Genomic DNA, 56,804 nt, shown 5'->3' with positions numbered 1-56,804 from the left:
TTCGTCCAGCTTGTACAGGTAAAACGAACCGAGGTAAGTCGACACCTTGAATATTAATAATTTCTTCACCATTTCCTAAACGATCAACTTCTTGATCATCATGCCATTTTGCTAGATGCAAATTAAAGGCGATTGTTGCATGAGAACGAACAGCACCGGCACCAAACAAATCCATGACATCAATAATACCAACACCCCGTAACTCCATCAAATTTCGGAGAATTGCAGGTGGTTCCCCTACCAAACGTTCATCATCTTGCGCATAAACATCAACACGATCATCCGCAATTAAACGATGACCACGTTGCACAAGCTCTAATGCCGTTTCAGATTTACCAACACCTGAATCGCCTGTAATCAAAACGCCTAAGCCGTACATATCTACTAAGACCCCATGAACAGATTGACGTTCAGCTAAACCACCACTTAAGAAATAAGTCATATTAGCTAAAATTTTTGAGGATGTTAATTCAGTAGCTAATACTGGAATATGTGTTTCGTCCGCCACCTGCATAAATTCTTTTGGTAGTTGTCGACCTGTTGAAACAACAAATGTCGGTGTGTTTGGTTGCATCATTTTTCTTGCAATGAGTAATAACTCTGCATGATTCATTCGATGAGCAAATGATGTTTCTGTAATGCCCATTAGTTGAATTCGTTCAGGTGCATAATAATTAAAATAACCCGTCATTTCTAGACCAGGTCTTGAAATATCTGGGGTTGTGATTTTACGGTCTAAATATTTTTCACCGGTGACGATTTTTAGACGCGTATTATCTAATAAATCTTTTACTGTTAATTCTTTTGCCATTTTCCAACACCTATCTTAACTATTGCTTATTGTCTTTACTAAAATAACTCGAAATTATCATATTTACGACAGACATAATGATTGCAATGAATACAGCCCATCCAAAGCTAGCAAATCGAAAGCCATCACCGACAACCCAGGCTGTCAGCCACAACACTAACCCATTAATAATTAAGCCAAATAAACCAAACGATAAAATGGTAAATGGCAATGCAAGCAAATGTAAGACTGGTTTCACGAGCGCATTTAAAATTCCCAAAATAACTGCAGCTAATATTGCGGTCCAAATACTTCTAATATATAGACCATCTCTAAATAATCCGGCCATTGCTAATAGCATAATCGTGTTAATAATAATTCGTTGCCAAAAAGAAAAATTTTTAAAAGTAACTGCTTTCATGTAAATCCTCCAGTTATTCCTAGCATCAGTATATCAAAATTATGCCTATATTTGGCTAAATATCCTACAATTTATCTAATACAAAATAAAAACCAGAAATGGAAATATCCATTTCTAGTATGATGGCAAATTCTTGATGACATTAATTGTTTTTAGCTCTAAATAAATCATTAAATGGTGACTCACCACTGTGAGCAACCTGGGTTAAAAACATCTTAACTGCTTGTTGTGTCGTTAACCCATTTTCTTTGAATACAGCATCTGCTGCATTACGAACATCCTCTTCAACGCGAATTTGAATTAATTTTTCCATGTGATACGTCCCCCTGTATCTTATCAGATATATTCAACTCACACCTCATTATATACCATTTCACAGAAAATAACTTAATCAAGTATAGATTTAAAATACAACTTATTAAGATTTTGCACTTTTATAAAAAAATACACCGTCTTTTAAAAGACGGTGTATTTCATTTGGCATTGCTAAGATTGACGCGTCTTAGCTCACGTGATGGTTACCCATCAGTCAACGTACACCCATTGAAAAATTCAAAGGTAGTCATGTGCAGTTAAGCAAGTTCCACAACTTCCTTAACATCCTCCAGCAATTCGGCTGTTAATGAGGACCGTTTATCAAAGATCATTTAAAATGATCCTCTCGACTCATCGCATAAAATACATTATACCATGTGAAATTTAAAAAGCAAATTTTTTTATATTTGACACCTAAATACGGATTACATACATGTACCATTACTATCTAAATTTTAAGATGGCGCTTACAATAACCAGTTATTAGGTATATAATATAGGTATATAAAGTGATTTATGTGAATAACAATTATTTATAAGGATGGTGACTGCCATGACAGAAGATAAGATTGCATATAAGAATATTTTGGCGCCACTTGATGGTTCAAAAATTTCTGAGGCAATAGTTGAAAAAGCTGCTGCTGTTGCGATACGTAACCAAACTGCTTTAGATCTATTATACGTCATTGATACTAATTCAATTTCTGGATTGGCTGGCATGTCAATTTCCGGCGATGTTGTTTATCAATTAGTACAAGATGCTGAAGAAAAGTTAGGCAAGTATGCAGAAATTGCACATCAACAAGGCGCTCAAGAAGTTAATATCCATGTCCGATTTGGATCACCAAAGACTGTCATTGCACGTGACTTCCCTAAGGATCACGATACCGGTTTGATTATGTTAGGTAAGTCAGGGTTGAACACTTTGGAGCGTTTACTCGTTGGTTCAGTTGCAGCTTTCGTTGTTCAGAATGCAAAAGTAGATGTTTTGATTGTGCAATAAACATAAAAATACCAGCCTGATTGCGGTTGGTATTTTTATTATCCAATTATAAATATTTTGCTTGCTATTAATAGTCACAATGAATTTTTATTAAAATTAAGTTATAATTATTTTATATTTTTAATCATAAGAAGAATTAGAGGGTGCATTATGAAAATTATAGGCAATACACTAGAAACAATTCACAAGTTTCGCCATGGACACCTTAGTAAACGTTGGTTAGAAGATCCCTTTTTAACATCAACTGCCTCATTAGGTGCTAATCGTAACGTTAAATTACAACTCTTATACTTAGACACTAATGATACTTTTTATTTAGTGGAAAGCACTTCAGCAATTGCCCATTCTTTGCAATATCGTGATGGTGCAATCAGTGTCTCCGAATGGACACCTGCTGACCTTGACGGCTTACTACGTAGTTACAATCAACCTGGTTTTGACAACTATTTCCAATTGATTGTGACAAACACTGCCATCGCCTACTCAAATTCTTCACATCAGAATTTTGTTAAATAATTGAAAAAACGCTAGTAAACGATATATAAAAAAGTTTGCTAGCGTTTTTATTATGTTTAAGATTTCTTTATCACCGTTGTGCTCAAAATTTTAACTGGATCAACTGGCGACGACTTTTCTGAGCCATCTGCATTGTCCTCTACCTTAGCACTAGCAATTTTATCAACAACCTCCATACCACTAATGACCTGCCCAAAGACTGTATAATTGCCATCCAATGATGGGTTGCCACCCTTTTTATACGCTTTAATGATTTTGTCTGGATAATTCTTTTTCTTTAACTGTGTCGAAGCATCTTCATGATTCTGATTAATAAAGAATTGTGATCCGTTAGTATCTTTACCAGAATTTGCCATCGATAAAGCCCCTCTAATATTATACAAAGATGCTGAAATTTCATTTTTAAACCCAGAGCCAGAATCAATTTTTTTATTCTTATTTTTCCAAATAGATGAACCACCTGTTCCGGTACCAGTTGGATCACCACCCTGAATCATAAAGTCACTAATTACACGATGAAAGATCGTATTGTTATAGTACCCTGTTTGCGCGTGCTTCACAAAGTTTTTAACTGCTAAGGGGGTATATTTATCAAACAGCTTTACTTTAATATCGCCAACCGTTGTTTTAATATCCACAACTGTCTCATTTTTACGAATAGTATTTGATAACTGTGGTAAGGCAATTTTATTTAATTGTTTCTTTGACAATTGCTGACTTGCTTTCGTTGTCGTCTGTTGACTTGAATGTGATGATTGATATGCAATCCCAATAACAACAGCCATGACAATGATAATGACACTTGCCACGATTATCTCTGATCGACCCTTCTTCATATTTGTTAACTCCCATTCCGTATTAACTTTAAAGCATAAATTATAAACATTATTGTATAACCTTTTACTTAGCCTAAAGATAAAATATTTTTTTGAATTAACGATTTGTCATTTTAAACTCTAAGAAATAATCATTATATCTACCAACCCAAGTAGGTCCTAAATCTTCATACACTTCCAGATTTGATAAAGTCTTCTTTGATGGATACCAAGCCTTATCATTTCTAATTGCTTTTGGTAACAAAGTTAGCGCCTTTTTATTGGGTGTCGCATACCCAACGTACTCTGCATTCTGAGCAGCATGTTTCGGTTCGCTCATAAAATTCAAAAATGCATAAGCTGCTTTTTTATTTTTAACTGTTTTTGGCATAACAATATTATCAAACCAAAGATTACCACCATCACTTGGCACAATATAATGCAAATGTTTATTTTCTGCCATCATTTCTGAAGCATCACCCGAGTAATCAACAGCAATCTTAGCTTCATTTTGTGCCATATACATCTTAATTTCATCAGCAACTATGGCTTTGACATTAGGCATCAGCGTATCCAACTTTCCCTTTGCTGCTGCTAGTTCTGGAATACTCTTCGTATTAACTGATTGTCCACTAGAAGCCAATGCCATCCCCATAATATCTCGAGATGAATCGATCAACATAATACTTTTCTTATACTGAGGACGCCATAAATCATTCCAAGTTTTTATTTCATTAGGCTTGATATACTTATCATTATAAACAATCCCCAACGTACCCCAAAAATAAGGTATGGAATACTTATTACCACGATCAAATGGTTGGTTTAAAAACTGTTTATCATAATTTTGCAGACCAGTTAGGCGTCGATGATCTAATGGCACCAACAAATTAGCTGCCTTCATTTTTTGAATCATATAATCAGATGGCACAGCTAAATCATAGTGGGTACCCCCCTGTTGAATCTTAGTAAACATTGCCTCATTTGAATCAAATGTTTCATAATCAACTTTATACCCTGTCTCCTTTTGAAACGTCTTAATTAAAGCCGGGTCAATATAGTCACCCCAATTATAAATCGTTAATTTTTGACTGTCTTTCCCCTTCACACCAGTATCATCAGTATGTTGCAATGTCAGATTGATACCAAACAAAATTAAAACAGCTGTTAAAATAATACTTGTTAACCAAATAATTTTCTTCATTATTGATGCACCACCATTCTAGTGTTGCGCTTTTTCTTACCATTTTTTGAACTATAGTTAGAAATAAAATAGTAAATAATCACTAACAATAGTGATAACAAGAACATCAATGCGGACATCGCGTTAATTGACAAATCAATACCTTGTCGTGCTCGTGAATATATTTCTACAGATAACGTTGAAAACCCATTACCAGTGACGAAAAAAGTTACTGCAAAATCATCAAGTGAATATGTAATTGCCATGAAAAAACCTGATAAGATACCTGGCCAAGCATAAGGAAGAATAACACGTGACAGTACTTGATAATTATTAGCACCTAAATCACGAGCTGCATCTACTAATGCGGGATTCATCTCATTCAATTTTGGTAAAATCATTAACACAACGATTGGAATCGAAAAAGCAATATGTGATAAGACCACTGACCCAAAACCTAGCTTTAATCCAATCATTGTAAAAAAGATCAAAAAACTCGCACCAATAATAACATCGGGTGACACCATCAAAACATTATTCAATGATAATAGAAGGTTTTTAACTGTTTGTTGCCGTGTATTATAGATGCCAATGGCACCAAACAGACCAATTAATGTCGCAATTAACGCTGATAATAGGGCAACAATAAACGTATTTATCAACATTTGCATCAAACGTGTATCAGCAAACATATCAACGTAGTGTCGCAGAGAAAAACCTGCAAAGTTAGCCATATAATCACCTTGATTAAAGGAATAAAAAATTAAATAAAAAATTGGTGCATACATTAATATAAAAACAAATACTAAGTAAATACTGGCCCATTTTTTGGTCTTATTTGCCATGTTTTACTCCCTTCTTTTTGCGATCTCTAGTCAACACCATCGTCAAAATCATCGCCACAATTAAAACAACACCTATTGTTGAGCCCATTCCCCAGTTTTGTGTCACTAAGAAATGCTCCTCAATTGCTGTTCCTAAAGTGATGACACGATTACCACCAATCAGACGCGTAATCATGAATAATGACAGTGTTGGAATAAAAACGGCTTGAATACCGGCTTTTACACCACTCATGGACAATGGAAAAATCACCTTAATCAGGGTTTGCCAAGATGTTGCCCCTAAATCACGAGCCGCATTAACATAACTTTGGTCAAGTTCAATCAAGGAATTAAATATAGGCATAATCATAAATGGTATTTCAATATAAGCCGCAACAATCAAAAAAGATAAATCCGTAAACATAATCTGATGTGGTCCAATACCAATCAGCGTTAAAAAATTATTGACAGTTCCTGATTTTGAAAATAGGCCAATAAAGGCATAGGCTTTTAATAATAAATTCACCCACGTTGGCAAAATGACTAACAATAACCAAAATTGTGCATGTTTCAACCGACTCATAATATATGCCATTGGATAGCTAATAAGCAATGTAATGACCGTCACAATAAAAGCAAAAAAAACTGAATTAAATGTCATTCGCAAATAAGTACCCGAACCAAAATAGGCCGCGTAATTTGCTAATGTAAAATGTCCGGAAAGATTGCCAAATGATTGTACAATTAATAAGATAAGTGGTGCAATAACGAATAAAACTAACCATAATATATAGGGGATGGTGTAACTAAAAGTGCCATGACGCTTCATTCAATTTCCTCCTCTACATCTTCATATTCTTCCATACGCGCATCGAAATCTTCTTCAGATTCGTTCAACCGCATAATGTGAATATCTTCTGGATCAAAGAACAAGCCTCTTCTTTCACCGATGACAGCTGGGTTTGTCGCTTGAATTTGCCAATTATTCTGATCATCGTCGTGTGCCGTAATTTCATAATAATCACCACGAAATGACTGATCATCAATAGTAACGACTAATTTCCCTTCTTCTACAGTGACTAAGTCCAAATCTTCTGGTCGTAAAACCACCTCAACGGATTCATTTGGTCTCATCCCACCATCAACATTTTCAAATTCTTTACCAGCAAATGAAACTAAATAGTCTTGACGCATGACACCAGGTAAAATATTTGATTCACCAATAAAATCAGCAACAAAATGATTAATTGGTGCATCATAAATATCGACTGGCGTCCCATTTTGTACAATTTCACCATCATTTGTCACAAAAATCCAGTCAGACATGGCCAATGCCTCTTCTTGATCATGTGTCACAAAAATGAATGTTATGCCTAATCTTTTTTGAATTTCACGTAGTTCATATTGCATATCTTTACGTAATTTATAATCTAATGCAGAGAGTGGCTCATCTAATAATAAGACTTCAGGATCATTAGCTAATGCTCGTGCAATAGCCACTCGTTGTTGTTGTCCACCAGACAATTCGGAAATTTCGCGATCTTCAAAACCCTCCAACTTAACTAATGACAACATTTCGGAAACTTTCGTTTTTATTTCAGTTTTATTTTTCCCTTTAATTGACATGCCAAATGCCACATTATCAAAGACATTCATATTTGGAAATAGTGCATAATTTTGAAAGACCGTATTCACTCGCCGTTTTTCAGGTGGTAAATCATTAATACGTTGTCCTTCAAATAAAATGTCACCAGAAGTTGCCTCTAGAAACCCAGCAATCAACCTTAAAATTGTTGTTTTACCTGAACCCGATGGTCCAAGTAAGGTATAAAATTTACCCGCTTCTATTTCTAAATCAACAGATTTTAGAACAATATTATCATCATATTGTTTTGCAACATGTTTAAATTCAATAATTGGTTGTGCCAATATCAGTACCACCCTTCTTTACATAACCTTAATTATACAAATTAATCAAAAAATAGTCGATACGTAAAGCCATCGTTACTTGTAAGAACAAAAAAGGACGCCAATAAATATTATTGGCGTCCTTCTTATATCTTTTTGAAAATCAAACTATTCAGCGTTTGATTCACCGTATTTAGCAATGATTTCTTCTTGTACATTCTTAGGTACAGCTTCATAGTGATCAAATGACATTTGGAAAGTACCACGACCTTGCGTAGCTGAACGCAAAGTAGTTGCATAACCAAACATTTCTGACAATGGCACCTTAGCATGGACTAACATTTGCTTACCACGTTGCTCTTGACCTTCAAGCAAACCACGACGAGCTGAAACGTGACCCATTGCATCTCCCAAATTATCTTCAGGAACAACAATGTCAACCTTCATGATTGGCTCCAAAATAACGGCTCCTGCAGTCTTTGCAGCTTCTCGCAAAGCTAATGAAGCAGCAATCTTAAAGGCAGCTTCAGATGAGTCGACATCATGGTATGAACCATCATACAACTTAGCCTTCAAATCAACCAATGGGAATCCAGCCAAAGGACCGTTGTTCAATGAATCCTTCAAGCCAGCTTCAACTGAAGGAATATATTCACGAGGAACAACACCACCAACGATGGCATCTTCGAATTCAAAGCCAGCACCTTCTTCGTTTGGTGAGAACTCAATCCAAACATCACCATATTGTCCTTTACCACCAGACTGACGCTTGAAGTATCCACGAGCTTGAACAGTCTTCGTGAATGCTTCACGGTAAGCAACTTGAGGTGCACCAACAGTAACATCAACGTGGAATTCACGCTTCATACGATCAACGATGATGTCCAAGTGCAACTCACCCATTCCTGAAATCAAAGTATCACCAGTTTCAGGGTTAGTCTCTGCACGGAATGATGGGTCTTCTTCAGCAAGCTTTTGCAAAGCAACAGCCATCTTTTCTTGGTCAGCTTTTGTCTTAGGCTCAACAGCCAATTGAATAACTGGGTCAGGGAATTCCATTGATTCCAAAATCAATTGACGATCTGGTGATGTCAAAGAATCACCAGTTGTTGTATCCTTCAAACCGATAGCAGCAGCGATATCACCTGAGAATACCTCAGGGATTTCTTTACGGTCAGTTGCGTGCATTTGTAGCAAACGTCCAACACGTTCACGTTTACCCTTTGAAGTGTTCATGATGTATGAACCTGACTCCAAAGTTCCAGTATAAACACGTAAGAATGTCAAACGACCAACGAATGGGTCAGTCATAACTTTGAAGGCTAAAGCAGCGAATGGATCTTCGTCGTTAGCAACCAAATCAATTTCTTCACCAGTATCTGGATCGTTAGCAACATATGGCTTAACATCTAGTGGAGATGGCAAGTACTCAACAACTGCGTCCAACATCATTTGGACACCCTTATCCTTGTAAGCTGAACCTGCAAGAACTGGGTAGAATTGTAGTGAAATTGTTGCGCGGCGAATAGCAGCCTTTAACTCGGCTTCAGAAATTTCTTCACCTTCTAAGTACTTATCCATGATTTCATCATCAACATCTGCGATAGCTTCAACCAATTCGTTGTACTTTTCTTCAACTAAATCTTTGTACTCATCAGGAATTTCACGTTCTTCCCATTCTTCACCAAGTTCAGTTGTTGGATACATTGCCTTCTTTTCGATCAAATCGATAACACCAGCAAAATCATCTTCAGCACCAATTGGCCATTGAATGGCTTTAGCGTTTGCATCCAAACGTTCCTTCAATGAATCAACAGACATTGCAAAATCTGCACCTAACTTATCCATCTTGTTAACGAAGACGATACGTGGTACTTCATAAGTCTCAGCTTGATGCCAAACTGTTTCAGTTTGTGGCTCAACACCAGCAGCCCCATCCAATACGGCTACGGCACCATCAAGTACACGCAATGAACGTTCAACTTCAATAGTAAAGTCTACGTGACCTGGGGTGTCAATAATGTTAACACGGTATGGTTCGTTCTTATATTGATCGTAAAAACCATGCCAAACAGCTGTCGTTGCGGCAGATTGGATCGTGATTCCACGTTCCTTCTCTTGGTCCATAAAGTCCATTTGTGAAGCACCATCATGTGTTTCACCAATCTTATGAATCTTACCAGTGTAATACAAAATACGCTCTGTCGTCGTTGTCTTACCAGCGTCGATGTGAGCCATGATTCCAATGTTACGAGTACGTAGCAAAGGATATTCACGCTTGTTAGCCATGAGTAATTCTCCTTGAATTTCTTAACATGCAATGCCTTATGCCACCGCATGTTGGTTGTCTAAATATATTATACCGTAAATACACCAAAAGTGGCTACTGTCATTTGACTGCAGCCACAAAATTGGATTATTACCAACGGTAGTGTGCAAAGGCACGGTTGGCTTCAGCCATCTTGTGTGTGTCTTCACGCTTCTTAACAGATGCCCCAGTATTGTTAGCAGCATCCATAATTTCCTTTGCCAAACGTTCTTCCATCGTATGTTCACCGCGGGCACGTGAGTATTGCACTAACCAGCGCAATCCCAGTGTCACACGACGCTCAGGACGAACTTCAACAGGAACTTGGTAGTTAGAACCACCAATACGGCGAGCTTTAACTTCCAATACGGGCATAATATTGTTCAATGCTTCTTCAAAGACAGCTAATGGTTCATTACCAGTAGCTTCCTTAATACGGTTAAAAGCATCGTATAAAATTGTTGAAGCAGTTCCACGCTTACCATCAAGCATCAAACGGTTGATCAAGCGTGAAACAAGCTTTGAGTTATAAATTGGATCTGGCAGAACTTCAGCCTGCTTAGTGTAACTCTTACGTGGCATTATTTAAGTCCTCCCTGATTATTTTTTCTTGTTCTTAGGGCGCTTTGCACCATACTTAGAACGTGATTGCATACGACCATCAACACCAGCAGTATCTAGTGCACCACGGATAATGTGGTAACGAACTCCAGGCAAGTCCTTAACACGTCCACCACGGATCAAAACAACTGAGTGTTCTTGAAGGTTGTGTCCAATACCTGGAATATATGCAGTAACTTCAATCAAGTTTGACAAACGTACACGAGCATACTTACGCAAAGCTGAATTAGGCTTCTTAGGTGTCATCGTGCCAACACGAGTAGCAACACCACGCTTTTGTGGTGAAGAAACACGAGTAGCTTTCTTTGATTGTGAGTTATAACCAAAGTTCAAAGCAGGTGACTTTGACTTTGTGCTCTGTGACTTACGAGGCTTACGAACCAATTGGTTAATTGTAGGCATTTCGAAGAGTCCCCTTTCAAATTTTCTTTATTATAGTATTTAGTCCACATTTCCAGGCGTATCATTAATTAAGCAACAATAACCCAGAAAGAGGGACTTATGTGGTACTTCTCGTTCACGAGTTCAGCACGTCGCGTAACCGCAAACACCCTGCTAACTAAAAGCACAATTAATAATATACCACCCTACGCCATATTATGCAACTTTTTATTGTATAAAAACGTTGATAGATTGGCTTTTAGTTTGCAAACAATCCCGGGCGTATCATTTTTGTTCAATTGAATTAGTAAAACGTCCTTATTGAAATAATCAAATTTTTTAGAAACGAGTCAACCATATGATTTTTGATTTACTATTATTAATTATTCTCATTTACTTAGCTTACCAAGACATTCATCAACAAACGATCAATAGTTTATGGCTTGCGCTCCCATTAATGATAGGCATGCTGTTTTATCGCGTACCAATTTGGTGGATCTTTTTTATCTATACTTCTATTCTTATAATCAATACTTATAACCAGGAACAATTCATTGGTAATGGCGATCTTGATGTGTTAGCAATTTTAGCATTGTATTTAGATTTTCAACATTTTTGGTTAGCATGTTGCATTGCCTGTGCTTGTCAATTAATATATCATCTCATTTTGCATGTGAAAAAAATTGCCTTCGTCCCAGCCCTATCTTTTAGTTATACCATTTGTTTATTATTAACATTAGTGTCTTAATTAATAAAAAGAAGCTGAGACATATTTTCTGTCCCAACTTCTTCGAATAAATTTTTCAATTGTTATTGACAAATTTATATTTTACTAAGCATTAAACCAATGCTAATAATTCAGCTTTCTTTGCTGAAGAAGCAAATTCAATACCATTTTCTGATAAGTATGCTTTGATTTCAGCGACGGTGTTCTTTTCAGTTGGCTTTGCAGTAGAAGCTGCTTTCTTTGGGGTAGCTGCGTTAATCGTAACACCCTTTTCTAAAGTAGCCGCTGATTTTTCTGCAACAACTTGTCCATCATCTGCCAAAGCTTTCTTTGCATCTTCAACTAAAGCTGAAAATGCTTCAAAGTCTGATACAGCTAGTTCAGCCAACATCTTACGATTCAAAGTTGAACCCATCAATGACAAACCGTTCATAAAACGTGAGTATGACAAACCGTTCATACGTGCACCAGCATTGATACGTGCAATCCATAACTTACGGAAGTTGCGCTTTGTTTGCTTACGATCACGGAATGCATAGAACCATGACTTCCAAACTTGTTGCTTAGCAACCTTGTAGTTGATGTGACGTTGACCACGATAACCCTTGGCCAACTTAATCATCTTCTTACGACGTGAACGCGTAACGTTACCACCCTTAACTCGCATGGGTATTTCCTCCAGTAATTTCTATTTTTATTTGGAACCAGTTATAACTATTAGAAATAGTAATAATTAACGGCTCAACAAGTGCGTATATGTCTTCAAAGTTGTGTGGTTCATCATTGAAGTACCACGTAATTGACGACGTTGCTTCTTAGTCTTACCGTGGAAACGGTGTGACGTATAGGCGTTAGCTGACTTCAACCCACCATTAGCAGTTTTCTTAAAACGCTTTGCTGAAGCGCGGTGTGTCTTATACTTAGGCATTGATATGTCCTCCAAACTGGTTTAATTACTTAGTTTCTTTGGGTGCAAGCACCATAAACATGCTGCGCCCTTCCATCTTAGCTCTTGATTCAACCTTTGCGATTTCTTCAAGATCCATTGCCATACGATTCATCACTTCACGCCCAATTTCCTTGTGCGTAATAGCACGTCCGCGGAAACGAATTGATACTTTCACTTTATTACCTTTATTCAAGAACTTGATTGCATTGTTCTTTTTTGTATTAAAGTCATTGACATCAATTGTTGGGCTAAGACGAATTTCTTTAACATTAACAACTTTTTGATTCTTTCGTTGTTCACGTTGCTTTTTCTGTGCTTCGAATTTAAACTTTCCATAGTTCATAATCTTGGCAACAGGTGGCTTAGCGTTGGCTTGCACCAATACCAAATCCAATTCAGCATCGTCAGCAAGGCGTTGTGCGTCTGCTTTAGACATAACACCTTGGTCACCGTCATCTGTGATTAGACGAACTTCACGTGCACGAATGCGATCATTGATTAAATCTTTTTGTTGTTGTGGTTGGCGTGCGTTTGCTATGATCCTTACCTCCGAAAAAACTTGCGATAAAGTAAAAGCGGCTTGTCGTGAAACACAACAACCCGCTATCTATCATCTGTACGATAAAATGATTAACCTGATAAGTAATCTTAACGAGGTGAATAGCGGGCAGCCATTACTTTATTTCCTAACAAATTCTTATTATACACTCGACTAATCTAAAGTCAAGGCTTTATTTAGTACACCATTGATGAATTTACGTGACTTATCATCAGTAAAATCATGGGCTAACTGCATTGCTTCATTCACTGCTATTTTTGTTGGTACTTCTGTATATTTCGCCTCATACAATGCTAAGCGCATCAAAACTAAATCTGTCGTATTTAGTCGTTCTAACGTCCAACCAGTAGTCAAATGGTCAGAAATAATTAAGTCTAATTCGTCTTGATGAGCGACAACACCTAAGACAATAGCTGTTAAATCTGCTGGTATTTCATCCTGCCAAGCAATTTCGGGATCACCAGATAATACTTGTGAAATTGTCATGTCTACATCAGCAGTTGCATTTAATGCTAATCCAAAAAGTGATTGAAAAGCAGCTTGACGAATTTGGTGTCGATTTAGTTCGCTCATTATTTTGTTCCTTCCACGTCTGGTTCTTCATCAAACAGATTGTTCACATCAACAGTACTCGTTGTTTTTTGCGATACAACACCTTGCACATGAACATTAACCAATGTCACAACGAGTTCTGTCATTGCTGCAACTTGAGATGTAATTTTTTGTTGAATATCATGTGCTACCTTGGGTACACTAACACCATAATTTAGGTATACATAGACATCTACAATGAGGCCATCTTCTGTTTGTTGTAACGTAACTCCTTTACCATGTACATGCCGTCCAAATGCTTCTTGTGCCCGTTCTGATAATGAACCACTTAAACGAGAAACACCTTTGACTTCTTGCGCAGCTAAACCTGCGATAATCTCTAATACACGCATACTAACCAAGGTTTCACCAGAGTCTTCATCTGAGTGTGTTAATACGATTGCCTCTTCTGCCATACGGAACCGACCTCCTAAATACGAAAGCGCCGGCCGGCAGCCGGTCGGCGCTTTCTAAATCAATATATCTATTATACCCAATTTTGTCAGTAAAGACTAGGCACGTGAAGTATATGATCCACCATTGTCAGTATTAACAACTAGCTTATCACCTTCATTAATGAAATCAGGCACAATAATAACTAGGCCAGTTTCCATTGTTGCTGGCTTACCACCCCCATTGGCAGTAGCCCCCTTAATACCTGGTTGCGTTTCCTTAACAGTTAACGTAACCGTCTTAGGTAGCTCAACATCTAAAATCTCACCATTATAAGTTGTAATTTTAACATTCATGTTTTCTAGCAAAAACTTCAATGCATCAGCAATTTTATCTGCTGGAATAGAAATTTGTTCGTATGTTTCGTTATCCATGAATACATGTTGATCACCATCTGCATACAAGTATTGCATATCTGTTTGATCAATGTTTGCCGTTTCAAACTTGTCACCAGGACGGAATGTTACTTCATTAACAGCACCTGTACGCAGGTTCTTCAACTTTGACCGTACAAAGGCTGCACCTTTACCAGGCTTAACGTGTTGGAATTCCAATACGCGCCAGATTGATTGGTTATACAAAATTGTTAAACCAGTTTTCAAGTCATTCATACCAATAGTTGCCATGATTGAGTTCTCCTAAATTTATGTCTTTCTGAATTATACTATCAGATTTTGTCGCTAAAAACTAGTATTATCGCTATTTTCAGCAAGGTGTCTTTTATTTTTTTATAAAGAAAATATTTTTCATAGTCTACGAAAAAGAATCGAAACATATGTTTCGATTCTTTTCAAATGTTTTTTATAGACGTGCTTTTAATGACTCTGTTAATTCTTCATAACCTGGCTTGCCTAACAAACCAAACATATTCCGCTTATAGTTTTCAACACCAGGCTGGTTAAATGGATTAATACCATTTAAGTAACCTGATATACCAACAGCAACTTCAAAGAAATAAATCATTTGACCTAAAGCAAATTCATTTTGCTTATCAATCTCAACAACCATATTTGGTACACCACCATCAACGTGTGCTAGCATTGTTCCTTCAGAAGCCGTGCGATTAACATAGCTCATCTGCTCCCCTTGCAAATAGCCCAAGCCGTCATCAGCGTCCATTGTTGGAATTGTAATATCAGTAACTGGTTCAGTAACTCGAACCAATGTTTCAAACAGATTACGACGGCCATCTTGAATATATTGACCAAAACTATGTAAATCAGTTGAGAAGTTTCCTGATGCAGGGAAAATACCCTTACCATCTTTTCCTTCAGACTCACCTTGTAATTGCTTCCACCATTCACCAAATTGTGCAAGTGTTGGATCATAATTAATCAATAATTCGGTTGTATATCCCTTACGATACAAAATATTACGATAAGCAGCATATTGATAAGCAGGATTCTTTGTCAAATCGGCATCTGCATACGCTTTTTCACCAGCTGCTGCACCAGCCATTAATTGTTCAATATCACCACCACCAGCTGCGATAGGTAGTAGACCAACAGCTGTTAATACTGAAAAACGACCGCCAACACCATCAGGCACAACAAACTCTTCATAACCTTCTTCATCAGCTAGCGTCTTTAAAGAACCACGTGCTGCATCAGTCGTTGCGTAAATACGCTCACGTGCACCCTCAACACCATACTTCTTTTCTAGTAATTGCTTTAATACTCGGAAAGCAATAGCAGGCTCAGTTGTTGTCCCTGATTTTGAAATAATATTAACTGAGAAATCACGATCACCAATCAATTTGATCAAACTATTTAAGTATGCTGGTGCAATTGAATTTCCTGCAAACAATATTTGTGGAAAATCACGATCTTCGTCACCATAATAGTTATTAAAATAATCATTTAGAAAATCAGTTGCTGCACGCGCACCTAAATAAGAACCACCAATACCCACAACAACTAACACTTTTGAATCTTTTTGAATCTTTTTTGCAGCTGTTTGAATACGAGCAAACTCATTTTTGTCGTATGTTGTTGGTAAATGTAGCCAGTCAGTGTATTCAGCACCAACACCAGTTCCTTGACGTAATAATTCGTCAGCAACATTAACCATTGGTTGCATCATTGATAATTCGTCTTCTCCAACAAAAGATGCCAATTTTGAAGTATCAAATGATAATGTGGTCATAATTAAATCCCTCTTCCTCTATATCGTTTGTCTGTTTATCGCTATCTCTCTTTGCGGTATAGACCAATTATAACTTTTAACGATTAAAAATGAAAGAGTTTCCATGTATTATTTTACACAATCTTTTGATACTAATCTAAATTATTAAACTTATATACCGTTTGATACGTTTGTTTCTTACCAGCTGGCAAAACAATATCACCAAAGCCTTCATGATTAATGGCATCTGATAATGTTTGTGCTTCCAATGCAACAGCATTATATGGATGCTTGTCAAACCATTCTCGATCACCTTCATGGTAAGCAACTGCTGGATCAGCAATGAAAAAGATAATTGCATTTCTATCAGAATACACTTCAATACTACGTCCTGATTTTGGATCTGAAACAACAGCAGCTGGTCGCCCAGCAACTTGATTAATTTCAAATGCATTATCAAATTTTACATCATACGGACCATCTAATTTTGATAGGTTATCACCAATTCTAGTTGGTTCGTTAAAATCAAACGGGGTATTTACATTGTCCAAAAAATTACCAGTTGGCGTCGTATCTTCTGGACGCAATTCCAACCGACGTTGTGAATGAATCTGTAAATACAAATCACGTGCATCAGTATCAATACCTGCTGGATTAAAGTAGCCATGACTAGTTGGATTATATAGTGTATCTTCATCCGATTCTGCGCAAAATGTCAAAACAACCTCATCATTGTCTGAAAACTTATAAGTCACTGATGTTGGCATCGTTCCTGGAAAATGATCAATTTCCTCAGTCATTGTTGTTGTAAATGTCACTGAATTTTCTGCTTCGTTCAGTGTATAATCCCACATTCTATTTGAGAAATTATCTTTACCACCATGTAAAGCATTTCCTAATTCATTATCCTTCAAATGGTATGTTTTACCATTTAATGTAAAAGTAGCACCAGTAATACGATTACCAACACGACCCACGATATCCCCAACTGAATAAAGCTGCTCCCAAAGTTTATCTGTCGTTTGTAAGCCGACCATTAAATCTTGTCCACTATTTGTTTTAAAGAATTGCCAAGTTGCACCCCATGTTGTCACACCAATTTTATGACCGTTTTTATTTTCAAGTACAATTTGCTTTGCAACTTCTCCATTTGGCATTTTACCAATTTCATGAACTGATATTGTCATCTTATTTCCCTCTTTCATTCCCCTAAAATAAACATATATAAATTTACAATATAGTTGTATTTTAACATATTCTTTTGTTTACAATTGTACATAAATAAACCGTTTTCATAACGATTAGAACTTCGTAAAATAAAAAAGGCCTCAACCACAGAAATAGTCTAGGTAGAGACCTCGTATAACAATGAACTTGTAAATGATACAAGAATTCACTAATTTGCTTTTGTTGGTAGTGAAATATCAAATTTTGTGCCAATGCCTAATTTTGATGATACCTGAATATCACCTTGATTTACTCTAACCAATTGTTGCACAATTGCCATACCCAAGCCTGATTCGCCACGCTTTGTTCTTGATGGGTCTGCTTTATAATATCGCTGCCAAATTTTAGACAACTCGTCTTGCGTCATACCAATACCAGTATCAGTAATCACAATATGCGCTTGTGTATCTTTTTGATAAACTTCTACAGTAATAATCCCATTCGTTGTAAATTGAATCGCATTCGCGAAAACATTCATTAATATTTGCTCAGTCTGATCTAGATCTGCGTACACACAAATATCATCCTGTATTAAATTTTGAATTTCGTCACCAACTTCTTCGGCTTGCCGCATTAATTGTGTCATTAAACGTTCAATCACCGGCAAAATATAAAATTTTTCCGGTTTATTTTCAATATGCTTTTGTCTTAATCGTTCGTACGATAGTGTTGATTTAATTAATCGTGTTAATCGATCAGCTTCTTCTTTAATCATGTCATATGAATGTTGTTGCTCTTCTGGACTAATAACACCATACTGCAATCCTTCAGCAATACCTGCAATTGTTGTTAGTGGGGTTCGCATTTCATGGGAAGCATTTGACAACATTGCTGCTTCTTCATTTTTTTGGGTAGCAATTTGTTCTTTTAATGTTGCTATTTCATCTTTCTGTCGTGCGACAATAGTCACTTGTCTATGGAAAATGATTACGTTAACTAGACCAATCACAAAGGTTATTAATACAATTAAAATAATGGCAAGTTTCATTGTATCGACTACTAGCATGATCATTAATAAAATTAGTAGCATAACAACGCTTACTGGCAAGACTTTAGCCCACTTATTTTTCATCTATTCATCTCAATCATTTATTTCATTGGTGTTTCAGGGACATTTGAATCATCAAATTTATAGCCAACTCCCCACACTGTTTGAATAATTTGTGGTCCAACTTTTTCAATTTTTTGGCGCAATTTTTTAACATGTGCATCAACAGTCCGTTCATCACCAAAATATTCATAATCCCACACCAACTGTAATAATTGATCTCGTGAAAATACTTGGCGTTGCTTTTTTGACAATACACGTAGCAAATCAAATTCCTTTGGTGTTAAATCTGGAATCAGCACACCATTTAAATAAGCTTCACGTGTCCGTGAATTCAATTTAAATGTGCGTGTCTGAATATCAAAATCATCAACAGCATCTTCATCATGATTTGCTGGTTGCATTGTCGCACGTCGATGAAGGGCCTTAATTCTCGCAATTAAAGTAATTGGACTAAATGGCTTTGTGACATAGTCATCTGCGCCAACCTCAAAACCAAGTACTTGATCTGAATCTGAATCACGAGCAGTCAACATTAATAATGGTACATCTGTTGATATTTCCCTAATTTTTAATGCTACTTGCATACCATCTATTTTTGGTAAATTTAAATCAAGTATAACAACATCCCATGCCGAAGCATTTTCAGTAAATAATTGTAATGCTTCTTCGCCATCATAGGCGTTCGTCACATCCCATTTCTCTTTTTTATAAAACATCCCCATCATCTCTGATACAGAGGCATTATCTTCTATCATTAACAGTTTCATTTTCTTACCTATATTCTATTAACAGCGCTTATTTTCTTTCGTAAATCTTTACCTCTTATTATACAACGATGTTTCTTAAAACTTTTTAATAAGTTATTTCATGACTGCAACACTAAAAGCACATATATATCAAAATAAGAGAGATTTATTTTTCAAGTCATATAAATACATAGAAAAACACTGAAAAAGATGAAACGAGATTGATACGTTTCATCTTGTTCATAACAAACGCTTTGAACGTTGCCATATGTTTATTTTGGTAAATTAAATTTCATTTCTGCCGGTTTTGTTTCTACTAATATATTGCCTTCATGAACAGAATACAATAATTCAGCACGTTCATTGAGCGCATTATACCAATTATCAGCATTGAAAATTAAGAAATTAGCCGGTTTACCAACTGTAATACCATAACTATCTTCTACTTGGAGAGCACGAGCACCATTGCTAGTAATAAAGTGGTATGAATTCATAATTTCTGTATGACCCATGATTTGCGTTGCATGTAAGCCCATATGTAAGACATCCATCATATTACCATTTCCCATTGGATACCATGGATCTTTAATATCATCTTCACCAAAAGCAACATTTAATCCTTCTTGATCTAACTCCTTGACTCGAGTTAAACCACGACGTTTTGGATAGGTATCAAAGCGACCACCCAAGTACATATTTATTAATGGATTAGCAACAAAATTAATATCAGACATCTTTAATAATCGCATCAACTTCGATACATACGCATCGTTATAAGATCCCATTGCTGTTGTGTGAGATGCTGTGACTTTTTCTTTTAAGCCAGTCTCTAATGCAAGCATTGCAAGTGTTTCTAGACCGCGTGAAGCAGGGTCATCAATTTCATCTGTGTGCGCATCAATTAACAAGTGATACTTTTCAGCTAATTCAAATACAAAATGCAATGATTCAACCGAATATTCACGTGTAAATTCAAAATGTGGAATGGCACCAATGGCATCCACCCCCATTTCTGCAGCTTTAGTCATTAATGCCTTACCATTAGGAAATGACAAAATGCCTTCTTGTGGGAACGCAACTAATTGTAATGTCATCCATGGCTTAACTTCTTCACGTACTTCTAACAATGCTTTTAGCGCAACCAGATTAGGATCGGTGACATCAACATGTGAACGAACAAACTGCAGTCCATGAGCAGCCTGAATCTTCAACGCTTTAATTGCCCGCTCCTTAACGTCTTCATGAGACAACGTTTGTTTGCGCTCACTCCAAATGCGGATACCATCAAATAATGTACCACTTTCATTCCATTCTGGTTGTCCAGCTGTCATTGTAGAGTCTAGATGAACATGTGGATCAACAAAAGGTGGAATCATCAACTTTCCTGTTGCATCAATCATTTGCTCACCCTGTTGTGGCTCTATATGATCACTAATCTCTGCAAATTGACCATTCATGATTCGAACATCTTGTCGCGTTTGCGCATTTTCTATCACAACTTGTTTGATTAACATTTGATTATCTCCTTAAAGACTACGCTTTTTTATGTTTTTGTGGGTTTAACTTAAACCCATAATATTTATGTCCTTTGTATGTTTGTTGCGCTAATTTTCCCTGAGCAATATATGGTTTTCCACGCTTCGTCTTTGTCTCAAAATGAATCGTTTGCCCCTTTAAAAGTTGTTGAATCTCTGAATCTGAAAAAGTATGATTACTCCATGTTCGAGAAAAACTAATCTCTTGTCCATCAAAGTGGGCCATTACTTTTTCAGTCACTTGTTTTCGGGATTTGCGCTTTGTTTGTATTTTTGGTTTTCCTAATAGCGTTTCTAATTTTTGCGCATTATTAATCATGATTGGCATATCATGTTGCACAACTTGTGTTACTGAATCAAGCGCCTGAGACATGTCTATTTTAAATTCACCCACTTCATTCATAATTTCAAATAAACGTTTGGTAATCTTAGGTGATGCAATCCATGTATCTTGTACCATGACCGCTGACACATTTCCAACGTCTGTTAAAGTCAAACGTCCTTTATACTCCTGCATCATCTTTCGTGTTCCACGACTGATATCCGATAATGTTGAGACACGCGTTGCCCCTGTACCAACATTATTTTTCTCTAAAAAGGCCATTAACCATTTTGTTGTTGGATAAACTGGTTTTGGATTAACACCTTCAAAAACAAACGGTGATGCCGTTTGACCAAGCTGAGTACTTTCCAAATTATTGGGCTTCTGATTATCTTGTAACGCTGCCTGTGCATCATATACCAATCGATAATTTAAGGAAATTGGTAGATTGAACGATGTTTGAAACAATGGATATTGTTTCAAATTAGCTGTCACGTGATCATAGATATAATCTTCTGCTAGCATTGCCAGATAATTTTTAGCTAAAATTTCGTATATTGCACGAGCACTTTTCCCATATTTTAATAACATTGTTAAATCTGCCGGCACATTTTCACCTGGTCGATTTGCACCGTGAGAACCGGTAGCTGTCACATGTGTCGATCGTGGTTTACGATGTGTCAATAATTTTGTATCGACGCCTACTAAAGTCGCAATTTGATCAACTTTAGGTAATAATGCATAAAATTGCTCAGGGGTCACTGTTTTATCATCTGTTCTAGGATATGACACAATTTGTGCCTCATACAAACGTTGATATGTTTGTAGCACCTCTTGGCTATCAAAACCACGTGGGGCCAAAATGGCTGCTAATCCTGCAAGATCTAATAACTTATCAGGCGCTTGTTGTTTTCTCGTGTGCTTTTCATTAACCACATCTGCAATTTGGTAACCCTGTAACTCTTGTTGTGCTTGCTGCTGATCTAAATAGCGCCAATTGACCTTTTTTTCTTTCGTAATACTCCGTTTAAAAGTATGCCCTGTAGTATCCTTAAATCTAACCTCAAAAAAGGGTTGTTTAACATAATTTTTAATGGCTTGTTGTTGTTGATAAATTTTCCAAACAATGACTGATTTTAATCTTCCTTCACGTGCAACAACTTTAAATCCGGCTTTTTTTGCTGCAGTTGTCGCAATCCGAGTTAATTGCATCGAAGCAAAATCCCAACGACTACGAGTTTCACCCTTTAAATAAGCACCATGTGTGGTTTTATCAGAAACATTTGTCAACGTTTGCATTGCTTGTCGAATACTATCTGGTGCCTCATCAATAAAATTTGCTCGCAATACTTGACCTTGCCAATTAATTGCATCGATCACTTCCCAAGCAAGTAAATCACCTTCACCAGATGGATCAGTATCCGTTGCAATCACAATGGCATCGTAATCATGCTGACTTTCTTCTTTTAAAGCCAGCAACTCTGATCTCGTAGATCGTAATCTTTTTGTTTTTGGTTGCCGTTGTTTTAAAAAAGTCCGTTGCCAGCTCATTTCTGACAAATTCCAAGGCATATTCTTCACTGCCCATGATTTATATATGGCTGCCTTTTCTGATGCAACCATGTCCTCAGGTTCTTTAAATACCATCATATGGCCATGCAAATGAACAATATGGTAATAATTACCAGCAAAATTACCCGACTGACCACCCAAGGCTTTGATGAAATTTTTTGCGGCTGAAGGTTTCTCGGTCACAATTAAATACTTTGCCATGTTTTATATCCTCAATTGGCCATGAATTAACAACTTTATTTTACCTGATGATTGCGTACTTTTGTTAATGAATAATAGATGATACCTGTCAAAATCATCGCAACAAAGGTCACACCAATCGTATCACTGATCCATAGGACTGATTTCAAGCTAAAGTATAGAACGACACCTAGTCCCCATGAAATAATCGCTAGCCAGTTCAAACCTTGTCGATACCAATATTTACCGTCAACTTTAGTTATTTCACTGATTTCATAATGACCCTTGCGAATGATAAAATAATCCACTAAAAATACGGCTATTTCTGGTCCTAAAAACATCCCAATATAATCCAAAAAGGCTGTAAAAGCATCTAGGAAGGTTCCAAATAACAATGGAATAAATGATACGGCTGTGGCAATCAAAGTCACTATCCATAATGCTGGCGTTAACTTTAGCTTATGCCAGACATTGGTTAACGCTGAACCGGCTGCCATTAAATTAACTGCATTAGCCGTTGTAGACGTAATAACAATTACTAACAATGCAATAATTCCTAACCCTAATTTTGATGCGATAGTTGACGGATCGGAATCATTTGGATCAAATGATTGGTTCATAACAGCCGTACCAATTGTTGCTAAAAGTCCAATAAACGCAAAACCGAATAACCCAACATTGGCACCAAGAAATGACCACCCAGTTGCACCGGATTGCTTTTTTGCAAATCTAGAAAAGTCTGACGAAGCTGTTACCCAAGCTAAATTAAAGGCTGCTAATATATCAATGGCTGCCCCTGAAGAAATTTTGACACGATGTGGTGCTTGCCAAGCAAAAATTTGACTTAATGAAACATTTTGAAAAACAACAATTGCTTCCCAAACAACAAAAATAATGACTAAAATAATGCCAACACGTTCAATCATCCGTACAGATTTTTCACCCAATGAAATAGACGCTAAATGCAGTAGTGACATGATAATAATACCCACGACCAAACCGGCCTTACCGCCATTAGCATATGCCGTCCAACCAAACAAATCTTTAAAAATCACTGAAATAGAAATCGCCGCAATAAATGTATTGGCAGCTGCCCAACCAATGAATTGAACAATATTAATAATTGAAGGACCAAAAGACCCTTTTAATCCAAATGATGCTCGTGTTAATACCATCATTGGCAGACCCGTTTTATATCCCATATATGAAGCTAACGCTAGAAAAATGTAAGAAATAATACCGGTTACAATTAATGTCGTTGATGCCGTGTACATACCTGCTGCGGCAATCACACCACCGATATACCATGTCCCATTATTCGCATTAGCACCTATCCAAGTGGCAAACATATCCCAATTTGACATCGTTCGATAGTTTTTTTCAATTGCGCGCACGTGTCCAAATTCTTTCGCCATCTTATCCTCCCTAATTACAGAAAAAATCGCACCACAAACATGGCGCGATCAACTTTGTTTTTCTCATCTTTTGACGCGCTCCTTAGTCAGCTCTCGTCTGATCCTTAAAAAAGCAATTCTATATTGTATAAAACTATACCCATTTCTCAAAATGAAGTCAAGTATTTACTAATTAATCTGTCGTGTATTAACTGCTAAATGAATATCATGCTCGGCTAATATTCGCATAACAACCATGTTAACATCTGCACGAGCACCAGGAAAATCAGTATTTGGCCCCATTTTCAGAGCGACGTTTACCACAAATTCATATCCATAAGGTAATACTTGGTTAATATAAGCCTTGGCAGTATCTTCTTCAAAACGTTGATCTGTTGCTAATTTTGCCATCGTTTCTTCTGAAACTGCAATTAATTCTTTCGTATGCGTATCTAATGACAAATAAAAAGTTAAGGCAATTTTACGAGAAGCCACACGTGACCAATTTGTAATCGGTTCATTTGACAATGTCGCATTAGGAACAATAACCAACGCGCCATCCAGTGTTCGTACCAGGGTTGAACGAAAAGTAATATCCTCAGCCGTGCCTGCAACAGATGGTGATTCAATATTGTCACCAATTTGAAAAGGCTTTTCTGTAATAATAACGATACCACCGAGTAAGTTTTTAATTGGGTCTTGTGCAGCCATTGAAACAGCCAAGCCGGCCAATCCTAGTCCGGCAAAGACACCATTCACATTTATGCCCCAATCTGACAAAATCATTGTCACTGTTAATGCCATAACAACAAATTGCAATGTTCGTTTTAAAAATGGCATGACAATTGAATCAACTTCAATATGAATTTTTGCACCAAAATGTTGCAATAATTGTGTCAATGAAGACATCAGTGAATATAGGCCATAACCAATACTAAATATTAGTATCGACTTATTGATTTCATGAGCAAACTGTAAAATTTTATGGGGTGCTTGCGCAATATTCAATGCCCAGACAATACCTGCAAATAAAATGGCAATCTTTGCTGGCGTTTCAAACGCCTTCAAAACATCTTGCCAAATGTCCAATCGTTTTGGCAATCTTTTTTCAACTTGAAAAAAAACAATTCCTACAACGCCCTTAACGACAACGATCGTTAAAATAACAACCAGCAAAGCGAGTCCAATGGCTTGCCAATCAAAATTATCGATCAGCCATTTTTGTAGAATTTTCATAGATGACTCCCTTCATCTTCCTTTTAATAACCATATCATACATGAATAGTAGAGACTATCACAGAAATAACAGATTTTTTAAAAGTAATGAAGAACTTTTTCCATGACAAAATATGCGTCATGAAAAATTTTAGTAAGAATCACCGTTAATAATCGAATTTTTAACAATAACATAATCAACATAACGTAAATCACGTAATTGACAGCCACCAGCGTAAGAAATTGATGATTGTAAATCTTGTTCCATCTCAGTTAAAGTGTCCATAATAGCACCACGATAAGGTACCAACAGTTTCTTTCCTTCGACATTTTTATACTCACCCTTTTGATATTGTGAAGCAGAGCCAAAATAAGTTTTATACTTTGCCCCATCAATTTCAACAATATCCCCTGGTGTTTCTTCATGGCCGGCAAATAATGAGCCAATCATAACCATTGTCGCCCCAAAACGAACAGACTTTGCAATGTCACCATTGTAACGAATACCACCGTCTGCAATAATTGGCTTCTTGGCTGCCTTTGCACATAAACGCAGTGCTGCTAATTGCCAACCACCAGTACCAAAGCCTGTTTTCAACTTTGTAATGCAAGCCTTACCAGGACCAACACCAACCTTCGTTGCATCAGCACCAGCATTTTCTAAATCCCGTACAGCTTCTGGTGTTGCAACATTACCAGCAATAACAAAAGATTCAGGCAAATTTTCTTTAATATATTTGATCATTTCAATAACTGAATCAGCATGCCCATGGGCAATATCAATAGTAATATATTCTGGTACTAAACCAGCTACCTTTAATTCATCAATGAAATTATATTCTTCTTTTTTAACACCAACTGAAATTGAAGCAATTTGACCAGCATCATGGAAGGTACGCACAAAATCTAATCGCGTTTCTGGATTAAATCGATGCATAACATAAAAATAGCCAGCTTTTGCTAACTTCATGGCTAAAGCATCATCAATAACCGTCTGCATGTTTGCAGGTACAACAGGTAATTTAAATGTGTGTGTGCCTAGTTGAACAGATGTATCTGCCTCTGAACGGCTATTGATAATACATTTATTTGGTACTAATTGAATATCTTCATAATCAAAAACTGTTGTAAATTCCATATTATATACTCCTAATGATAAAAGTTCGTGTTTTTTAATTATTTTCTTTTATTTTAACCACCAACTAGAAATTATACACGAACTAAAAAAAATAAACAACATTTATAAACGCTCAAAACCGAATATTTTTAATAAAAATATTTTATTTTAACGATTTGTGAAACTATAAAATCCTTGTTATACTAAATAAGATGATTACGTTACGGGGTCGTTACGGAATCGACTAGCATTGTTTGGGCTGGTACTGCGTTTAGGGGTTGTGGCCCTATAATCCACTCAGTAGAATTAACTGCAAAAAATTCAAACAATAACTACGCATTAGCTGCCTAAAAAACAGCTGGCGTTGCTTGTACTAGTATTAGTTGCATACTTGTATAAGTCTCAAAAAAAGCAACCTGCGCTGAGTGTTCGCCGTCTGTGGATACTTAGAAGAGGATAATCAGACTAGCTTATCTGATCGCTTAGCAAAATGGCGTGCAGTGAGTAAAATTCAAATCATTTTGCTATGAACGTAGATGTGTCAGTTGCAAAATGTTAGGACAGGGGTTCAACTCCCCTCGGCTCCATTTAATACCAGCTATAAACGTTGATTTAAAGGCATTTAAATTGTGGTTGGTGGCAAATTAGTGGCAAATTCAATTTCAGTTTGTTAATAAATAATTTTAGTCTGTTGAGTGATTATTAATTTGGTCGCCCAACAGGCTTTTTATTTATCAATACAAATTGATTGATTTAACACTTAGCTGTTATATAGGTGGAAAACACAAAAAAGCCTACCAGTCGTAATGACCAGTAGGCTTTGATTTGACTTGATAGTAGTTGTTTTAACTTTTGAAATTGCCGAGAGTAAGCCATCAAGCCATCTATAGTATATTCTATCAGAAATTTTTTGACAAATTAAAAGTCCACTAGTCGCAATAACCAGTGGGCTGAACCATGACAAAGGACAAATACAAAATGGTAAGTTGATCATGGCTTTTATAGTCATGTGCCTCGATCGACACATAGCTACTTGTAGAGCAGTTCAAGAGTAGTCAGTCAAATAGCTATTACACTCTACGCACCAATTATAGCACACAACAAAAAAGCCCACCAAGCTATTCAATCGAATAACCTAACGGGCTTGATTTTGCGACCGACATTAATGTTGGTCCCCTATTTAGTTAATAACGAATCGGCATTGTACCAAATGCTTCCATAAACACCTTCAACAATACCAGCACCATTCGAGGCGTTATCGTATTGATCAATTGTACCATAGGCGTAGCCAGCTTTGAACTTAACCTGATCCCCAATACGAGTTGCTGCATAGTTACCACGAGTCACATTATCCAACATAGCAAGCGGAATACCATTAGCCGTCCATGAGGCGTCTTTACCACCAGCCATATCATAGTTGATAGCTTGCCACATACCATTCACGTATGCGATTTTATCAACACGGAATGACTTGTAAGCAGTAAAACGATTGCCAACAGCTTTGAACTTCTTAATTGCTGATGTATCTGGTTTATTAACCACTGGCTTGCTTGGTGTCACATTTGGCACAACAGCGTTCTTATCAGTACCAGCTGTAAAGAAGTTGTCGTACAGAATTGAAGCGTCAAAACGTCCCAATGAGCTGGCAAAGGTTTGGTTTGACGTCCATTGCCATGCGTGTTCAGTTGAGTAGTGCTTCATTGCTGACGTTGGCACGTATGGATATTGTGCTAACCATGCTTTCTCACCAGCCGGACTGACACTTGATGAGTAACCACCAGTGTAAGTGGTTGAGCGGTAACCATATGCCCGCACACGGTTCTCAAAAGCTGTTGCAACTGGTTGCATACGTGAACCCATTGACAATTGATATGAGTTCTCAATATCAACTGCCAAGACAGCACCTACTGGCAACCCATCAGCCTTTGCCATTCGAGCAGCATAATCAGCTTCAGCAACCGCACCGGCTACTGTTGTTGATGACAGGAAATGATACCCGTTGATGTAAACACCAGCAGCCTTAGCAGCTGCGATGTTACCTGGTGCGGTGTAATCATGAAAGGTTGTCCCTTCTGAAATTTTAGTTGCGACAGCTTTCATACCGTAATTATTACGCATATAAACAAATTCTGGCGCTGTCATTTGTCCGTTGTGATTAGATACGTCGACCATATCAACACGAGGTGTATCAGCATGAATGGTTGTTTCGCCAACGCCACCTAATGCCAAGATTGCCCCAGCAGCTAAGACAAGTGTCTTAATTTTATTCATCAACATCCCCCTTTTTATTAGTTGTCTCAACAACACCACCGCCCGATACAACACCGAGAATACCTAAAATAGTTAACACGGTATTAACAACAGCAACAATGGCGTTCCAGTCACCCGTAAACTTAATCCCAAAAGCCGCAAATAATTGCTGAATTAGGACAATCAATAAAGAAAGCAGACCAGCAATCACCTTTCCAGAGTAACTACCGTCTGCATTTCGAAGTGCATTATTTATTTTTTTAATCATTGTGTTTGAAAACCTCCTTAGAAAGGTTGATTAGTTTTTCATCATGACGTTCCAAAATACGATCATGACCATCTAAGCGTTTGTCGATGGCATTAATACGAACTTCTTGCTTATCAAACGTCTTGTTCAGCCTATCCAAACTGTCAATTAAACTATCCATGCGACTAGATATGGGATATAGCGAACCTTTGATTGCTATTTTAAATATGAACCCTACGGCCGTTGATACACCACCGATAATACCAACAATCGCTGCAATATCTGCCCAATGCAAATTAACAAAAATATGATCACCTCCTTAAATTTGTACATTTAAAAACCACTCCTAATAAGTAGAGTGCCCCATTACAAATGGCTTCTTACAAAATCAACCACACGTTTCGCAACTCGATATTCACCAGCTTGATTAGGGTGTAACCCGTCCATTAAATATTGGCTTGCTTGTGTGTCGTTAAATGCTGCAATACCACTTTCTGCGTACATATCTAGCACTGGTAATGAGTATTTATCGGCGACCTGTTTAATCGCATTAACGTAATCAATTTGATATAAACCAACAGAATTCTTAGTGAATGAGTCGGGAGATGTTTTGTAACCATGATTTTTCATAGGTGTCATGACCATAATTTTAGCCGTTACATTGTTGCTAATCAATGTGTCCAATACGTTATCAACGGCACCGTAAACCGTGGAAACATCACCATTATTAAATTCCCCTAATGGCCGACCATAGTGGAAATCATTAACACCGAACCAAACCACTACTAGGCTTTGATCTTTAATATCAGCCACTCGTTCAACAGCACTATCAGTACGTCCATCAGCTTTTGAATAGGTTGAACCTGCTACCCCATTAATCGTGGCAGTTGAACCTAGAGATTGTGCTGCCAGATTAGACCACTTAATTTTGTTATATGACCAAGTAATTGAGTCACCAAAGAAGGTCATTTTACGAGTGGCCATTGGGTTAGCACTAAGCAAATCTTCATCTGAAAAGGTTACTTTAAAATTAAAATTATAACTATCACTGTTCCACTCGTACCAACCTAAGTAAAGTGAACCCCAAGGAGCTTGGTTCCTTGAAGCATAAGCCGAAATTTTTAACGTATTTATATTAACAAATATATATGCGGCACTAGCTCCACCAGCAGAAATATCAATATCGCCTTTGTTTTGTTGGTAAATGTTCTTAGCCATATCATCATACTGAACCGTCACCCAACCACTATTATCTAAATTCAACGTTTTGTTAGACTTGTTAATCTTCAATGGAAACTTTGAAGCTAACTCAACACGTTTACCAGTTTGCCGTTGATTGAAAATATCAATACCATCAATTGTAGCTGGGAACAACAAGCGCGCATTATATGGATAAGCCCAATCTACTGCTCCTAAGTAAACGTACGTAAACGGCAATGCTTGGTTAGTAGTAGGTGTTGTAACAATTTTTTTACTGACAATATCGTAGAAAATGAAACTTGCCGTGGTGCCGTTGTCTAGATTAATTGTTCCCGTTTGTTCTACATCTACTAACCCGCTTGGATAAAATACCCTAAAGTAGGGTGAATCTACCGTCATTGTACGGTCAGTAATATTGATGTTAATTTGCTTGTTACCTGTTGAAATATATGGTGTTCTATCAACTGGTTTAATTTCAGGGTTTCCCATATCGGAATTTACACTTGAAACCATTAAATAATAAGTTGGGCTAGTAGTTAAACTTATCCATCCTAAGAAAATGGCTGTACTTGGAATTCCTTCACTCAACAAGTTAATATCTTGAGTTGCAGTATCGTAATATAAGTAAAACCCAGTAATGTCTTTAGCCATGGTAAACGAGTATGTTGTAAGATTTGTTGCATATGACCTAGTACCACTAATTACCTTAAATACACTCGTAATATCTAAAGTTCTTTGCGCAATGTTTAAATTCAAAGCGTCTCCAGTGACCAAAAAACCAGTTTTTGTATTATCTCGTAACATATCGTTTGTAATTGACTGATTAGCAATAGATGCCGCTTGATAAACGCCTGTGTCAGTCCAACCTCCATTCAACCATACATATTTATGACCATTATCAGCAGCAACGAAAATACCTAATTTTCCGTTAGGATATTTTGTTTTTAATTCAGCAACATTAGCAACTGATTCAGGTGCCGTATTCATTTGTGATAATTGTTGTGAAACATTATTATTGATGTCATTCTCTTCGTAATCAATTCTCGCTTTAACAGAGCTGAATTTTTTACCATTCCTACTTGTTCGAGCTTCTTTTAGCTCATTGTAGTTTGTATCAATTGCATTGTTTTGGGCTTGTTCATGTAGCCCAAGCGTTTCAAAATCACCACGAGCTTCTTTTACTTCTGCATTTTGATCAGTACCTTCATCAGTAAAAAGCTTAATCAACGCATCTGGCATTTGTGCAATAGGCGCACGAACGTCTTTACCAAACTCTTTATGTAAAATGGCATCTTTAATAGTCTGTAAATCCTGCAATTTATTTTGATTGAATGGCGTTTCATCTGTGTAATTAGCCAAATCTCTATCAACCATTTGTTGTCCCCGTTTCTTTGTTTTCTAATTCGTGAATACGACTTTCAAAATCTCGATTAATTGTTGACTGATCTGTTTGAAAGGTTTCAAAATCTTGTGGTGTTACAAAATCTAAGTTGTTTATTTGTGTACCTAAATTGTCAACGCTATTTGACAAGTTTTCTAATTTGTTAGTAATACCTTGTAAATCAGCATTATCAACGTCTTTTTGAATGTCATCAATCAACGATTGTTGTTTTGAAATCGTATCGTTCAACTCTTTTTGTTGTGCATTCAAGTTAAATAGTTGCGTATCATAACCAACTATCCTCGCGTTTAATTTTGTAATCAGCTGTGCTACTTTGCGATTTTCCAATTGATATTGGCTTAGTGGTAACTGCTTGTCAGCAATTGTTAAACTAGACTTCTGCCAATTAGTAAAGTCAATTATTTTGGCGGTTACACGCAATAATTGACGGTTTGCTACCTGTTCAGCAATGAAAATATACCTGTCAGATACTTTGAATGAACTAAATTGTGGCAACTCAACGGCACTAACTGACCAGCTTTCTTTGGCACTAACTTGGTTAGCTATCCACTGTTTGGCTTTTGACAATAAAATAGCCGGTTCGTGGACATCATCCCACTGAACCGACTTTCTAATCACACCAAACTCTGCCTGTAAGGCTGGTATATCAATATAATCTTTACCATTATTAACCGTTTTAATATCAACTCTAGGCTGGCTAACTGCCGTGTCAGAATTGGTATTTGCGTTGTCATCTTGAATAGTTGCCCCCAAAGGGACTAATTGTGTGATAACTTCCGTTGGGTCTATATCAACACTGACCGATTGCAAATTCTTTGCTAACTGAATAGGTGTGTCTCGCGTATGATCTACACCTACATTTTGCAAATAATCAATGTAATTCACACCATCTTTGTATTCAACAACAATGTAACCACCTAAACGACTAATCAATTTGTCTTTGATTGTGTCCCAAGTGGTTGCACCATCTTCGATATACCGATAAACATTGTCGGTTGAATTAGTCACTGTAACATTGCGTACTTGAAACTTCTTATAATCAGGCACTTGTGAGTTATGTGTATTGATTAATCGCTGAAAGAACTGTTTAGGTGTCGTATTCTGAACTTTTGCCCACCGTTGGGATGTATCTTGCAAATAATTTTGAATACTTTCAAAGTTAAATGCTTGAATAAATTGCCCATTATCTTTCATTTGGCGTGATATATCAAAAGCACGCCCACGGAACAACAACGTTTTATCTTGATAAACTTCAATATGAGTTTGCAATGGTTTAACATGCCCAAATAACCAATTTTCTTGATTAACTGTTAATTCCAAACTGTCAATCTCTGCCTCTTTCAAGTCTAGTTTACCGTCCGATAATTGTTTACTAATGCGTGGATCATACACTACATGACCTGTCGTATCTGTTGGAGACTCGTATGCAATTATTCGATACATTAAATCATCTCCTCACGATAAAATCTAAACTCAATTATTCCGTTGCCTGTTAGCGTCAAATTATTAACGCCCATAGACAATACTAATTGCGTATCTTTGTAATTGCCTGACGTTAAGTCAATACTGCCAAAACCACCAGCAACAGTAATATTACCGCTAACTACTAATTCACATTCAATCGACTTAGAGCCGATATTATATAATTTAATCGCTTGCGTACCGTTCACGGTGTACTTTGTATCTTGGAATATCCAATGTGGGAAAAATACATCGTCCCAAATATCAGAGCCCTCGATATTGTTAGTAATCGCAAATGGGTAGCAATCAAACGTTACTGTTGCAGCTAATGTATTAACTTTGGCATCATCTTCCACGGTGACGGTTTTAACTTTACCTAGCCAATGAAAGCCAATATCGTGCGTATCGTATAGCGGTTGAATACCTAGTGGCACAAGCTGACGTTTAATTTCCTGTTCAGCGCCTTTGCGCGTACTGTAATCTTCATTAAATAGCATGACTTGATAAGTGATTTGGCGGTTGTCGAAATAGCGTTCACCACCATTTAACGTGCTGAAATCATACACACCTTGCATATAAGGAACACTTTCAGTAATTTCTTTTTCATCTGGCGTGGGTGCGTCTCGACTAATCAAGAACATACCGTTTTCAGTAGAATTGTAATCGCCAAAAGTAAAGCCCTCGGTAATTTGCTGTTCTAATTCAACGTCAGTTCGTTTTGATAAGTCGTGAAAGTCATAATTTATCAACTAAGTCGCCCCCTTAACCTTGTATTGTTTCCTAGTGCGTTATCCATACGATTAGCAGTGCCACCAACAAGTACATCACCGTCCAAATACATGTCGCTATTCTTGTTTGCAATTGTGCGTAGCAAGGCGTTATTTTGCATTTGTAGGCTACTATCTTGCATGGTTAGTGAACCGCTGTATGAACCGTTGACATTGGCATTCAAGGCTTGAATATTGCTATTTAGAGCATTTGAAGCTAAATCCCCCATACCACCAGCAACACGAGCTACTTGCTTTTGTGTTGACTTAATACCATTAATGAACCCAGCACCAAAGTAACCACCGAAGCCATACGTTACACGAGATGGTGAATGAATTTTCAAAGCTTTCTTAATAGCGCCCGCAGCTTTAGCGGCAAGCCCAGCTGCAACACTCATGACTTCACCGCCCATACTTCTGATACCATTTGCCAACCCTTTAGCGATAAACGAACCAGCCGATTGGAATAGTCCTTGTGTTCCTTTAGCACCGTCAGCACCAGATTTACCAGCACTTTTACCGGCCTTGTTTACCTTGCCAAAGCCATCAACAATTCCTTGTACAAACATTGAAAGTAATTTATGACCTGAACCAAGCACTTGACCAAGCGCATTACCAACACCATAAACAAACTTTTCAACAGCTTGCACAGCAATGCTTGCCAATCTAGGAATAGCATTCACAATTCCCATAATGAACTTGCCGAGCAAATTAATACCTGCGTTAATGATTTTGCCTAGATTGTTTGCAATACCATTGATAAACGCTACAACTACATCAACCGCTGCTGAAATTACACGTCCAATATTGCTTGCAACACCTTCTAAAATGCTGACGATAAAGCTAACACCAGCTGCAATAAATCTTGGCAATGTGGCTGTCAAAGCTCCTAATATTGAAATTACCATATTAGCAAACGCTGCGATTAACAACGGTGCGTTAGCAGCAACTGCGTTCATGATTGCCACTAGCATATTAACGATTGCTGTAACAATTTGTGGTACATACGATGTAACGGTCGTTAAAATGCCGAGGAACAACGTGATGAACTGTGCGGCTATTTGTGGTGCATAGGTAATCAATTGTGCTAAGAAACCTGATACCATTTGCATGAACAAAGCCACGATCTGTGGCACATAAGTAACCGCCTGCGTCAAAATTTGGGCAAACATAGTAAAGAACGCCAAAGTAATTTGTGGTACGGCTGCCATTACCGATGTCAAAAAGCCAGTAATCATTGCAGCGAAGCCAACACCCAACGCGGTCATTACTGGAATAATTGCTGAAATATTTCCCGATAACAAAACAATGGCTTGTGCTGCTAAGTTAATACCAGTTCCGAATAGCAATACACCAGCGCCAACTGCTAAAACAGCTGCACCAAATGCAACCATACCAACAGCACCAGAAGTCAATAGTGGACTAAATACAGCAAATACAGCAACTACACCACTGATTGCAAGTGCAAAAGTAATCATAGTATCTTCACCTTGCTGACCAGTTGAAGCTAGCGCCGTGAAAGCTAGGGCTAATGTTGTTAAGCCTCCGAGCAATACACCGATGCCTAGCGCACTTGTTGTCAAAGACCCACCAAACATTGCAAAAATACCAGTTAATACACCAACTGCCAAAGCAAATGTAGTCAGCGTTTCAGTACCTTGATCACCCTGCTTGGCTAACTGTGCAATGCCACCAGCAAAGACACCTAAACCAGCAGCTGCAATACCAACACCAGCACCAACTTTTAGCACGCCACTAGTAAAACCAGCAAAAAGTTTCTTAGACTTACCGGCTTTGTCGCCGGCTTCTTTAGTCTTATTTCCAAATGGAATTAATTTTCCTAATACATTACTGAACGCACCACCTAACTTATTAACAGGCGATAATACTAGCCCTAGAGCTTTAGGTAGTAACTTAATGCCCAAAGGCACAGCTAGTAATGCACCAGCACCAAATGCCGTTTGTAATATTTTCCCAATTGTTGATCCTTGACCACCGACTTTACCAAGTGCATTGTACATAGAACTGAACATATCCAAAACTGATTGAACAATACCACCAACAACTTTAAGTATATCGCCAACAACTTTCCATGCTGCTTGGATAGCACCAGTATTAATGAACGCCACGATTAGTTCTGTAACATTTGTAGCTAATAGCCCGATGAAACCAATCAAATTTTGAATAGCAATACTTGCTTTACTTGCAAAACCTGAAAAATCGACTGACTTTAACTTTTTGCCAAAATTATCATCAATCGCTTCCCCAATCTGTTTAAAATCATCTTGAAGCCCCATCAGCAGTCCTTTTAATGCTCCCAACGTATCTTTTGCAAGACCGCCAAACACATTAACCAAAGACTTACCAATGTTATCAACCGACTTATGAAATGCTTCAAAATGGTTATAAGCATAAACTAAGCCACCTACTAGTGCCATGACACTAACTAAAGCAATACCCCAAGGCGAAATTAAAAACTTAGCTGCACCTGCCATAGTGCTACCAATTTTAGTAGCAGATACTAAAAAGCCACCAACAGCAGTTGTAACAGAACCTATCACTGGCATTAAACCTATGAATTGTCGTATAAAACTAGCCATTGAACCGTTGCTATCACTAGCCCAGCCTAAGGCACTATTTGTCATATCTAGAAATGCACCAACTACGCCAGCGCTACCAGACATTGCTTTATTACTCAAAGCCTCCCAATTACCGCCAACTTGCTCAATCTTAGATCCTAGATTTTTTTGCATTTCATCAGCTTGTTTGCTTAAAAATTCAGTGGCTGTCTTAGTACTGTCTGTCGCTTCGTCCATTGTTTTTGTAAAAGCGTCCCAACTTGTGGTCGTGTTATCAGTTTTATCCTTAACAGAGTCCATTAGTGGCAAAATAGCTGCCATTCCAGATGTTCCAAACATCTTCTTTAAAGCGGCTGCTTTTTCAGATGATGTCATGTTACTCATTGAGTCACTGATTTCACCAAGAATTTGCGGCAAAGGTTTCATGTTTCCTTGTGCGTCAACGAATGATAGACCCAACTTGTCTATTTGACCTTGTGCAATTTGAGATGGTGCTTGCATTTGCAAAATTGCATGGTTTAAATCTTGTGAAGCTTGTGCTGCACTGAACCCACGGTTGGTAAGCAAACCAATTGCCGAAGCAGTGGTTTTCATGTCGATACCAGCGTTTGAAGCTGTACCACCAATTGTTGCCAAAGCCTGTTGCATATCTTCAATCGAAGCATTAGACAAATTGGCAGTTTGCGTTAGGATAGCTGCTGCCTGTTGTGGGCTCTTTAACGACTTACCCCAAATGTTCATTGATTGTTGAACAACACTGGCAGTTGTTTGTAAGTCCGCTCCTGCGGCAGTAGCAGCTTGCGCAATTGCTGGAAACTCTTTTTTGATCGTGTCAATTGAAGCACCATCACGAGCCATAGCAACCATAGCGTCCGCTGCGTCTTGTGCACTCAAAGGCAAAACAGCACCCATTTCGTTGGCAACATCAGACAAACCTTTAATATCCTTAGATGTACCACCAGCAATAACAGCAGCTTGGTTAAGTGATTGTTGAAACTTACCAAACCCAATTGCGCTCTTAACACCCATTGCACCGATCGCTGCACCAGCAACCATCATTGACTTACCGACACCAGACATAATCGAGCTGACTTTGCTGCCGAACGAACTAGCTTCACTAGCTGCCTTTGCAAAACCACTACTCATATTCTTATCAACCGCAGAAAGGACGGCTTGCACTGAATAACTTTCCATTTAGTTTCCTCCTTTCTTACGTTGTTTCATTTCTTGCAATCTTGCAAAACGTTCTTGAATAGCTTCTTGCTCCTGCTTTTGCTGTACGAATTCAGAAGTGTAATCGGGTTCAAATTGCGACCTAACTTCATCTTCTAATTCGGCAGCATTGTAGAAATCATTAAACTTCTTGTACATTGGCTTAGGGTGCTTATCACTACCCTTAGTAGCCTGTACCGTTTGATTAAGCCAAGCTTGAAAGGCAATATCTTCACGTTTTAACGTCCGCTTAATAGCGTATGCCTCCATTGCCAATTGATAATCAGGCAACGTCATTTCTTCTATCTGTTGCATTTGAGCAATAGAAAAACCTAAACGAGTGAGGCAGTTCAAGACGATTTCGTGATACGTTTGTTCACTGGTTTTTTCGTCTTGTTCTGTTTCTTCGTTTAGGCTTTGGCGTTTTTTAGTGCCACCTTGATAGCGTTAGCCTTTGACATTTCAGCGATAACATCATCAAACAACTTTTCTAAGTCGCCCTCATAATTATCAATAAAGTCATCAACATCATCTTGTGAAGGGCGTGTATCTTTAACTGTTGCCGTTGCTGAATAAATAACATCTGCCAATACGGCAGGGTCAGCGGTATTTAGTGCAGGAATTGACTTAGTTAGTCCCATTCCAAATGAAGCGCCTTGTACATCTAGTCCAGCAACTTTATCAAGCGTACGCACGAACTTTACGCCAAAAGACAATTCAATTTCTTTACCGTTAATCTTGATTTTCATGTTTTCATATTCCTTTCAAGTAAGCCGCCCCACTTGGTACTGTGCATTTATCGGCGACAATGTTTAATTATTTGATAACCGCTTTATCAACTTGTGATTGCCCGACTAAATTAGATGTCGGGTCTAGGCTTTTGGGTCTTCTGCAACCCCGTTGTCAGTATCTTTCCAAGCAGTACCACCACCAGTAGCATCCGCTTCTGTAACAGCATCCAAACCACGGAAGACGTAATCAACATCACCCTGTTGGGCGTCAGTTAGCTTAGTCCAGCCGTGCTTTGGTGTACCGTCAACAGAGAACGATACATCACGAGTTGAATTATCATCAGCATCGTTGTCGTTGCTATCTTCTGATACGTGGCCTTGCATGTACCAAGCTTCATATTCGCCATTTGCGTTAGCACGATCCATGCGGACAATTTCCATATCCATTAGCTCGTCATCAAAAATTGCTTGTAGCAACTCATCAGAAACTGCTGCCGTGTTATTGATAAACTCAACTTCTAAATCAGTTTCGATTGATGAAGATGAATTAACCGCCCCGTCCTTTGTTGCCGTTGAGTCACTATCACGACTTGGGTCAAATGACAATGAAGTTTGATAAGGTACTAATTGCATTTCTTTTGTTGCTGCGTCAGCGTGCTTGCGAGCAAACAAAACAGACTTAACACCTTGTAATGTTTTAACCATCTATTTTTCTCCTTTAAATTACTGATAATTCGAGTTGTAAATTGCCACGTTGAAACACTGTGTTGGGTACAGATGTATCAATTGACATATCTAAACTCTGTTGCTTTGGTTGTCCATAGAACTTGTAAACGTCCGTTTGAACATTACCGATTGCTGAATTTAAAAGACCGTCAGCAATTTCACCAATGGTCTTCCTTTGTTTTTTGCTACCCCACACATCAATCGTTAAAAAAATACGATCATTGCGTGAGTATTTTGTATTATCAACTACTGTTTGTGTTTGACTAATGACGACAAATGGATAAGTTACTGGCTCACCTTGCAAAGGCAAATAGTCGTAAACTGGTAAGCCCTTGTCTTGTATCAATTTGTAGTAGTAATCGAACAAACACTTTTGTGGACTTATCATTTCATTTCCTTCTTTAAGTCATTAACAAATTCGCCCTTTTCTTCATTAAAAACCGGCTTCAATAATGGTTCTGCTGACATGAAACGAGTTCCATATTCAACGTATGGATCGTATTCTTGTGTTAATGCAACACGACCTGTTAGCCCCTCATCTTCCATATCAAAGGCAATGGACTTCTTGGTTGCACCAGTTGAATAACCTTTAACATAGACATCTGGTGCTTTACGCATAGCGTTTTGCTGCATTCTTGTCGTGTGCGTTTTCACAACCTTTTTAGCAGCTTCTAGTTTAACTCTGTTATTAAGTCCAGCTTGTAAACTTTTTAAACCACGTAGTTCATAACTCATTTACGTTCACCTACAATCAATGTATGCGCTTTTAGCGGGTTACGTTCGGTTGTTTGAATATACTTAGTCGTATCATCATCAATCAGACAATAAGCCCACGACACGCCCACAGGACAAGCTAAACGTATGACTTTTTGTTGTGTGTTTAAATCGCCAAATAAAGCTTGTGAGCGATTAGTACCCATGTCCGTAACATTAGCAATTACTTCACTAATCAACTTTTCACCGCCGACATAATCGCCAACAGTGGGGTCGTAGTGTTCTTCACTTTCAGAATAGAACTTGATATTACTGTCAAATCTCATATTGACACCTCACAAGAACAAAAAGCGTCCAGACGTGTTGTCCTTGACACCGTTATCGTCTTTCCATGCATCAATATCTGTCATGAACTCATCAAAATCATTCGTGCTAAACGTGATTGATTCGCCTTCTTGCGTATATGAACTCATACCCTCATTGGCAAGGCGATTGTAGCGCTTTACAGCGACTTCAAACGCAATGTAGTCTAATTGTTCAGGTACATTATCAGAAGCTTTCAGACCCAATTTAAAGCCTAATGCTTGCGTGGTGTTCTTGATAATCAAATTAAGAATATCATCACGTTTATCGTCTTTGATTTGCAGCATGGTCTTTAAATCTTCTAGTTTCATGTCTGCACCCCCTAACTATTAAGCAGTGGTAACAGAAATAGCTAACGTAGAGTTATCTGACAACGTTGCTGTACCACCAGTAACTTTGCCGTCACCATCAACTGTTAAAGCAATTGCCTTAACACTTTTACCGTCAGCACCCTTTGCACCAGTGTCGCCTTTTGCACCAGCTGCTCCCGTCTTGCCAGTTGGTCCTACTTGTTCATTTTGCACGCCGTTTTCTAGCGCATTTAACTGTTCAGCAGTAATCTTATCCCCTGTTTTCCATTCGTGTGCTGTATAAGCCATAAATAAGCTCCTTTCAATATCTCTAAATTATTCAACTGCTGCACTGCCTACTTCAGCCGTGCCGACTAGGCTTAAGCTTTTTTTGCTGCTGCCTTAAAGATTGCTTTCTTGTTGTCATCACTGATCCATTGTCCTGCCTTACCAGCACCTTGCAATTCGATACCATCAAAATCAGTTGATTCAATCGTACGAGCCGTTGCAATACCAGTAAATGAACGTCCAATGTTGTCAGGCGTAAAGATAACTGCTTGTTCAGCCATGTATTGTGATGGCACTTTGGTCAAAGTAACACCACGGAAATGAGCAATACCATTTGCATCGATATCAACTGCTGAACCCTTGCCAGTAGTTGTTAATGGCGCGTCAATAATGGCGTTGTAAACTGCTGCCGTCACATATGCACGGACAGGTACAACAACTTCTAAGTCGGTGTACTTTTCAACGGCTGTTTCAAACAGTGCGTTGACATCACTTGCGTCCAGTCCAATATCAGTAGCAGCACCAGCCAAATATGCACCTTGTTTGTTATTAAACAAACGTGTCTTAGCTTGTGCTTGCAAATTCAAACGGTCAGCAACTGCCGTATTAACATCATTGTTGACAGTGAAACGGTCAATTCCTTCATGAAATGCCCAACCAAAGTCATACGGTACATCTGAATCACCATAAATGACTTCTTGCATTGCGCCAAAGCGTGATGAATTAGCTGTTCCAGTGCCAAATGCAGTGTTTTCATCAGTGCTGTACTCACCAACTACCACTGGTACATCATTCGTCTTCAATGAAAATGCCGTGGCGTTGTTTTGAATGCCGTCTAATGACTGTAGTGCCCCAAATGTAGGAGCGAATGTGCCTTGCACACCATAAACAGTTGCGATCAACTGTGCAAATTGCTTTTGGTATGTGCGAATAGATAAATTGTTATTATTGTTAGCCATGTTGTAACTCTCCTTGTTTATATGAATTGATAATCTTAGTGAACGGGTCATCGCTTGCGTTCAAATTAGAGCTGCCATTATTAGGCGCGTTTTGTCGCATGCGTTCGTTCACACCCTCATTAATACCTTGTTCGATTGACTTTTGAATCGTTTCAACAACACCAGAAATCTTATCAGCGTCACCCAAATCAACTAATGAACTAGCTAAATCTTTCGGCAAGCCTTTTTCTGCTAGAATGTCACCGACATTGGCAATTAGCTCACGCTTGTTTAACTCATCTTCACGAGCTTTTAAATCATCTAAGCGTTGTTGTGCCTCTGCATCAGCCTTTTCTTGTGCCGACATCTTAGCAAGCTTTTGCCCCTCCGATTTGCCGTCTTCTAACGCCTTATTCTTAGCCTCTTCAAGTTGTTGATTGAACTTTTCTTGTTGTTTTTGAAAGCGACGGTCATATTCAGAATTAATCTTTGCGTCTAGTTCTTCTTGAGTAAGCGTAATTTGTTCTGATTGATTTTGTGCTTGTTGTTCTTCTTCAGCCATATTTACCTCCACACCATAGAAATAAAGCAACTAAAAAGTGCCCTGTCAGATTTCCCCAACAAGACACATCACTATTTCCCATGATATTTAATTTTATTAAAACAGTTTAATGACATATTCAGGTCAATTTTTATTTATCCGGTTCATAATAGCCAGCTAAGCTACATCTGCAATTCGGTTCACGGATGGCGAGGGTATGCTGGTACATTATTTAATTTGTACACTCCCTCGCCATCTTTACCTCCTTCTGAAATGCTTACACAATATCGACAAGCGCCACTTTCAATGAGCCATTTAACGTATTCAATACTGTTTTCTTTATAGCTATCAATCTGTGCTTGTCCAATAATTCGAGTCCACTCTGTTCGCGCTAAACGCTCTGTCACATACTTAGCATTGTCCTTGAAATCTCCTGTAACCAAATCTCGCAATCGCCTAGCCGTCACATTAGCATTCTGTCCTTGTAACACATTGTTAGTCAGCAACACGTCTAATCTAGCTTTTAGTTCATCTGTATTCTGCCAAATGCGGTCACTGAATGTCGCGCCATTAATTTGTGCAGATACTATTTTGAACACTTTGTCTGCTTTAGTTGCTTTAGAAGCTACTGCCACTGACGCACCCAAGATACCAGCTTGACGCACTTTTTCATCAATATATTGTTGGTTTAGTTGCTTCTGCAAATCAGCATCAACTTCAACACCAGCCTTAATCAAGGATAATGCAACTTCTGCCTTCAAATATTCAAGTCGATTAATACGCATTGTCGCATTATAAATCTTCATACGTTCATTTGCTTGTGCTGTAAAGTCGTTTCTGCCAACTGTCTTACCTACTTCTTTGCGTAACTGATCAGCATACTTAACGAGTGCCTTAGCCTCACGCTCATAAACCTTAATATCAGCATTAGTAACTTTATTCTTGCTAATACCTGACAACTGCAAACGTGCATATTCTGCTTCGATTTTCTTGTTAATGTCATCAATTGCATTATCGTAATGCTCTGTAATATCATCAACATTAGTAGCTTGCTCCATGTATTTTTGTTCAGACTTAATGCGCTTTCGCCAATAAGCACTATCTTGCTTCGGTCTCGTCATTATTCACCTCTGCATCTAATTGCACACCATAATCAGCTCGATTTCTTGCAATTTTTTCAGAACTTTCATCTGCTAACATGTCAACTATCTCACTAGGGTCTTGTACGTTTGGTAAGAATTGATACAAATATTGTTGTGGTAACTGTGCACCAGCGTTGACAATTTGTACCACTGCTGCAACATCATCTGTCGGCATGTTATCCGTAAATGTGAATTGAATCGCATTAACATCTGTTTTCATACCGCTTGATGACAATGTTTCTAGCTGCTTAATGATTTGATAACGCTTATAAAGTCCAACTTCAAAAGCTTTACGTTTCGTACTAGCTAATTCAATCGTGCCTAACACTTTATACTTCATAGCAACACCACTAGCATTACCTGCAAAGTTCTCGTCAGTTAGATCGGGTGTATGTGAGAACTTATGAATGTCATGTGCCAATCGTTCCTTGTACTTTTCAGTACCCGTTACATCATATTCTTTATGGATATATTCGGCATCAACATCCGTCTGTTGCCCGTTCATTGAAACACCTGATTTAAGTAACAGCATATTAGCGGACTTCATTGAATTAAGCATATCTAGCTTGTCTTGTGCTAGCTTTTTAGCTGACGTATCGTCATTCGGATCAATACCTGACATCATGTTAGGATTTTGCAACAGTGTATCAATATCACCCTTAATAACTAACATAGCGTCATTTAAATCAGTCATGTAATTAGCCGTGTCTGATTCAGCAGCATCATATAAATCAATCAGTGGAATAACGTTCTCGAAGTCGCCAATTCTAAACTGATTGTTCTTGTATTCGATAACTGGAAATGCATAAATAGGCAATTGCTGTTCAACTATCAAAGCACTATCCAAATAAGTCGGCTTGTACAACGTATATTGGTTGTCCGTCCACGTTTCAACACGATATTCAAATACTGATTGATTGTTGTTGCCCACTAACTCAATGAGATGATAGCGTACTGCCATAATAGGTTGCGGGTCAACTTCTAGTGAATAGATAACAAACGTTTCTAACGGGCTAAAAACCACACTGTGTTCAATATCATCTTCACCCCGATAAATATATTCAAATGCTCGTCCAAATCGTGTGACATCTAAGAATAGCGAACTGTTGACACTGTCAAAGTCGTTACGATTCTCAATATCATCAAGACGCTCGTCATCATCATGCTTAACCGTGATTGCATTACCAACACTGAATGACGTTTGGAAATCAGCAATGTATTTACCAAATGAATGTACCGCACGATAATCTGCTTTACCTGCCTCAACTCTGCGATTCTCTGGATCTAAAATATTTGTATTAAAGCCTTGGTAATAATCATCTAACATCTGCAATCGTGGTTGCTGATAGTCATGATGATGTTTAATAAACTGCATAATTCTTTCAGGCGTTAATTTAGCTATGTCTTCTTGATAAACTAAATTAGCTTGCCCATGTTGTTTAATATCGTAAATGATGTTCACCTCCTTATAGTCCTAAGTTCTTAACCGCTTGTACGCGTTCTTGATAACTCATGTAATGATTGTTAGTAACGAACATGTACGATTCCATGGCATATCTTAAAGCATCAATTGCGTGGTTGTTTTCATCTTTTGGTTTGTTTAGCCAATTGCCTAGCTTATCTTTGTCATACACATACGTATTCATCTCGGATAACAGCCCTTGTACTCTCGGATGAATAACAAAGTGATAGCTTTGCATGAATTGTATACCTTGAATCACGCTATCTTTTCCTTTACCAGCTGGTTTAATGTTAGGAATGCTGTATGTGTTAGACAATTCAGCAATTAAACGTTGCTCTGCACTATCTGCGACAATTGGTAACCCATACGCTTTATGCTGTGCTAATGATTGTGCAATCGCTTGTGTGAGCATTCCTTGCTGGTAGAACTCATCATAGACATACACGACACGGTTATTCTGGTCAATTGCCATAAATTCGCCTGCCGTTGGATCGTGCTTAAAACCAAAATCAAGCCCGACAACCTTAGGTAATGTTGCAATCTCTTCTATACTGAAATCTCGTTGTTCAAACAAGCCGTCAAATACAAGTCCTTCCGATATACCCCATTCGCCAAATACAGCCACCTTAGCACGATTAGGATTACGGATAACCATTTCTTCCATGCTGTCTATGAAGTCTTGATTCAAATGGTGATTGTTCTTGTATGTCGTCGTAAATGCAAGCGTGTTTTTACGCCTTGTGTCTTCGTCAAAGAACTCACGTTTGAGCCAATGCCTATCGCTCCACGGGTTAAATGTAATGACGTGCTGATAAAAGCCACCAGTTGGCAATTCTCCACGCATAGATTCAATCACGGTTTGAAACGATTCATCACTTTTTAATTCATAAGCTTCTTCCCACCAACTGCGACATATCTTACCTGATGTAGTTGTAATTGATGTGATTTTCAATGGGTCGTCCATTGAACGAAAAAATACCTTTTGTTGTGTTGGCTTATACGTGATTTCCAACGGACTAACAGTGAATTTAAACAAATCATCTAACCCCATGTAATGCACTGCCCATTTAATAATGGCAAATGTACTATCTTTTTGAGTATTCTGGAACTGCCTGACGACTAACCAATTCACATAGGGATAACGCAACATATCAATGACCACTTTGAACGCAGTTGCTACTGACTTACCACTGGCACGAGCGCCTTTTAACGCAATGTACTGTTGTTTAGATGTGTACAGTTTGTAATAAGCTTGATCAACCAGCTTAGGGACATCAATAACTAAATTATTCGTCACTGTTATCCTCCTGTTCTGGCATAACAATATTGATATTTACATTGCCATTATCTTTATTGCCTGCATCAAGCAATTCAAGCAATTTCTTTTGCGCTGCTTGTTTATCGTACAAATCAAGGACAACGCCATCACGACCAATCGATACTTTTTTAATTAAGCTCGTGTCAACCTGTGACTTGTCTTTGAGTTGCACCCATGATTGATGATGCTTAACGGGATTATCGTCAACATCCAACTTTACGTTCCCTTCATTATCAGTTACTAAAACATCATAAGCACCAAAATCTAAGTAACTCCCAATATCTGAAAATGATTGCTTCATTAAGTCGGCTAGCACATCTTCTTTATTAGCGCCTAGGTCATGTAAACGTGCTTGCCTCATACCCTGAATAAGTGATTGTACCTTAGCATTTCTTAGCATTCTAGAACCGTTAACCATTGCTGTTTCATAGTCCACATCATAGATATTAATGTATGCTTGCGTTGCGTTGAAAAGTCTCACATACTCGATAACAAAGGCTTTTTGCTTATCAGTTAAGTCGCTATCAGCTAGTTCATCAACGACCTGTTCCGCTTTATTTTTTGTATGCGTACCTTTTGATTTTGTACGCGTACCTTTTTGGAATGGTGCATCCTTATTTCTAGACCAGCTATAGCGTTGTTTCCAACTCTTAACTGTGCTTAAAGCAACATTGTATTTATTGGCAATGTCTTTGTACTTCATACCAGCGTTGTAATCTTGTTCTGCATTTTCCCACTTCTCGGTCATTACATATCACCCACCTCGCTTTTTCTTTGCTTACAATTTGTTACTGCTTATATCTGCGCACTAGAAATATTTTTACCTTTAAAATCTGGTAAATCATTTAAAACAATATTTTCAGCAATTAAATTTATACCATCTGGCGTTACTTCTACTTGAGTTTTAACACCTTTATTTTCATCTCTAAAAGTCACACGATAGTAATCTTCATGTGAAACAATCTCTGGCATGTTGTCTGCTGCTTTCGACTGTTTTTCTGATTTCAACGCCGTTAGTTCAGAAAGTAATGCACGGTTCTCTACACGTACCTTAGTAAGTTCACTGACGATTTGATTATTAAAATCAGCTGCAAGCATTTTTAACTCACGATTCACGAAAGCATATAATTTTGAAATATCGGTTGATTGTTCAACTTTCAATTGTTCTAACTCTTGTCTTGTTGCTTTTGGTTCAAACATTTTGATTCCTCCTCTTGATGTTTCTTCTTATTATCAATCGTGCCAATAATCTTATTCTCTAATCGGCGATACCATTCATTTGTCATTTACTTTCCCTTGCCTCTTTCATAGCTTCACTAAATGCTATTCCAACAATCTTTGTAACTGGAAATATAAGGACATTTAAAATTGTTGGCACAAATACTAACAACCAATTCCAATCAACAGTGCCATTCAATTTAAAAATCACAAATATAATCGTTAATAAATTCAAGAACCCAATCTTCATTTCAATACCCCTTTACCCTGCGTTGAAACTAGCTACAACTGTTGTCCGTCCGTTTAAACTATCTAGAAAATCTTTATCGGCAATACCAATTAATTCAGCTTTAACATCTTCTGGTTTTGCCCACTCGTTAACGCTATTTCTATTTCCATATATCAAATCTAAAAATTGAGAATTGCTTAAAGTGCTAATATCAGAATTTGTAAAATGCGGAATAATCTTCTTAGCTTCTTCTGCGCTTTCAGCTATTACAACAGCAGAATCAAACGTGTCCCAATTAGTATTCACACTTTGGCTAATCCTGTATAAATTCATCTCAATACCTCTTTCAGTGCAAAATAAAAAGGCTACCCGATTGGATAACCTTATGTGCTATGTATGCGCCAGTTGCACCTGACGACTTCAAGAGCTGAACCTAAGCACTCTCTATTTCTGCTTTTAGTTGCAATCAGGTTTGTGCATTATTAACGATTATTCACTGATTAGTTATCGCCATTACTAATTCAGGTAGAGTGTCCAGCACTCGAACAGAATTGACAGGGTTCGAACCTGCAAGTGTTTTACCACCAGCGATTTAGCAAACCGCCTGCTAACCAACTTCGCTTCAATTCTATGACGTGGAACAGACATAAGGGATTCTGAAGCAACCGAAGTCTCAAACAATAAGAGGAAATACATATAACTATTTCATCTGTTCCACATTACCTATTATGCCAGCTTTTCAGCTACTTTTTTGTCAATAATCTGACTTAAAAATGACATAGGTTTTAATGTACTCAATAAGTGACCTAAAATACCGTCTTTAAAGTCGTCACGCCATCTAATGACCGTCCTAACATCAACATGCTCATCAAGTGCAATATCTACCCAATTTTTATGCATGCCGTATCTAGCCTTAAGCACTCTTTGTTGATAATCAACCGCTGTCGGATAAAACAGATCAATGATATTCTTTTGCATTATCCAGTTTTGTAACTGTTCATCTTGCTGTTCACGAATCATAGCTAACTCAACTGGATTATTATAATCATTTTGTTTGCGCCCACCGCCAATGTTTTCATCAGGCACACGATCACTATTGAATTTAATTTCTAACTTGCGTAACTTGATATTTACTTCTAATCGCCCTGTAAAATAATCACTCAACACCTTATCCAACTTATCAGCCATAGCGCACCTCCCTAATGATATAACGTTATCAATATTATAACATGTATATTACTGTATACTGTTGCAAAATTATTAAAAAACGGCTATACATTAAGGTATAACCGTCTTTCTTTATATTAACTTTTGACGATGGTCACGTTTCTCCACCCAATAATAATATCCTGCTAACTCTTTGCTAATAACACGTCTAATTAGCCATTTGCTGTCGGTTCTGAACGCCTCTCTAAGGTTGTTAGTATGTGTCCAGAGTAGTTTGCCTGTTTGTGTGTAAGTTTCTTTGAACCAGCCGTTTGTGTCTCTGAAATAATAGTAAGTTCTCATGTCAGTAAGTACCCTGCAATCACTAATGCCAGCAACATCAAAAAGAATATCAATGTTACGAACTTTTCCACTAGTGTGCACCTTCTTTCCATTCGCCTGCTAAATGTTTAGCTAAGTAGTCGGCGTAATTCTGAACCTTTCCCATTTCCTGCTTGGGTTCATCTTTTTTGCCCACACGCAACGTGTATTTAACGATATTAAATTTCATCGCACCAGTGAATTCTTCAAACGTTAAAGCGTCATGAATGATGTCAATGACTTCTTTTGAACCAGCCGTATAGTGTGCTGGGTGATTAATCATATCTGCCATTATTTCTTGCCTCGCCAAATACTCCAGAATCGCCCATAAACAGCCGTGGCTAAATAGAAAGCCATGGTTAGTAACATTGGCAATGAACTAGCTGAATAGCCTGTAACGAGTGCTGATAGCCATAGAGCGATATTCACGAAATCAGATAGCAACCATAATGTGTAACTGTCGCCATACCCCTTGAACACATATAAGCTCGCTGTTGCCCCGATAATCAATACAATTGAATCCCATAGTGGGTTGCTGTCGCCTAATGCTTGATATGCCAACATCATTGGATACCAAGCAATTAAGATGAACCCTAGTGTTAATAGCCAGCCTTTTCGATTTAGGAACTTCACACCGTTCTCAACCTTGTGTCCCCATGTTTTCCACGTAAAGATTAACGGTAAGTCAATCAATGCAACGAAAACTAACTGATCTAACACGCTCGCATAGTGTCCTGCTGTCCAGTTAATGTAGATATACCCAATTGCACTAATCAGACCTAGCAACCCGTTAATTGGCTTTCCTATCATCATATACGTAGTACATGCTGAACCAACCAACGTGGCTACCAATGTTATCGTTGATAGTCCTGTAATTGGTGCTGATAGATAAAACGCTAACTGTACACCAACGATAAACGCTAACATCACACCACCAGCGGTATTAATACTTTTTAGCTCCGTTCCTAGCCACTTTAAATAACTCATATTTTACTCCCTCTTATACTTCACGTATGACCAATAAATCAAAATAAACTGCCCCATCTTCTGAATACATATCTTCTTTGTTGATGAAGATATTTGCTGGCGTGTGCATTAACAAATAATCTTCAATGCGCTCTTTTAAATTTGGGCTTTCAATATCTGCTAATAGATGATGTTGATACCTAGCAAATCCCTCCCAATTGTATGGAATCGACATTTGATAACGTACGTTAAATTCCTTAACATCATTGATAATCATATCCAGTAACAGCACATCTAACTTTTGTTTCAATTTGGTATCGAACAGCTTGTTGTTGCTCTTAACAACATTATTTACTTGTAATTTACTCAACATTAATTCACCGCCTTAATTGTTTCAGGGTGTAACCATGCTTGCATTAATTCGTTCTCTCGTTCCGTTGTAATGAAGTCACTGAAAGCCGGTACCTGATCTAACCCTTGCTTATACATGAACGTGCTAAAACCTGCATTAACATCTTTAAATGACATCATCTGCTTCATTTGCATTTCAGTCATCTCAATCGTTGGTGCGTATTCGTCTTTTAATTCGTCTAATGCCTGTATAACATTTCTTAATTTCACAACTGTTGCATAGCCGTCATCTGGAAATGATCTTTCAATTAAATTTTGTTTTCGACTATCAAATGTCATTACTGCTCACCACTTTCCATAAATTCATCAACAATTTCGCCATATTGTTTTGGTTCCATTATTTGAAGTAATGGATGCTTTGTGAGTTTAGCTATGTGCTTTACCAAAATTTCTCGAACCTGATCCCGACTATAAATTTCGTCAGTGTGTCCATTCCCCAAATTTAGATAACTTACTGGTTCAATTCCTGCTATTGCCATTACAATTCCTCCATTAACTTATCCAATATCTTATCTGTTCGCTTCTTTAAATTAGTAATAATTTTTTGTTCATCTAAAATCATTTCACTACCCTAAAACTGAAAGTGCCCATTTCAAGCCATAAAGTGCGCTAACTAATAATGTAGTTACCACAAATGAAAACAATGTTGCCTGCCAACAATCGATAAACAGGAAAAGTATAAAAGCAATTAAAATTATTGCCGAAATGGCTAATACTATCCAAGCTAATGCCATTACCACTCCTCCCGATCACTCAACGTTTTCACTTTCATAATCTGATATGCCTTACCATGGAATACACTCAATAGCTCATCTAAATCGTTACCTTGTCCGACAGGTAACGAATTGCCATTTTTATCGGGCATGTTTGTGTTAAACACTATATATTTTGGTATCATAATTTGCTCTCCATTTTCATAAATACAAGCCAATGTGTTTTCTGCCTTTTTTGGCCAAACAATGGTTCGTATGGTATTTGTGCCAATAAATCAGGCAACGCTATTTGTGAATCGTTCCATTTAAACACCAATGTTCCATAAGGCTTCAAAACACGCATTGCTTCGGCAAAGCCTGTTTTAATTATTTCCTGCCAGTTATCAGCATTTAGTGTGCCGTATTTCTTAGCCAACCAACTATTACTACCAGCGTGAATAAGATGTGGCGGGTCAAATAACACTAAATGAAAACTGTTATCGTCAAATGGTAGTCCGTTATTTTTTGACCAATCAGCAATCACATCAGGATTAACGTTAATGACATGTCCCGTCTCCATTCGTTCATAATACTTACGCTTATCAATAAATACAGCTTGATCATTGTTTTTATCGAACCACATCATGCGACTGCCTGCCGTCATATCTAATATTGGTGGTGTCATTCTTTCACTCCTACTATTTGCCATAGTTTTATACGCTATTTGCTCGTTTCATATCGTTTCTGACTAATTACCCACCCTTACCCTAAAACGCCTTATATCGTCAGCTACGTATCTGTAACGTTATCTTGTCTTCGTCGTAAATCATCACTGTATGTGTGAATGGTCGTTCCGCAATGTCAGTTACGTCCATATCGCCATAATCGTGTTTACGATTTTCCAATTCATCAATCAGTTTGCTTAATTTCATTTATTCGTCCTCCAATAGCTCTGGGTTCTCGTGGATATTGCCTGCTATATAACAATCAGTGCAATCAGACAACCGCTCATAATCACACCAATAACAGCCGTTTGCATAGTTGACAACGCCTACAAACCAATCGATTTTCGTCTCTACTAAAATATCACCTTCAAAAATCTCAACACCGTTTTTATCTTTAAGGCCTGTGTATTGTTCAAAAACACCCTTACCATCATTTAACACATATAAGTGAAAGGAACCAATGTCGTCCCAATAACGCATATGATTTTGATGCCATTCTCTAAATTTAATCTCTCGCATTACTCTTACACCTCGACATCAGGTTCAAACGGGCTAATACCCATCACAACATATCCTTCTTTTTGTTCATAATCAGTGATGTAATCCACTTTTCTTAGCAATGTTTCAGCGTCGTGAATGTCAACTCTTTCGGCTTCCATTCGATTTTCTCTAGTTAAATAACTGCCGTCTTTATAACGTGATAATGCTAATAAGTCACCTTCTTGAAAATCACGATCATTTTTTCTAATTTCAAACGTTTTAATGCCATCTCGGACATCACTAAAATACACATCATCTAGTTTCAATTCATGTACTTTCATGCTTCCACCTCAATCACTTCTTGATGAGCATTAGCCCAGCTCTCGGCTTCTTCTTTGGTGTCAAATTTAGTGGCAAAATCATAGCCTAAAATTGGTGATGCATATTTTAACTTCTTGAAATTGTCTATATCAACATATTCGTATTCATCTTCACTATTAGTCTCTTTACTTCGCACAACCCACTTCTTAGACTCAACTTCGAACACATCTTCACCGTTGACCCAACGAATGATTGCAATTAGGCGGTTGTTACTCTCTTTATCAGGTACGTCATCTCCCCACCATGCTTGAATTAAAAATGGCAAAGAAAAAACATCTTCATCATCAATAAAGCAATCGTCATTCATTCGTAATTGTTTCCAATTTTCCAACTCGCCCATAAACTCCTGCGAAACAACATATTTCTCACTCATCTTCTCTTCCTTTCGCCCGTCAAATGCGATTTCAAGTTCATTATCCAAACCAAACATCCTACTCCACGAAACATAGATTCTCCTATTAATTAAGGCATATGGAAATCTTCCATCTCCATAAATATCGTTGTTTGGCAAGAATTTAGTTGGTAAATCACCATCAACCCAGTGAGCTCCATTTTTTTCTAACTTCTCCAACACTGCCATTTCTTGTTGCTCATTCGCAACGATATATGCTTTATCTGTCATCTTCATTCACCAACATTTCTACGAGTTTGAGCTTCATGTTGACTTCGATTGTTTCAGCAACTTCATCAATTAATTCGTCTGCACCATCAATTGAAACAGTAACGCTTGGAATGAAAGCACCCGGTTCTGTGTGAAATATTTCCTTACTAGCTTCATGGTTAGCATTTTTAATTGCCATTCTGTATCGTTTTATTGCAATTCCGCGTGCCTCGTTTGCAATGTATTCATCAACCGTTTGTGTCATTTGGCCGTCCCCACATTTTTCTTGTAAATATGCATTAATTGATCTGCCAAATATTTTGCTCCCTCATCTGCCCCCAATTCATTCGGTTCAATGTGTGCGTTATCAAAACCTATTACACGAACAGCACTATCTTTGAGTTGTTCGATTTGATGTAATTCTTCAATCGTATGCTGTTCATCATAAAAGTAAGCTCGTTCATCTAATTGCATTATTCCAAATTCGCCATTAACTACCGTAAAATATCCACCAAAAGTAAGGCCACCAACAGGACCATCATCAATTTGTTCATAAAAATTATCATAATAATCAATTGGAAAATTATCAGGAATAACCACATAGCCATTTAATGAAAATGGACCTTGATGTGTAAATGTATCAAACGGCTGTAAATCTGGTTTTGTTGCAACTTTTAATATTTCTTCATAAGTCATTAGTAACCCCTCTCAATCATCTTGCGTGCTTCTCGCACTGTTTCAGGTTCTTCATACGCTTTAAATTCGCTCCAATCACGATAACCACGGCTTTCGGCGAATTCATTTAGCTGTTTCATCTTCATACGGGTTCACAGTCTTTACACCCTTGACTGTTGTTTAGTCGTAAAATTCTAGTTCGATGCCGCTATCAAATTCATATAGCTCTATTTTGTAAATATACGTGTCTCCTAGCCAATAACGCTTGTACCCTAAGTTATTAACTATCTGACTGTCATCAAAGCCTAGAACCTCCTGTAACACGTCATCAGAAGCTTTTACCGAGTTATCAATGTCAATAGTTCCCCGTGTTACTGGTAATGTCGTTGAACTAGTAAATTCATCACGTTTCTTTTTACTGCTTACCAATGATTTTGGTACTGGATAAACGAATAGACTTCTAAGTTCGTACGCTTGCCCGTCTTTTATTTGTATTTGAACCTCATCTAGCACTTCTTCTAGACTTGCTTTCAAGTAATCGTGATACGCATGGTATTCTTTTGTCCTAATCAATCGGCCACGAGCAACCATCATTTGATTACCTGATGCAAATTTCATTGGTAATTCTATTTTTGCTTCGAATACTTTTTTCATGACTTGCGCACCGCTATTGCCTGATGTTCACGATCATAGAATGATTTAAATGTGTGCTGTCCGCCTTGTCGGTTCTTAGCAACAATTAAATCTAAATCAACGTTAGTCGGTACGTTTTCCTGATAATAATCGTCTGAATGTAATAAGATGACCTTGTCAGCGTCTTGTTCAATTGAACCCGAATCACGTAAATCCGTTAATTGCGGCCGATTGTTCTTTTCACCAGCTTTCGCACGATTTAATTGCGCTAAAGCAATCAGCAATACATCATGTTTCATTGCTGCTAACTTCAATCGTCTTGAAATATCGCTCACTTGTTCGTATCTGCTCACACCCTTTGAAGTGATTAACTGTAAATAGTCCACAACAACAACTTTTTTGCCTGCATCTGCTTGCCTGCCAATTTCCAGCTCAATATTTTCAATACCAGAACGAATATCATCACGAATATCGAATACATCTAAGTTCTTGTTAAACACCTCTAATGCCGTCTCTTGTGTCATTTTTGGTTCTAACAGCATTCTATTAACCATGCGTTCAAAAACTTCTGTACGGCGCATTTCTAAGCTAATTAATGCTACTGGTACACGTTGCAACGTCAATGTGCTCATCATGTTAGTTGCTAAGGCTGTCTTACCCATACCAGGGCGACCAGCAATGACAATCATCTGACCAGTTTCAGCTTGAATTTTTAAGTTTTTCAGCAAATCAATATATTCACGTTCTCGCCCAATGTATTCACGATATTCAGTAATTAAATCGGTATTATCAACACCAAAATTTTGATATTGTTCAATTTCTTCAGTGAACGCTGCTAGGTCTGCGTAACTATTGATTTCTCCATTGCTAGCTTTTCGATAAAACATTCGTCTGATTGCTTCGTCTTGCACGTATTTGCCTAATATCTTTGGCGATATTGGAATAGCTGGTACACTTTCGACTAGCATTGTTGTTGCGCTGCTAATCGTTTCAACCGTGCCAACATTGTTATTGTTAATCGTCAGCAAGTTAATATGTTCTTTATCTTCTGCTCGTGCCCACGTTTTGAATATGTTTTTTGCAACGTTATTACTGAACATATCTGCACGCACGACTGTTTTTAGTTCTTGCATTGCTTCGTATGGATCATTAGCCGACATGACATCAGCCAACGCTGCCCATTCAGCTTCTTGACCTTGCATTAATTATTCCCCTTTAATTCTGCCAACTTTTTACTCATGAAATTACGTTCCAACTCATTTAGATTGTCGTCTTGCAACTCGTTTTCTAAGCGTGCAATTTCATTTGCTTTATAATCATTGCTTTGCTCAACGTTTCCAGTTTCGTAATCATCTTCCCAACAATTGCCATTGAACCAAGTGCTACCAAGTTTGACCTTATCTTTTGGTCTTTCCTGATAAGCCAACTCTTTTTTGTAATTGACAATGCCCGTTTGAATTTCTTTGTTAGTCGTGCCTTTTTTGATAGCACGTTTATATGCATTGAACGCCGATTTTTTGCCTTGTTTACGTGGATATAATTTCCATAACTTATCAAAGTTAGACTCCAGTTCAATTTCAGATTGAACAGGTTTATTAGTTGATATATTAGGTGATATATTACCTTTATCATTTTTGATAAGATGTTCTTGTCGTTTTTGATAAGATGTACTTATCGTTTTTGATAAGTTATCATTTTTGATAACATCATTTTTGATAAGTTCTTTATACTTGTCTGATAGCGTAATCACCCGTTTAATAACCTTTTTATCACTACCAACATTCATTT

At 37.7% G+C, this 56,804-nt stretch carries 70 protein-coding genes, 1 tRNA gene, 1 other RNA gene and 2 pseudogenes (2 of these 74 running past the window's edge); 4 read left to right on the top strand and 70 right to left on the bottom strand.

All coding sequences use genetic code 11. From position 1 onward, the window contains the following. From hprK to AC3B5D_RS00850, 3 genes are all read right to left on the bottom strand, one after another. A protein-coding gene (hprK, locus tag AC3B5D_RS00860) for an HPr(Ser) kinase/phosphatase (protein WP_489839975.1) crosses the window boundary here: on the bottom strand, positions 1-811 show its 5' portion. 119 nt of this gene lie to the left of the window's left edge; only the first 811 of its 930 coding nucleotides appear in the window; its start codon is at positions 809-811; the stop codon falls past the left edge of the window. A gap of 19 nt (positions 812-830) precedes the next feature. Beyond that, positions 831-1,211, bottom strand: a complete 381-nt coding sequence (locus tag AC3B5D_RS00855) for a phage holin family protein (protein WP_489839976.1) — start codon at positions 1,209-1,211, stop codon at positions 831-833. Positions 1,212-1,353: 142 nt separating this feature from the next. Then, entirely contained in the window at positions 1,354-1,524 is a 171-nt protein-coding gene (locus AC3B5D_RS00850; RefSeq protein WP_489839977.1) for a type II toxin-antitoxin system RelB/DinJ family antitoxin, read from the bottom strand. Positions 1,525-2,079: 555 nt separating this feature from the next. On the opposite strand from AC3B5D_RS00850, the gene AC3B5D_RS00845 reads away from it, so the two are divergent. Continuing rightward, the gene (locus AC3B5D_RS00845) at positions 2,080-2,529 is read left to right on the top strand and encodes a universal stress protein (RefSeq protein WP_489839978.1); all 450 of its coding nucleotides are present in this window, start codon (positions 2,080-2,082) and stop codon (positions 2,527-2,529) included. A 150-nt stretch (positions 2,530-2,679) separates the two neighbouring features. Next, positions 2,680-3,045, top strand: a complete 366-nt coding sequence (locus tag AC3B5D_RS00840) for a hypothetical protein (RefSeq protein ID WP_489839979.1) — start codon at positions 2,680-2,682, stop codon at positions 3,043-3,045. 56 nt (positions 3,046-3,101) lie between these two features. Here AC3B5D_RS00840 and AC3B5D_RS00835 read toward each other — a convergent pair whose 3' ends face one another. The 8 genes from AC3B5D_RS00835 to rpsL all read right to left on the bottom strand — a co-directional run bounded on the left by AC3B5D_RS00835 (position 3,102) and on the right by rpsL (position 11,106). Further along, on the bottom strand, positions 3,102-3,881 hold the full coding sequence (locus AC3B5D_RS00835; RefSeq protein WP_489839980.1) for a peptidylprolyl isomerase: 780 nt from the start codon (positions 3,879-3,881) through the stop codon (positions 3,102-3,104). Between the two features lie 97 nt (positions 3,882-3,978). Continuing rightward, positions 3,979-5,064, bottom strand: a complete 1,086-nt coding sequence (locus tag AC3B5D_RS00830) for an ABC transporter substrate-binding protein (protein WP_489839981.1) — start codon at positions 5,062-5,064, stop codon at positions 3,979-3,981. After that, positions 5,064-5,888: an ABC transporter permease gene (locus AC3B5D_RS00825; protein WP_489839982.1), complete on the bottom strand. Its 825-nt coding sequence runs from the start codon at positions 5,886-5,888 to the stop codon at positions 5,064-5,066. Before AC3B5D_RS00825 ends, AC3B5D_RS00830 begins: the two co-directional genes overlap by 1 nt. Further along, the gene (locus AC3B5D_RS00820; protein WP_489839983.1) at positions 5,878-6,696 is read right to left on the bottom strand and encodes an ABC transporter permease; all 819 of its coding nucleotides are present in this window, start codon (positions 6,694-6,696) and stop codon (positions 5,878-5,880) included. The genes AC3B5D_RS00825 and AC3B5D_RS00820 overlap by 11 nt, the downstream gene beginning before the upstream one ends. Beyond that, positions 6,693-7,796, bottom strand: coding sequence for an ABC transporter ATP-binding protein (locus AC3B5D_RS00815; protein WP_489839984.1), 1,104 nt, complete (start codon positions 7,794-7,796; stop codon positions 6,693-6,695). The genes AC3B5D_RS00820 and AC3B5D_RS00815 overlap by 4 nt, the downstream gene beginning before the upstream one ends. A gap of 147 nt (positions 7,797-7,943) precedes the next feature. Continuing rightward, positions 7,944-10,064: an elongation factor G gene (gene fusA, locus AC3B5D_RS00810; protein WP_489839985.1), complete on the bottom strand. Its 2,121-nt coding sequence runs from the start codon at positions 10,062-10,064 to the stop codon at positions 7,944-7,946. A gap of 130 nt (positions 10,065-10,194) precedes the next feature. Next, entirely contained in the window at positions 10,195-10,665 is a 471-nt protein-coding gene (gene rpsG, locus AC3B5D_RS00805; RefSeq protein WP_074427543.1) for a 30S ribosomal protein S7, read from the bottom strand. Between the two features lie 18 nt (positions 10,666-10,683). Then, positions 10,684-11,106 (bottom strand): 30S ribosomal protein S12, encoded by a 423-nt coding sequence (gene rpsL, locus AC3B5D_RS00800; RefSeq protein WP_489839986.1) that lies wholly within the window; start codon positions 11,104-11,106, stop codon positions 10,684-10,686. 337 nt (positions 11,107-11,443) lie between these two features. Between rpsL and AC3B5D_RS00795 the strand changes: the two genes are divergently transcribed. Beyond that, positions 11,444-11,833 carry a prepilin peptidase gene (locus AC3B5D_RS00795; protein WP_489839987.1) on the top strand — a complete coding sequence of 130 codons (390 nt, stop codon included), beginning with the start codon at positions 11,444-11,446 and terminating at the stop codon, positions 11,831-11,833. Positions 11,834-11,924: 91 nt separating this feature from the next. Here the strand turns inward: AC3B5D_RS00795 and AC3B5D_RS00790 are convergent, their stop codons facing one another. From AC3B5D_RS00790 to AC3B5D_RS00715, 16 genes and pseudogenes are all read right to left on the bottom strand, one after another. Then, positions 11,925-12,002 carry a HeH/LEM domain-containing protein gene (locus tag AC3B5D_RS00790; RefSeq protein WP_489878206.1) on the bottom strand — a complete coding sequence of 26 codons (78 nt, stop codon included), beginning with the start codon at positions 12,000-12,002 and terminating at the stop codon, positions 11,925-11,927. Between the two features lie 63 nt (positions 12,003-12,065). Next, a pseudogene (rplT, locus tag AC3B5D_RS00785) lies at positions 12,066-12,479 on the bottom strand (50S ribosomal protein L20); the annotation flags it as partial. A 66-nt stretch (positions 12,480-12,545) separates the two neighbouring features. Next, a complete protein-coding gene (rpmI, locus tag AC3B5D_RS00780) occupies positions 12,546-12,740 on the bottom strand; it encodes a 50S ribosomal protein L35 (RefSeq protein ID WP_002828932.1) in 195 nt (64 codons plus the stop codon). Positions 12,741-12,765: 25 nt separating this feature from the next. Then, on the bottom strand, positions 12,766-13,299 hold the full coding sequence (infC, locus tag AC3B5D_RS00775; protein WP_489840600.1) for a translation initiation factor IF-3: 534 nt from the start codon (positions 13,297-13,299) through the stop codon (positions 12,766-12,768). A 174-nt stretch (positions 13,300-13,473) separates the two neighbouring features. Continuing rightward, positions 13,474-13,893, bottom strand: coding sequence for a transcription antitermination factor NusB (gene nusB / locus AC3B5D_RS00770; protein ID WP_489839988.1), 420 nt, complete (start codon positions 13,891-13,893; stop codon positions 13,474-13,476). Next, the gene (locus tag AC3B5D_RS00765) at positions 13,893-14,327 is read right to left on the bottom strand and encodes an Asp23/Gls24 family envelope stress response protein (RefSeq protein ID WP_489839989.1); all 435 of its coding nucleotides are present in this window, start codon (positions 14,325-14,327) and stop codon (positions 13,893-13,895) included. The genes nusB and AC3B5D_RS00765 overlap by 1 nt, the downstream gene beginning before the upstream one ends. Before the next feature lie 96 nt (positions 14,328-14,423). Then, a complete protein-coding gene (gene efp / locus AC3B5D_RS00760) occupies positions 14,424-14,990 on the bottom strand; it encodes an elongation factor P (protein ID WP_489839990.1) in 567 nt (188 codons plus the stop codon). Between the two features lie 175 nt (positions 14,991-15,165). After that, the gene (locus tag AC3B5D_RS00755) at positions 15,166-16,509 is read right to left on the bottom strand and encodes a glucose-6-phosphate isomerase (protein WP_489839991.1); all 1,344 of its coding nucleotides are present in this window, start codon (positions 16,507-16,509) and stop codon (positions 15,166-15,168) included. A gap of 131 nt (positions 16,510-16,640) precedes the next feature. Then, positions 16,641-17,675 carry an aldose epimerase family protein gene (locus tag AC3B5D_RS00750; RefSeq protein ID WP_489839992.1) on the bottom strand — a complete coding sequence of 345 codons (1,035 nt, stop codon included), beginning with the start codon at positions 17,673-17,675 and terminating at the stop codon, positions 16,641-16,643. A 209-nt stretch (positions 17,676-17,884) separates the two neighbouring features. Then, positions 17,885-18,787 (bottom strand): sensor histidine kinase, encoded by a 903-nt coding sequence (locus tag AC3B5D_RS00745; protein WP_489839993.1) that lies wholly within the window; start codon positions 18,785-18,787, stop codon positions 17,885-17,887. A 17-nt stretch (positions 18,788-18,804) separates the two neighbouring features. Continuing rightward, entirely contained in the window at positions 18,805-19,533 is a 729-nt protein-coding gene (locus AC3B5D_RS00740) for a response regulator transcription factor (RefSeq protein WP_489839994.1), read from the bottom strand. A gap of 251 nt (positions 19,534-19,784) precedes the next feature. Next, the gene (codA, locus tag AC3B5D_RS00735) at positions 19,785-21,026 is read right to left on the bottom strand and encodes a cytosine deaminase (RefSeq protein ID WP_489839995.1); all 1,242 of its coding nucleotides are present in this window, start codon (positions 21,024-21,026) and stop codon (positions 19,785-19,787) included. A gap of 19 nt (positions 21,027-21,045) precedes the next feature. Continuing rightward, complete coding sequence (locus AC3B5D_RS00730; RefSeq protein ID WP_489839996.1) at positions 21,046-23,142, bottom strand: DNA topoisomerase; 2,097 nt, start codon at positions 23,140-23,142, stop codon at positions 21,046-21,048. 35 nt (positions 23,143-23,177) lie between these two features. Next, positions 23,178-24,536 (bottom strand): cytosine permease, encoded by a 1,359-nt coding sequence (locus tag AC3B5D_RS00725; RefSeq protein ID WP_489839997.1) that lies wholly within the window; start codon positions 24,534-24,536, stop codon positions 23,178-23,180. 168 nt (positions 24,537-24,704) lie between these two features. Next, positions 24,705-25,751 carry a mechanosensitive ion channel family protein gene (locus AC3B5D_RS00720; RefSeq protein WP_489839998.1) on the bottom strand — a complete coding sequence of 349 codons (1,047 nt, stop codon included), beginning with the start codon at positions 25,749-25,751 and terminating at the stop codon, positions 24,705-24,707. Between the two features lie 130 nt (positions 25,752-25,881). Beyond that, a complete protein-coding gene (locus AC3B5D_RS00715; protein ID WP_489839999.1) occupies positions 25,882-26,868 on the bottom strand; it encodes a GMP reductase in 987 nt (328 codons plus the stop codon). Positions 26,869-27,072: 204 nt separating this feature from the next. Here AC3B5D_RS00715 and ssrA point away from each other — a divergent pair. Next, positions 27,073-27,437, top strand: a transfer-messenger RNA (tmRNA) gene (gene ssrA, locus AC3B5D_RS00710). Between the two features lie 586 nt (positions 27,438-28,023). On the opposite strand, the gene AC3B5D_RS00705 is transcribed toward ssrA, so the two are convergent. The 43 genes and pseudogenes from AC3B5D_RS00705 to AC3B5D_RS00495 all read right to left on the bottom strand — a co-directional run. After that, positions 28,024-29,118, bottom strand: a complete 1,095-nt coding sequence (locus AC3B5D_RS00705; protein ID WP_489840000.1) for a GH25 family lysozyme — start codon at positions 29,116-29,118, stop codon at positions 28,024-28,026. Between the two features lie 4 nt (positions 29,119-29,122). Further along, positions 29,123-29,365 (bottom strand): annotated as a pseudogene (locus AC3B5D_RS00700) (phage holin); the annotation flags it as partial. Then, the gene (locus AC3B5D_RS00695) at positions 29,358-29,639 is read right to left on the bottom strand and encodes a hypothetical protein (protein WP_489840001.1); all 282 of its coding nucleotides are present in this window, start codon (positions 29,637-29,639) and stop codon (positions 29,358-29,360) included. The gene AC3B5D_RS00695 and the pseudogene AC3B5D_RS00700, both read right to left, overlap by 8 nt. Positions 29,640-29,710: 71 nt before the next feature. Then, positions 29,711-31,918, bottom strand: coding sequence for an SGNH/GDSL hydrolase family protein (locus AC3B5D_RS00690; RefSeq protein ID WP_489840002.1), 2,208 nt, complete (start codon positions 31,916-31,918; stop codon positions 29,711-29,713). After that, a complete protein-coding gene (locus tag AC3B5D_RS00685; RefSeq protein ID WP_489840003.1) occupies positions 31,911-33,389 on the bottom strand; it encodes a phage tail protein in 1,479 nt (492 codons plus the stop codon). The genes AC3B5D_RS00690 and AC3B5D_RS00685 overlap by 8 nt, the downstream gene beginning before the upstream one ends. Next, a complete protein-coding gene (locus AC3B5D_RS00680) occupies positions 33,389-34,156 on the bottom strand; it encodes a phage tail protein (RefSeq protein WP_489840004.1) in 768 nt (255 codons plus the stop codon). The genes AC3B5D_RS00685 and AC3B5D_RS00680 overlap by 1 nt, the downstream gene beginning before the upstream one ends. After that, the gene (locus AC3B5D_RS00675; RefSeq protein ID WP_489840005.1) at positions 34,153-37,947 is read right to left on the bottom strand and encodes a phage tail tape measure protein; all 3,795 of its coding nucleotides are present in this window, start codon (positions 37,945-37,947) and stop codon (positions 34,153-34,155) included. Before AC3B5D_RS00675 ends, AC3B5D_RS00680 begins: the two co-directional genes overlap by 4 nt. Next, the gene (locus tag AC3B5D_RS00670) at positions 37,948-38,280 is read right to left on the bottom strand and encodes a hypothetical protein (protein ID WP_489840006.1); all 333 of its coding nucleotides are present in this window, start codon (positions 38,278-38,280) and stop codon (positions 37,948-37,950) included. A 95-nt stretch (positions 38,281-38,375) separates the two neighbouring features. Then, entirely contained in the window at positions 38,376-38,714 is a 339-nt protein-coding gene (locus AC3B5D_RS00665; RefSeq protein WP_489840007.1) for a tail assembly chaperone, read from the bottom strand. A 123-nt stretch (positions 38,715-38,837) separates the two neighbouring features. Next, positions 38,838-39,401, bottom strand: coding sequence for a phage major tail protein, TP901-1 family (locus tag AC3B5D_RS00660; RefSeq protein ID WP_489840008.1), 564 nt, complete (start codon positions 39,399-39,401; stop codon positions 38,838-38,840). Between the two features lie 13 nt (positions 39,402-39,414). Next, positions 39,415-39,810 (bottom strand): tail completion protein gp17, encoded by a 396-nt coding sequence (gene gp17, locus AC3B5D_RS00655; protein WP_489840009.1) that lies wholly within the window; start codon positions 39,808-39,810, stop codon positions 39,415-39,417. Continuing rightward, entirely contained in the window at positions 39,807-40,157 is a 351-nt protein-coding gene (locus tag AC3B5D_RS00650; protein WP_489840010.1) for an HK97-gp10 family putative phage morphogenesis protein, read from the bottom strand. The genes gp17 and AC3B5D_RS00650 overlap by 4 nt, the downstream gene beginning before the upstream one ends. Beyond that, the gene (locus tag AC3B5D_RS00645; RefSeq protein ID WP_489840011.1) at positions 40,154-40,462 is read right to left on the bottom strand and encodes a hypothetical protein; all 309 of its coding nucleotides are present in this window, start codon (positions 40,460-40,462) and stop codon (positions 40,154-40,156) included. The genes AC3B5D_RS00650 and AC3B5D_RS00645 overlap by 4 nt, the downstream gene beginning before the upstream one ends. A 9-nt stretch (positions 40,463-40,471) precedes the next feature. Beyond that, positions 40,472-40,810: a phage head-tail connector protein gene (locus AC3B5D_RS00640; protein ID WP_489840012.1), complete on the bottom strand. Its 339-nt coding sequence runs from the start codon at positions 40,808-40,810 to the stop codon at positions 40,472-40,474. Between the two features lie 18 nt (positions 40,811-40,828). Next, a complete protein-coding gene (locus AC3B5D_RS00635; RefSeq protein ID WP_489840013.1) occupies positions 40,829-41,098 on the bottom strand; it encodes a phosphoenolpyruvate synthase in 270 nt (89 codons plus the stop codon). A gap of 71 nt (positions 41,099-41,169) precedes the next feature. Further along, positions 41,170-42,036: a phage capsid protein gene (locus AC3B5D_RS00630; protein WP_489840014.1), complete on the bottom strand. Its 867-nt coding sequence runs from the start codon at positions 42,034-42,036 to the stop codon at positions 41,170-41,172. Further along, positions 42,029-42,577 carry a DUF4355 domain-containing protein gene (locus AC3B5D_RS00625; RefSeq protein WP_489840015.1) on the bottom strand — a complete coding sequence of 183 codons (549 nt, stop codon included), beginning with the start codon at positions 42,575-42,577 and terminating at the stop codon, positions 42,029-42,031. The genes AC3B5D_RS00630 and AC3B5D_RS00625 overlap by 8 nt, the downstream gene beginning before the upstream one ends. 179 nt (positions 42,578-42,756) lie before the next feature. Next, a complete protein-coding gene (locus tag AC3B5D_RS00620; protein ID WP_489840016.1) occupies positions 42,757-43,677 on the bottom strand; it encodes a minor capsid protein in 921 nt (306 codons plus the stop codon). After that, entirely contained in the window at positions 43,655-45,160 is a 1,506-nt protein-coding gene (locus AC3B5D_RS00615; RefSeq protein ID WP_489840017.1) for a phage portal protein, read from the bottom strand. The genes AC3B5D_RS00620 and AC3B5D_RS00615 overlap by 23 nt, the downstream gene beginning before the upstream one ends. Before the next feature lie 4 nt (positions 45,161-45,164). Beyond that, complete coding sequence (locus AC3B5D_RS00610; protein WP_489840018.1) at positions 45,165-46,457, bottom strand: PBSX family phage terminase large subunit; 1,293 nt, start codon at positions 46,455-46,457, stop codon at positions 45,165-45,167. Next, positions 46,447-47,226, bottom strand: coding sequence for a terminase small subunit (locus tag AC3B5D_RS00605; RefSeq protein ID WP_489840019.1), 780 nt, complete (start codon positions 47,224-47,226; stop codon positions 46,447-46,449). Before AC3B5D_RS00605 ends, AC3B5D_RS00610 begins: the two co-directional genes overlap by 11 nt. A 47-nt stretch (positions 47,227-47,273) precedes the next feature. After that, positions 47,274-47,678 (bottom strand): hypothetical protein, encoded by a 405-nt coding sequence (locus AC3B5D_RS00600; RefSeq protein ID WP_489840020.1) that lies wholly within the window; start codon positions 47,676-47,678, stop codon positions 47,274-47,276. 82 nt (positions 47,679-47,760) lie between these two features. Then, positions 47,761-47,946, bottom strand: a complete 186-nt coding sequence (locus AC3B5D_RS00595; RefSeq protein ID WP_489840021.1) for a hypothetical protein — start codon at positions 47,944-47,946, stop codon at positions 47,761-47,763. Between the two features lie 12 nt (positions 47,947-47,958). Beyond that, positions 47,959-48,258, bottom strand: a complete 300-nt coding sequence (locus AC3B5D_RS00590; protein ID WP_489840022.1) for a hypothetical protein — start codon at positions 48,256-48,258, stop codon at positions 47,959-47,961. A 213-nt stretch (positions 48,259-48,471) separates the two neighbouring features. Next, positions 48,472-48,555 (bottom strand) — tRNA-Ser (locus tag AC3B5D_RS00585). Between the two features lie 96 nt (positions 48,556-48,651). Further along, positions 48,652-49,113: a DUF722 domain-containing protein gene (locus AC3B5D_RS00580; protein WP_489840023.1), complete on the bottom strand. Its 462-nt coding sequence runs from the start codon at positions 49,111-49,113 to the stop codon at positions 48,652-48,654. Positions 49,114-49,504: 391 nt separating this feature from the next. Beyond that, a complete protein-coding gene (locus AC3B5D_RS00575) occupies positions 49,505-49,744 on the bottom strand; it encodes a DUF3310 domain-containing protein (RefSeq protein WP_489840024.1) in 240 nt (79 codons plus the stop codon). Further along, positions 49,744-50,439: a nicotinamide riboside transporter PnuC gene (pnuC, locus tag AC3B5D_RS00570; RefSeq protein ID WP_489840025.1), complete on the bottom strand. Its 696-nt coding sequence runs from the start codon at positions 50,437-50,439 to the stop codon at positions 49,744-49,746. Before pnuC ends, AC3B5D_RS00575 begins: the two co-directional genes overlap by 1 nt. Positions 50,440-50,452: 13 nt before the next feature. Continuing rightward, positions 50,453-50,791: a hypothetical protein gene (locus AC3B5D_RS00565; protein ID WP_489840026.1), complete on the bottom strand. Its 339-nt coding sequence runs from the start codon at positions 50,789-50,791 to the stop codon at positions 50,453-50,455. Beyond that, the gene (locus tag AC3B5D_RS00560; protein WP_489840027.1) at positions 50,791-51,108 is read right to left on the bottom strand and encodes a hypothetical protein; all 318 of its coding nucleotides are present in this window, start codon (positions 51,106-51,108) and stop codon (positions 50,791-50,793) included. The genes AC3B5D_RS00565 and AC3B5D_RS00560 overlap by 1 nt, the downstream gene beginning before the upstream one ends. Further along, entirely contained in the window at positions 51,108-51,308 is a 201-nt protein-coding gene (locus AC3B5D_RS00555) for a hypothetical protein (protein ID WP_489840028.1), read from the bottom strand. The genes AC3B5D_RS00560 and AC3B5D_RS00555 overlap by 1 nt, the downstream gene beginning before the upstream one ends. A gap of 87 nt (positions 51,309-51,395) precedes the next feature. Beyond that, positions 51,396-51,563: a hypothetical protein gene (locus AC3B5D_RS00550; RefSeq protein ID WP_489840029.1), complete on the bottom strand. Its 168-nt coding sequence runs from the start codon at positions 51,561-51,563 to the stop codon at positions 51,396-51,398. After that, positions 51,563-51,727 carry a hypothetical protein gene (locus AC3B5D_RS00545; RefSeq protein ID WP_489840030.1) on the bottom strand — a complete coding sequence of 55 codons (165 nt, stop codon included), beginning with the start codon at positions 51,725-51,727 and terminating at the stop codon, positions 51,563-51,565. Before AC3B5D_RS00545 ends, AC3B5D_RS00550 begins: the two co-directional genes overlap by 1 nt. Further along, the gene (locus AC3B5D_RS00540) at positions 51,724-52,206 is read right to left on the bottom strand and encodes a class I SAM-dependent methyltransferase (RefSeq protein WP_489840031.1); all 483 of its coding nucleotides are present in this window, start codon (positions 52,204-52,206) and stop codon (positions 51,724-51,726) included. Before AC3B5D_RS00540 ends, AC3B5D_RS00545 begins: the two co-directional genes overlap by 4 nt. Positions 52,207-52,306: 100 nt before the next feature. Further along, entirely contained in the window at positions 52,307-52,453 is a 147-nt protein-coding gene (locus tag AC3B5D_RS00535) for a hypothetical protein (protein ID WP_489840032.1), read from the bottom strand. After that, positions 52,454-52,765, bottom strand: coding sequence for a YopX family protein (locus AC3B5D_RS00530; protein ID WP_489840033.1), 312 nt, complete (start codon positions 52,763-52,765; stop codon positions 52,454-52,456). It abuts the gene before it with no gap. A 5-nt stretch (positions 52,766-52,770) separates the two neighbouring features. Then, positions 52,771-53,067 (bottom strand): DUF3850 domain-containing protein, encoded by a 297-nt coding sequence (locus AC3B5D_RS00525; protein WP_489840034.1) that lies wholly within the window; start codon positions 53,065-53,067, stop codon positions 52,771-52,773. After that, a complete protein-coding gene (locus AC3B5D_RS00520; protein WP_489840035.1) occupies positions 53,064-53,729 on the bottom strand; it encodes a hypothetical protein in 666 nt (221 codons plus the stop codon). The genes AC3B5D_RS00525 and AC3B5D_RS00520 overlap by 4 nt, the downstream gene beginning before the upstream one ends. Then, the gene (locus AC3B5D_RS00515) at positions 53,719-53,973 is read right to left on the bottom strand and encodes a hypothetical protein (RefSeq protein WP_489840036.1); all 255 of its coding nucleotides are present in this window, start codon (positions 53,971-53,973) and stop codon (positions 53,719-53,721) included. Before AC3B5D_RS00515 ends, AC3B5D_RS00520 begins: the two co-directional genes overlap by 11 nt. Further along, complete coding sequence (locus tag AC3B5D_RS00510; RefSeq protein WP_489840037.1) at positions 53,970-54,404, bottom strand: hypothetical protein; 435 nt, start codon at positions 54,402-54,404, stop codon at positions 53,970-53,972. The genes AC3B5D_RS00515 and AC3B5D_RS00510 overlap by 4 nt, the downstream gene beginning before the upstream one ends. A 159-nt stretch (positions 54,405-54,563) precedes the next feature. Next, the gene (locus AC3B5D_RS00505) at positions 54,564-55,037 is read right to left on the bottom strand and encodes a RusA family crossover junction endodeoxyribonuclease (protein WP_489840038.1); all 474 of its coding nucleotides are present in this window, start codon (positions 55,035-55,037) and stop codon (positions 54,564-54,566) included. Continuing rightward, entirely contained in the window at positions 55,034-56,218 is a 1,185-nt protein-coding gene (locus AC3B5D_RS00500) for a DnaB-like helicase C-terminal domain-containing protein (RefSeq protein ID WP_489840039.1), read from the bottom strand. The genes AC3B5D_RS00505 and AC3B5D_RS00500 overlap by 4 nt, the downstream gene beginning before the upstream one ends. Beyond that, on the bottom strand, positions 56,218-56,804 hold the 3' portion of the coding sequence (locus AC3B5D_RS00495; RefSeq protein ID WP_489840040.1) for an LvrA C-terminal domain-related protein. It continues 232 nt past the right edge of the window; only the last 587 of its 819 coding nucleotides appear in the window; the start codon falls outside the window, past its right edge — the gene reads right to left on this strand; it ends in the stop codon at positions 56,218-56,220. Before AC3B5D_RS00495 ends, AC3B5D_RS00500 begins: the two co-directional genes overlap by 1 nt.

This window comes from Weissella sp. ESL1177 (assembly GCF_058107185.1).
The sequence above is the reverse complement of the archived record's forward strand: the minus strand, read 5'-3'. Positions and strand labels throughout refer to the sequence as shown.

Bases quoted from the DNA above. Each gene is read 5' to 3' on its own strand.
- AC3B5D_RS00515 (WP_489840036.1), bottom strand. From the start codon at position 53,973: ATGACACAAACGGTTGATGAATACATTGCAAACGAGGCACGCGGAATT.
- AC3B5D_RS00550 (WP_489840029.1), bottom strand. From the start codon at position 51,563: ATGGCATTAGCTTGGATAGTATTAGCCATTTCGGCAATAATTTTAATT.
- nusB (WP_489839988.1), bottom strand. From the start codon at position 13,893: ATGAGCGAACTAAATCGACACCAAATTCGTCAAGCTGCTTTTCAATCA.
- AC3B5D_RS00665 (WP_489840007.1), bottom strand. From the start codon at position 38,714: ATGAAAATCAAGATTAACGGTAAAGAAATTGAATTGTCTTTTGGCGTA.
- AC3B5D_RS00725 (WP_489839997.1), bottom strand. From the start codon at position 24,536: ATGGCGAAAGAATTTGGACACGTGCGCGCAATTGAAAAAAACTATCGA.
- AC3B5D_RS00505 (WP_489840038.1), bottom strand. From the start codon at position 55,037: ATGAAAAAAGTATTCGAAGCAAAAATAGAATTACCAATGAAATTTGCA.
- AC3B5D_RS00540 (WP_489840031.1), bottom strand. From the start codon at position 52,206: ATGACACCACCAATATTAGATATGACGGCAGGCAGTCGCATGATGTGG.
- AC3B5D_RS00605 (WP_489840019.1), bottom strand. From the start codon at position 47,226: ATGACCGAGAAGTGGGAAAATGCAGAACAAGATTACAACGCTGGTATG.
- AC3B5D_RS00595 (WP_489840021.1), bottom strand. From the start codon at position 47,946: ATGAAGATTGGGTTCTTGAATTTATTAACGATTATATTTGTGATTTTT.
- AC3B5D_RS00590 (WP_489840022.1), bottom strand. From the start codon at position 48,258: ATGAATTTATACAGGATTAGCCAAAGTGTGAATACTAATTGGGACACG.
- gp17 (WP_489840009.1), bottom strand. From the start codon at position 39,810: ATGATAAGTCCACAAAAGTGTTTGTTCGATTACTACTACAAATTGATA.
- rpmI (WP_002828932.1), bottom strand. From the start codon at position 12,740: ATGCCTAAGTATAAGACACACCGCGCTTCAGCAAAGCGTTTTAAGAAA.
- AC3B5D_RS00715 (WP_489839999.1), bottom strand. From the start codon at position 26,868: ATGGAATTTACAACAGTTTTTGATTATGAAGATATTCAATTAGTACCA.
- AC3B5D_RS00630 (WP_489840014.1), bottom strand. From the start codon at position 42,036: ATGGCTAACAATAATAACAATTTATCTATTCGCACATACCAAAAGCAA.
- AC3B5D_RS00600 (WP_489840020.1), bottom strand. From the start codon at position 47,678: ATGTTTGAACCAAAAGCAACAAGACAAGAGTTAGAACAATTGAAAGTT.
- AC3B5D_RS00535 (WP_489840032.1), bottom strand. From the start codon at position 52,453: ATGAAATTAAGCAAACTGATTGATGAATTGGAAAATCGTAAACACGAT.
- AC3B5D_RS00745 (WP_489839993.1), bottom strand. From the start codon at position 18,787: ATGAAAAATAAGTGGGCTAAAGTCTTGCCAGTAAGCGTTGTTATGCTA.
- AC3B5D_RS00675 (WP_489840005.1), bottom strand. From the start codon at position 37,947: ATGGAAAGTTATTCAGTGCAAGCCGTCCTTTCTGCGGTTGATAAGAAT.
- AC3B5D_RS00795 (WP_489839987.1), top strand. From the start codon at position 11,444: ATGATTTTTGATTTACTATTATTAATTATTCTCATTTACTTAGCTTAC.
- AC3B5D_RS00720 (WP_489839998.1), bottom strand. From the start codon at position 25,751: ATGAAAATTCTACAAAAATGGCTGATCGATAATTTTGATTGGCAAGCC.
- AC3B5D_RS00510 (WP_489840037.1), bottom strand. From the start codon at position 54,404: ATGACTTATGAAGAAATATTAAAAGTTGCAACAAAACCAGATTTACAG.
- AC3B5D_RS00645 (WP_489840011.1), bottom strand. From the start codon at position 40,462: ATGAGATTTGACAGTAATATCAAGTTCTATTCTGAAAGTGAAGAACAC.
- AC3B5D_RS00755 (WP_489839991.1), bottom strand. From the start codon at position 16,509: ATGACCACATTATCATTTGATACTTCAAAATTGGCATCTTTTGTTGGA.
- rpsL (WP_489839986.1), bottom strand. From the start codon at position 11,106: ATGCCTACAATTAACCAATTGGTTCGTAAGCCTCGTAAGTCACAGAGC.
- AC3B5D_RS00750 (WP_489839992.1), bottom strand. From the start codon at position 17,675: ATGACAATATCAGTTCATGAAATTGGTAAAATGCCAAATGGAGAAGTT.
- AC3B5D_RS00730 (WP_489839996.1), bottom strand. From the start codon at position 23,142: ATGGCAAAGTATTTAATTGTGACCGAGAAACCTTCAGCCGCAAAAAAT.
- AC3B5D_RS00855 (WP_489839976.1), bottom strand. From the start codon at position 1,211: ATGAAAGCAGTTACTTTTAAAAATTTTTCTTTTTGGCAACGAATTATT.
- fusA (WP_489839985.1), bottom strand. From the start codon at position 10,064: ATGGCTAACAAGCGTGAATATCCTTTGCTACGTACTCGTAACATTGGA.
- AC3B5D_RS00500 (WP_489840039.1), bottom strand. From the start codon at position 56,218: ATGCAAGGTCAAGAAGCTGAATGGGCAGCGTTGGCTGATGTCATGTCG.
- AC3B5D_RS00625 (WP_489840015.1), bottom strand. From the start codon at position 42,577: ATGGCTGAAGAAGAACAACAAGCACAAAATCAATCAGAACAAATTACG.
- AC3B5D_RS00740 (WP_489839994.1), bottom strand. From the start codon at position 19,533: ATGAAACTGTTAATGATAGAAGATAATGCCTCTGTATCAGAGATGATG.
- AC3B5D_RS00530 (WP_489840033.1), bottom strand. From the start codon at position 52,765: ATGCGAGAGATTAAATTTAGAGAATGGCATCAAAATCATATGCGTTAT.
- AC3B5D_RS00830 (WP_489839981.1), bottom strand. From the start codon at position 5,064: ATGAAGAAAATTATTTGGTTAACAAGTATTATTTTAACAGCTGTTTTA.
- rpsG (WP_074427543.1), bottom strand. From the start codon at position 10,665: ATGCCACGTAAGAGTTACACTAAGCAGGCTGAAGTTCTGCCAGATCCA.
- efp (WP_489839990.1), bottom strand. From the start codon at position 14,990: ATGGCAACTATTGGTATGAATGACTTGAAAACTGGTTTAACAATTTTG.
- AC3B5D_RS00545 (WP_489840030.1), bottom strand. From the start codon at position 51,727: ATGATACCAAAATATATAGTGTTTAACACAAACATGCCCGATAAAAAT.
- AC3B5D_RS00575 (WP_489840024.1), bottom strand. From the start codon at position 49,744: ATGGCAGATATGATTAATCACCCAGCACACTATACGGCTGGTTCAAAA.
- AC3B5D_RS00635 (WP_489840013.1), bottom strand. From the start codon at position 41,098: ATGGCTTATACAGCACACGAATGGAAAACAGGGGATAAGATTACTGCT.
- AC3B5D_RS00670 (WP_489840006.1), bottom strand. From the start codon at position 38,280: ATGCAACAGATAGAAGAAATGACGTTGCCTGATTATCAATTGGCAATG.
- AC3B5D_RS00525 (WP_489840034.1), bottom strand. From the start codon at position 53,067: ATGAAAGTACATGAATTGAAACTAGATGATGTGTATTTTAGTGATGTC.
- AC3B5D_RS00825 (WP_489839982.1), bottom strand. From the start codon at position 5,888: ATGGCAAATAAGACCAAAAAATGGGCCAGTATTTACTTAGTATTTGTT.
- AC3B5D_RS00840 (WP_489839979.1), top strand. From the start codon at position 2,680: ATGAAAATTATAGGCAATACACTAGAAACAATTCACAAGTTTCGCCAT.
- AC3B5D_RS00560 (WP_489840027.1), bottom strand. From the start codon at position 51,108: ATGACATTTGATAGTCGAAAACAAAATTTAATTGAAAGATCATTTCCA.
- AC3B5D_RS00565 (WP_489840026.1), bottom strand. From the start codon at position 50,791: ATGTTGAGTAAATTACAAGTAAATAATGTTGTTAAGAGCAACAACAAG.
- AC3B5D_RS00850 (WP_489839977.1), bottom strand. From the start codon at position 1,524: ATGGAAAAATTAATTCAAATTCGCGTTGAAGAGGATGTTCGTAATGCA.
- pnuC (WP_489840025.1), bottom strand. From the start codon at position 50,439: ATGAGTTATTTAAAGTGGCTAGGAACGGAGCTAAAAAGTATTAATACC.
- AC3B5D_RS00650 (WP_489840010.1), bottom strand. From the start codon at position 40,157: ATGAGTTATGAACTACGTGGTTTAAAAAGTTTACAAGCTGGACTTAAT.
- AC3B5D_RS00685 (WP_489840003.1), bottom strand. From the start codon at position 33,389: ATGTATCGAATAATTGCATACGAGTCTCCAACAGATACGACAGGTCAT.
- AC3B5D_RS00520 (WP_489840035.1), bottom strand. From the start codon at position 53,729: ATGACAGATAAAGCATATATCGTTGCGAATGAGCAACAAGAAATGGCA.
- AC3B5D_RS00640 (WP_489840012.1), bottom strand. From the start codon at position 40,810: ATGAAACTAGAAGATTTAAAGACCATGCTGCAAATCAAAGACGATAAA.
- AC3B5D_RS00765 (WP_489839989.1), bottom strand. From the start codon at position 14,327: ATGGCAGAAGAGGCAATCGTATTAACACACTCAGATGAAGACTCTGGT.
- AC3B5D_RS00660 (WP_489840008.1), bottom strand. From the start codon at position 39,401: ATGGTTAAAACATTACAAGGTGTTAAGTCTGTTTTGTTTGCTCGCAAG.
- AC3B5D_RS00690 (WP_489840002.1), bottom strand. From the start codon at position 31,918: ATGGTTGATAGAGATTTGGCTAATTACACAGATGAAACGCCATTCAAT.
- AC3B5D_RS00845 (WP_489839978.1), top strand. From the start codon at position 2,080: ATGACAGAAGATAAGATTGCATATAAGAATATTTTGGCGCCACTTGAT.
- codA (WP_489839995.1), bottom strand. From the start codon at position 21,026: ATGTTAATCAAACAAGTTGTGATAGAAAATGCGCAAACGCGACAAGAT.
- AC3B5D_RS00620 (WP_489840016.1), bottom strand. From the start codon at position 43,677: ATGACGAGACCGAAGCAAGATAGTGCTTATTGGCGAAAGCGCATTAAG.
- AC3B5D_RS00820 (WP_489839983.1), bottom strand. From the start codon at position 6,696: ATGAAGCGTCATGGCACTTTTAGTTACACCATCCCCTATATATTATGG.
- AC3B5D_RS00555 (WP_489840028.1), bottom strand. From the start codon at position 51,308: ATGGCAATAGCAGGAATTGAACCAGTAAGTTATCTAAATTTGGGGAAT.
- AC3B5D_RS00835 (WP_489839980.1), bottom strand. From the start codon at position 3,881: ATGAAGAAGGGTCGATCAGAGATAATCGTGGCAAGTGTCATTATCATT.
- AC3B5D_RS00580 (WP_489840023.1), bottom strand. From the start codon at position 49,113: ATGGCTGATAAGTTGGATAAGGTGTTGAGTGATTATTTTACAGGGCGA.
- AC3B5D_RS00705 (WP_489840000.1), bottom strand. From the start codon at position 29,118: ATGAATAAAATTAAGACACTTGTCTTAGCTGCTGGGGCAATCTTGGCA.